Origin of the sequence: Halorubrum sp. SS7 (assembly GCF_005435055.1) — an archaeon.
Lineage (GTDB): Archaea > Halobacteriota > Halobacteria > Halobacteriales > Haloferacaceae > Halorubrum > Halorubrum salinarum.
The window spans coordinates 1-55,660 of record NZ_SGXV01000016.1; the positions used below are offsets into that span (position 1 = coordinate 1).

Here is a 55,660-nt window from a genome sequence, read left to right on the forward strand (position 1 = left end):
CGCGAGCGGCGAAGCCGCGAAGCGTGAGCCGCGAGGCTGGGGAGGCGTGAGGTGCCGTGCTGGGTGGGGCTCGAAGGGGCAGTCGCGAGGCCCGCGCAGGTGACGTAAGCACCGCAGGAGCGAGCGAAGCGAGTGACGAGGAGCGCAGCGAGCGTGCGCGGGCCTCGCGACTGGGGCTTCGGAGGTGTCGATCCTCGCCGTTTTCGGGAGTACACTTTGATAAACAAACAGGCTCCGTTGACCCGCTCGAAACGAGCACTCCGAACGACACCACCCCGGTCAACGACCCGCCCGTATCGCCGCGCCGAGGGCGAACGACGCGGCGACGACCAGCGGCGACGCGTCGGACCACCCGAACCAGATCCCGAGGTACGTGCCCCCACCAGCGGCCACGCGAGCACCGCGGCCGCCGGGATCACGACGACGGCGAGCGACGACACGTCGGCGAGGGCGACGACGAGGCCGACGGCGGTGGCCCCGGCGAGCGCGGCGGTCGTGGCGGCCCGCGACCGCGACGGCGTCGGGACGCGGTCGGGTGCGAGCGCGCCGACGGCCGCGGCGGCGACGTACGCGAGCGCCGGCAGCGCGGCGACGAACAGCGCCTTGACGACCAATGGCCACGGGTCGAGCGCGAGGAGTCCGGCGACGCCGAGGACGTAGCCGGCCGCGAGGAGCGGGAGGAGGTGCTGGCGCCGGGGGCGGAGCGCGTCGCGGACGGCCGCGCGGAACCCGGCTATGCCGATATCCCGGGTGTGGCGCGTGGTAGGCCTTCGGGGGGCGCGGCGCCCGTTCCGGCAGTCCCAGGCCGGTTGTCACAGTTTTAAGCCCGCCGACCGCAACGACGAACCATGGGATTCGACGAGATGGACGTCGACACGATCTGGAAGAACGGGGAGTTCCTCGACTGGGAGGACGCGACGACCCACGTTCTGACGCACGCGCTCCACTACGGGAGCGGCGTGTTCGAGGGTGTCCGCTGTTACGACACCGAGCGGGGGCCGGCCATCTTCCGGTGGGACGAACACCTCGACCGGCTGTTCGACTCCGCGAAGATGTACGACATGGACATCGAGCACTCCCGCGAGGAGATAACCGAGGCGACCCTCGAACTGCTCGACCGGCAGGACCTGGAGTCCTGTTACATCCGGCCGATCGCCTACTACGGCTACGACTCGCTCGGCGTCTCGCCGAAGGACTGCCCGACCGACCTCGTCCTCGCGGCGTGGCCGTGGGGCGCCTACCTCGGCGAGGAGGCGCTCGAGGACGGCGTCGACGTGATGGTCTCCTCGTGGCGGAAGCACGCGTCCTCGCAGGTGCCGACGAACGTGAAGACGACCGGCCTCTACGTCAACTCCATGCTGGCGGGCGAGGAGGCGCGCCGGAACGGCTACGTCGAGGCCATCGTCCTCAACAAGGAGGGCAACGTCGCGGAGGGGCCCGGCGAGAACGTCTTCATGGTGAACGACGGCGAGATATACACCACCGGGCCCGCCCAGTCCATCCTCGAAGGGATCACCCGCGACACCGTGATCACCCTCGCCGAGGAGCGGGGCTACGAGGTCCACGACGAGGCCGTCATCTCGCGGGGGCAGCTGTACACCGCCGACGAGCTGTTCTTCACGGGATCCGCCGCGGAGGTCACCCCGATCCGCTCGGTCGACGACACGGAGATCGGCGCGGGCACCCGCGGGCCGGTGACCGAGGAGCTCCAGAGCGCCTTCTTCGACCTGGTCGAGCGCCGGACGGACGACCACGACGAGTGGTTCACGTACCTATAATCCGCGCGACCCAGTTTCAATAGAGCGTTCACTCGCCGGAACGTGGACCGTCTACTCGCCGGAACTACCGCCGTCGGCCGCCGACCCCTCCCCGTCGCTCGGGGTGCCGTCGGTCCGGACGTGACCGTAGCCGCCGGGAGTACCCGCCCCGTCCCCCTCTTCGGGGGCCTCCTCGTGGACGGGGACTTGGTGGGCCGACTCCGCGAACCCGGCCGAGAGGACGCGCGTCATCCCCTCCTCGACCGTCTCGCCCGTCTCCTCGATCCGCTCCGGCTCGACCTCGATGACGAAGCCGGTGGTGATGTTCGGCGCGGTCGGCATGAACAAGACGATCTTGCCGTCGCGGGTCTTCTTGCCGGTCCGGAAGGCCGTCATCCGTATTCCCGGCCACGTCTCGATGTACACCGGGCTCTGGAGCTCGTCCGTGCCGGAGATCGCCGTCTCGATCGCGAGCTTCGAGGCGTTGTACACCACCCGGAGCGCCGGGATCCGGTTTATCGCGTCGTCCACGGCCGACTCCGCCAGGCGCCCGAGCGTGGTCCGCATGAAGTAGCCGACCGCGAGGACGACGGTCGCGAACACCGCGAACGCGATGACGACGCGCGAGACGGGCTCTAGGGGCGTGGGAATGATCTCGGGCTGGAGCCCCTCGATCAGCGGGATCGACGCGATGTACTGGTAGATCCAGCGGAGGACCAAGAGGAGGACGAGGAGCGGCGCCAGCACGATGAGCCCGCTGGCGAAGTCGCGTTTCCACGTGGACATCTATCGGATCGGTATGTGTCGGCAATCCTTAAGAGGGCTTCCACGCGGCGGCGGCCCGAGGCCGGTCGGCGGTCGCCTCGCCTACCCTCCCAACACCGCCCGCACCGCGAACGTCAGGTTCTCCTTGCGCTCGCGGACGCGGCGGTAGAAGTACGAGAGCCACTTGCCACCGTACGGGGCGTACTGGTACACGTCGACCCCCTGCGCGGCGAGGTCGCGCTGGGCGTCCTCGCGGACCCCCATCAGCATCTGGACCTCGTAGTCGGCGCCGCCCTCGCGCGCGAGCCGGTCGGCGAGCGAGATCATCTCGGGGTCGTGGCTCCCGACCGCGATCCCGCGGTCGCGGCGCTCGAAGAGGAACCGGAGGTCGTCGCGGTACGCCTCGTCGACGCGCGCCTTGTCGGTGTACGCGATCGACGACGGCTCGTCGTAGGCGCCCTTCACGAGCCGGATCTTGCCGGGGACGTCGACGAGCCGGTCGAGGTCGTCCGGGGTCCGCTTGAGGTTCGACTGGATACACTGGCCGACGCTCCACGGGTAGTCGGCCGCGATGGACTCGAAGGCGTCGAGGGTGGCGTCGGTGGTGTCGGCGTCCTCCATGTCGCACCAGACGAACGCGCCGAGCTCGTCGGCGCGGGCGACGATCTCGCGGTAGTGCTCCTCGAACAGGTCCGCCGACACGTCCATGCCGATCTGGGAGGGCTTCACCGAGACGCAGGCGTCGAGGCCGCTGTCGGCGATGTCGTCGAGGAGCTGGAGGTAGGCGTCGGCGTCCGCGCGGGCGTCCGCGGGGTCGTCGTAGTGCTCGCCGAGCAGGTTCAGGATGACCGCGACGCCGTCCTCGTTCGCCGCCCGAGCGTGGTCGAGGGCGGACGGGACGCTCTCGCCGGCGACGAACCGACTGGCGATGGGGGGAATCATACGAACAGTTCCGGTCGGGGCGAACTTTACCTTTGTCGACCCGGCGGCGACGACCGCAAGCCCGATCCGGGGTTTATAAAACGCCGCGCGCCGGCGGTGAGGACATGATCGGTACGCTCGTTGCGACCGCGTTCTGGGCGATGCTCCCGGCGTACGTCCCCAACAACGCCGCGGTGCTGGCCGGCGGGGGCCGCCCCATCGACGGCGGCCGCGAGTGGCGCGGCGCGCGGCTGCTCGGCGACGGGAAGACGTGGCGCGGGACCGCGGTGGGGACACTCGTCGGCGTGCTGCTCGCGCTCGCGCTCAACCGCCTCGCCGACCCGGCGAGCGCCGCGCTCGGCGCCGATCTGCCGACGTTCGCGCTCCCGGCGGCGTTCGCGCTCGCGTTCGGCGCGATGTGCGGCGACATCGGCGCCTCCTTCCTCAAGCGCCGGTCCGGACGCGAGCGCGGCGCCGCGTTCCCCGGGCTCGACCAGTTGGACTTCGTCGGCGGCGCGCTGGTCCTCGCCTTCGTCGTCGACACCGACTGGGCGCTCGCGGTGTTCACGCCGCGCGTCCTCGCGGTCGTCCTCGTGATGACGCCCGTCCTCCACGTCGTCACGAACGTCGGCGCCTATCTCCTCGGCGTCAAGAACGAGCCGTGGTGAACGCGACGGGAATCTCCTTCCGTGTCGGTCGTCGCACATCGAAGTTTCGTAGTTGCGCTTCTGTTCAGAAAAACTGATCGAACGGTCGCGTAATTCGCAGCGACGAGAACGGCAGAAAGATATATATGCTGGTGTGGCATACCATGGCACGCATGTCCAGTAGTGCACCCAGCTCGGACGACGACGTGTTCGACGAGTTCCTGTCCGATCACGGCCACGAGACAGAGATCGTAGGCTGGGAGCGGTCCTATAACAAGCTCCAGTGTCCCGAGTGCGGTGCGCTCCACGAGGAAGGAACGGCGCGGTGTTCCGTCTGCGACTGGCGGCCGAACTGACCCCCGCGGCGACGCCGCGGTGTAGGGATTTTCTTTCCGTCGTACTCCCCGGTAGTATTATGAGGAATTACCCGATAGTGACTACCATGCCGACCTGTCAGAACTGCGGTTCGTTCGTCACGACAGATTACGTTCGGGTGTTCACCCCGAACGAGGTCGATCGGCCCCGCGTCTGTCCGGCCTGCGAGGACCTGGTCCGCGACGGCGCCGACGTCCGCGAGGCCCGCGCCACGCGGAGCAGCTGACGGCCGAGCGGGCGGCGAGGCGCCCGTCCGTCGCGGCCGGACCGGAACGCGGGGTGACGGCCGTCGAGCCACGGCGTTTAAGGAGAGTCGGAATCTGGGGGTAATAATGACTGATACCACGGTGACGCGGCTGTTCGGGGGTCCCGGGAGCGGGAAGACGACCGCGCTCCTGGACCGCGTCGAAGGGATTCTCGACGAGGAGGGGGCCGACGTTCGCGACGTGCTCGTCGTCTCGTACACGCGCGCGGCGGCAGCGGAGATCCGCGAGCGGCTCGCCGAGCGGTTGGACGTCTCCCCGCGCAGCCTCCAGGGGAACGTCAGCACGATGCACGCGAAGGCGTACGAGCTGCTGGACCTCTCGCGCGGCGACGTGGTCGGCGAGGACGACAAGGAGGCGTTCTGCGAGGAGTACGGCATCGAGTTCGAGGACCAGCACGGCGGCGCCGGCCGCCGCACCGCGCGGTCGACGACAATCGGCAACAAGATCATCGCCACCTCGCAGTGGCTCCAGCGCACCGAGCGCGACGTGGCCGACTGGTACGACGTGCCCTTCCAGTGGAACGTCGAGGAGGTCCGGCTCCCGCCCGAGGAGGACCCGAACGCCCAGCAGGGGAACAAGTACACGCCGACGTGGCCGTCCGACGACGACCGGATCGACATCCCCGAGACGATCCGGGCGTGGCGCGCGTACAAGGGCGACAACGACCTCGTCGGCTTCGCCGACATGCTCGAACGGGTCGCGCAGCGCTCGCTCGTCCCCAGCGTCGACTACCTGATCATCGACGAGTTCCAGGACATCACGACGCTCCAGTACAACGTCTTCGAGGAGTGGCGCCCGCACATGGAGAAAGTGCTCATCGCCGGCGACGACGACCAGGTCGTCTACGCGTGGCAGGGCGCCGACCCCGACCTCCTCCTCGACACCGAGGTCGACGAGGACGTGGTCCTGCCGAACTCCTACCGGCTCCCCTCGGAGATCCTCAACGTCGTCAACGCCGAGATCCGCCACATCGACAAGCGGCAGGAGAAGGACCTCCACCCGCGCAAGGAGGGCGGCACCGTGGAGGCGATCGAGTCGCCCTCGATGATCGAGCTCGTCCGGAACGTCCGGTACACCGTCGAGGACGACGAGGGCGACATCATGTGCCTGTTCCGGGCGCGCTACCAGATGTTCGACTTCATCGACGAGTTCATCGACCACGGCATCCCGTTCACGATGCTCACCGACGGGCGCATGTGGACCGACCGGGTCCAAGACTACGTCAGCGCCATCGAGAAGGCCGAGGCGGACGAGCCCGTCACCGGCCTCGAGGCGCGGCGGCTCGCGGATATGCTCCAGGACTCCGCGTTCGGCACCCACGACCGCGAGGAGTTCTACGACTTCCTCGACGACCGCGAGGAGGCGGCCGACGCCGACGACGTGGCCGAGATCGAGGTCGCCGCCGACACGCTGAACGAGTACATCCCCTTCATGCCGGACACCGCGAGCGCGGACGACATGGTCCGGAAGGTGACGAGCTTCCAGCGCAAGTCGATGGGCGCGTACTTCGACGGCGACTACCGGGGCACCGACCCGACCCGCGTCCGCGTCGGCACCATCCACTCGGCGAAGGGTCGCGAGGCCGACCACGTGTTCGTCGCCACCGACCTCACGGAGAAGGTGGTCGAGCAGATGGCGGCCTCCATCGACGACCCGACCGACGTCGACGGCGTCGAGGAGTTCACGAAGTCGACGAGCCCCGTGCCGGTCCTCACCGACAACGAGCGCCGCGTCTTCTACGTCGGGATGTCCCGCGCCCGCGAGCGGCTCGTGATCATGGAGAGCCTCATCAGCGGCGCGCCGACGCTCCCGATCAGCGTCCTCCTGTTCAACGAGCTCCGCGACGAGCCGGCCCAAGAGCTCGTCGACGAGGTCCAGGCGGAGCTGGCGGTCCCCGAACCCGAGCCGTGAGCGGGGGCGACGCGACGCCGGGAGACGGCGAGGGAGGACCCCGCCCGCTCCGGACCGACCTCCGGCCCGTCGTCGAGGCGGTCCGCGAGGCGGACGCGGCCGCGTTCGTCGCCGTCGGCGACCGCGACGACGACGACCTCCGCTACCTGACGCGGTTCTCGGGGCCGGACCGCCCGTACGCGCTGGTCGTCGCGCCGAGCGGCGGGGACGGGGAGACGCCGGCCGACGCGCCGGCCGGTCGAGCCGTCCTCTGCGCGCCCGCGCTGTTCCGCGAGCAGGCGGAGCGGGAGTTCGTCTCGGCCGCGCGCGGGCCCGCCGGCGCGACCGACGCCGACGGACCGGACGACGCCGAGACGACGTTCCACGACGGGGTCGCTCGCGAGGTCCGGACCGAGGGCGTCGGCGACCACGCCGGCGAGCGCGCGGCCGCGGTCGTGAACGAACTCGTCGACGACCCGAACTCGGCGACCGAGGGCGCCGACCCGACCGTCCTCGCGCCCGCCTCGATCCCGCACGACGCCGCGGTGTACCTCGAACGCGCGGGGGTCGAGTTGGCCTCGACCGATGCGGTCGCCGACGCCCGGGCGCGCAAGACGCCCGCCGAAGTCGACCGGCACCGCCGCGTCCAGCGCGCGGCGGTCGCCGGGATGGCCCGCGCCGAGGCGATCCTCGCCGAGAGCGAGGTCGACGAGAGCGGGGGTGACGACGACGGGGGCGACGGCGGCGAGGAGGCGGAGACGGACCGCCGCCCGCCGCTCCGCTGGAAGGACGAGCCCCTCACGACGGAGCGGCTCCGGCGCGAGGTGAACGCGGTCCTCGCCGCGCGCGGCGTCCGCGACGCCGGCAACACGGTGATCGGCGCCGGCCCCTCCGCGGCCGATCTCCACTACGTCGGCGACGACCCGATCCGGCCCGGCGAGACGGTGCTGCTCGACGTTTCTCCGCGCGGCCCGGACGGGTACTACGGCGACGTGACTCGGACGTTCGTCGTCGACGGCGACGGCGGCTGGGAGCGCCGCGCGTACGTCGCGGTCGAGGCCGCCCGCGAGGCGGCGCTCGACGAGGTCGAGCCCGGAGTTCCGGCGAAGACCGTCCACGGCGAGGCGACCGCGGAGCTGGCCGCGTACGGCTTCGACCCGAACGCGGGCGAGGGCGAGGCCGGCTTCACCCACGGCACCGGCCACGGCGTCGGCGTGAGCCTCCACGAGGGGCCGTCGCTGTCCGGCGCGGGCGAGCTCCGGCCGGGGCACGTGGTGACCGTCGAACCGGGCGTCTACGACCCCGAGGTCGGCGGGGTCAGGCTGGAGGACCTGATCGTCGTCACCGACGAGGGGTACGAGATACTGGCCGAGTACCCGTTCGGAATCGTGCCGGAGAAGCGGTCGGACGCGGACGCCGTCTGAAGGCCAGCGAGCTACCGCCCCGTCGCGTCGTCGCCGTCGACCGCGGCGGCGTCCGTCGACCCGGACTCGTCGTCGCCCGCTCGACCCGAAGCCGTCCCGTCGGGGTCGCCGCGCAGTTGGCGCGGCAGCAGCCCGGACAAGAGCTTGCGGGCGATCCGCGCGGGGTCGAGGAAGTACTGCGGGAGGACGACCATCGCGGCGGCGACGACGAGCAGCCCGGCACCGAGCGCGGTCTCGCCGGCGGCCAGCCGGATGACGGCGTAGTTGGCGAGCGGCAGCGCGAAGACGAGCGAGGCCGCCAGCCCGATCATGTCCAGCAGTCCGAGTCGCATCGACCCTCAGTTGATCCCCGGGGGAGAAAAGGGGCCCGGCGCAGCGCCGCCGCGTGACGGGGGCGGCCCCCGGACCGCGCTGACCCAGAACCGATAACCGTCGCCCGCCCCCAGTTCCGGTATGTTCACCGGCATCGTCGAGGGCACCGGCGCGGTCCGCGAGCGGACCGAGACCGACGACGGACTCCGCCTGCGGATCGGCGTCGACGGGTTCGACGACCTCCATCACGGGCAGTCGATAAGCGTGAGCGGCGTCTGTCTGACCGTCGAGGAGTACGGGACCGGCGGCGCGGTCGAGGCGAGCGACGGCGGCGAGGCGGGCGACGAGCCCGACTGGTTCGAGGTGTTCCTCGCGAGCGAGACGGTCGCGAAGACGTACCTCGGCGACGTGCGCGAGGGCGACGCGGTCAACGTCGAGCGGGCGATGCCCGCGGACGGGCGGTTCGACGGCCACGTCGTTCAGGGCCACGTCGACACGGTCGCCGAGGTCCGGGGGATCGAGCGCGTCGGCGAGGACTGGCGGTTCACCTTCGCGATCCCCGAGGGGCACGGCGACTACCTCGTCGACAAGGGCTCCGTGACGCTCGACGGCATCTCGCTGACGGTCGCCGAGAAGCGCGGCGACGAGTTCGACGTCGCGATCATCCCGACCACCTACGACCTCACCACGCTCTCCGAGAAGTCGGTCGGCGACCCGGTCCACCTGGAGGTGGACGTGATCGCGAAGTACGTCGAGAACATGCTGGACGGGTACGCGGGAGCGGACTGAGCGGGAGCTGACTGCGCTGTCGACGGTCTCAGGCGTCCTTCGCGCCCTTCACCGTCTCGCGGACGGCGTCGACGCCCTCGTCGTGGAGCAGGTCGCCGACGACGATCACGTCGCTGTGGGCGGCCATCTCGTTGGCCGACTCGTAGTCGTGGATGCCGCCGCCGTAGAAGAGGGTGGCGTCGTCCAAGGCGTCGTGGGCGGCCGCGACCTTCTCCGTGTCGCCGAAGGTGCCCGAGTACTCGACGTAGACGATCTCCTGGCCGAACATGCGCTCGGCGACCTTCGCGTACGCCCCCACGTCGTCGGCGCTGAGGTCGCAGTCGGCCTCCGTCAGCTGGGCGACCGAGGCCTCGGGGTTCATGACGATGTACGCCTCAGTGTGGGTCCGGCTCCAGTCGAGGTCGTCGATGCGCACCCACTCCTTGTGGGCGCCCGTGATCCAGAAGGGACCGCCCGCGTTGAACACGGTGGGGATCAGGTAGCCGTCGAGCGACGGGGAGTCGATCACGACGCCCGGGTTCGACGGCTCCTGGTACAGCGGCACGTCGTACTCGGCGGCGGCGTCGACGACGCGCGTCATCTTCTCCGCGGTGACGTCGAGGGTCCCGCCGATCTCGATCGCGTCCGTCCCGGTCCGGCACACGTCCTCGAAGGTCTCGCCCGGGCGGAGGTCCTTGTCGGGGTCGACCTTCAGCACGTGGTCCCAGTCGTCCCACGGGTTAGTCATCGGGCGAAACTCCACCGGGCGTGACCAAAAAGGTGCGGAACCTGTCTCGCGGGCGGGCGAGGAGAGCGCCGAGCCTACAGCAGATCGTCGATCTCGTCGTTCTCGAACGCGGCCGCCGGGTCGGGCTTCTCCTCGCGCTCGTCGCGGACCGCCTGCCGCGCGCGCTCTAAGAACGCCTCGACGCGCTGGGAGCGCTCGACGCCCGCGAGGAGGACCAAGGCGGCGATCCGCTCGGAGTCAAGCGGGAAGTCGCCGCCGCGGACCTGCATCGACCCCGTCTCCTCTTGAAGCCACTTCCGGGCCTTCTCCGCGCCCTTCCGCGAGATCCGGTCCGGGTCGCCCGCGACCGCGACGAGGGCGGCGTCGGCGTCGGTCGCGTTCGGCAGCGAGAGCCCCGTCATCACGGCGCTCCGGACCGCGCTGGTCACCGTGGTGACGTTCTCCTGCGGGTCCTCGGCCGCCGGCGCCGACGCGAAGCCGACCGCGGCCATCCCGCCCGAGCGAAGCGTGTTGATCACCTCGCTCGTGTCGACGACCGACTCGCCGACGCCCTCGACCGCCTCGCCGGCGGCGAGGATGAGGCCGATCCGCTTCGCCATCGAGGCGTTGATCGCCTCGTAGCCGCCCTCGACGGACTCTCCCGCGGAGCGCCACGCGTCGTTGTCCAACAGGATCGTCGCGTCCGCCTCGCGGACCAGCGTCTTCAGCGACCGGCCGGCGTTCACCTGGTACATCGTCCCCTCGTCGCGGCCGGGGAGGACGCCGATGGCGTAGACGGGCACGTCGTACACGCGGTTCAGTTCGCGGACGAGGACCGGCGCGCCGCCGGAGCCGGTCCCGCCGCCGAGGCCGGCGACGACGAACACCGCCTCGGCCTCCGCGGTGACCTTCGGGGCGAGCGCGTCGAGCACCTCGACGGCGTCTTCATCCATCACTTCGGCGCCCAGTTCGTTGTCGCCGCCGACGCCGTGGCCGTTGACTCGGGACTGCCCGACGAGGACCGTTTCAAGCGGGAGGGGGTCGAGGTCGGCCGCGGCGGTGTTGACGGCGAGCGCGTCGAGGACCGCGCCGTAGCCGGCGTCGGCGTCGAACTCGGTGATGGCGGTCGCCAGCTTCCCGCCGGCCTGTCCGACGCCGAGGAGGACTGCCTTCATGCGGGGACGTACCACCCCCCGCGACAATACCCTTTCCCCGAGGTTTAAGAAGGGAACCGCGGGCAACGGGCCGCATGACCGATCACGCACGCGGGACCGAGCCGTCGAGAGCGGAGACGGAGTCGGAGGCCGCGACGCCGACGGACGCGAACGGCCCGAACGACCGGATCGAGTCCCGGCTCCGCGCCGTCGAGCGCGCGGTGACCGGAGGCGACGCGCGCCCGGCGGACGCCGCCGGGGAGGCGCGGGCGACGGCCGAGCGCGAGCGGCTCGAATCGCGGCTCGACGACGTGGAGGAACGCGTCGCGGAGTTGGAGGCCGCGACGCAGGCCATCCGCGGCTACGCGGGAGCGGTCAGGGCGGTCAACGACGAGGTCGAGCGGCGGGCCGACCTGGCGCTGGCGCGGGCGACCGAAGCGAGTCGAGGGGCGGACCGCGACGCCGACCGTGACGACGAACTCGACCAAGATGCGACCGACGCCGGCCCCGCCGACGGCGCGGTCCCGTCGGAGAGCGCCCTCGACGCCGCCCTGCCGGACGACGGGCCGGGTTCCGCCCCCCGCACCGGCGGTGAGGGGAGCATCGAGGGCGGCGGTGGCGCGAGCGACGACGGCGGCGCGTGGGCGACGGACGCGCTGGACCGGCTCCGGGAGTCGCTGTGAGCGCGCCGTGATCCGCGTGGTCCTCACGGTCCTCGTGGCGGTCGCGCTGCTGGCGGCGTCGATGCCCGCGGTCGAGACGGCCCGGACCGCGACGACGGCGGAGCGGCTCGGCGTCGAGACGGACCGACTGGAGCGGGCGATCGGCGGCGTCGTCAGCGGGTCGACCCCCGTGAGCGACCCGGCGATGGCGGCGGGGACGACGGTCCTCCTGCGCGTCCCGACCGGGTTCGCCGCGGCCGAGACGGACCGCGTCGCGCTCGTCGAGTCGGCGGAGGGACCGGGCGGCGTCGCGCTCGCGTACCGGATCGACGGCGGACCGAAGCGCACGCTCCGCGTCGGAACGGGACCCGCGGAGACGGCCGTCGACATCGTCGGCGGCCCGATCGAACTCCGACCGGGACCCAACCGGATCCGGATCCGGTACGTCGACGACGGGGGACCGACGGTCCGGATCGGTCGCATCGGCTGAAGCTGGTCGGTGGCGGAGAACGGGGGCGAGTGAGCGGGCGATCGTTTATGTACCGAACCGCGGCCACGGCCGGCATGAACCTCGACCTCACCGAACGACTCGCCGACGGCGACGGCGGGACGCCGCTCGGACGGCTCCCGTGGGTCGACGACGGTGCCGGCGCGTGTCGGTGCGAGCCGACGTTCCGCGAGCCCGTGGGGACGGGCGTCGAGGACCGGGTCGTGCTCGACGTCGACGCCGACGGCTGCCCCGGGCGCGGCGACCTCGCCGCGAGCCCGGACTGCCTCGCGACCGTCGTCTCGGCGCTCGCCGACCGCGACGCCGACGTGATCAGGACGCGGCACCGCGGCCGAGAGCGCTCCTACGCCGACCGGGCGGCCGAGCTCCTGATCGCCGCGGGACGGTTCCGCGAGCGGATCGGGTTCCACGAGGAACGGCTCGCCGACCGTGTCGTCCGCGACCCGCTCGGCGCGGCGGCGGAGGCGGCCGGCCGCGCGGGCCCCGCGAAGCGCGTCGCGACCGAGACGGGGCTGCTGTCGGCCGCCGAAGAGCTCGCCGGAGGCGCGGACGGCGTCGATGGCGACCGCGACCTCGGCGACCTCGGCGAGATCCTCCGCGCGCACGTCGGCCCGACGGCCGCGACAGCGCGCGTCGCGGCCGCGCCGCCGCCGGGCGCGACGCTGGTCGACCGCTGGACGGTCGCGACCGGGGCGACCGTCCGGCTCTACGAGGGCGACGACTCCCTCAGGACGTACCACCTCACGCCGCCGAGCGCCGACTTGGACGCCGACGCCGTCGCGACGCTAGCCGACGCGCGGGACCGGCTGCTCGGCGATCCCCGCGGGGGCGACAGAGCGCCCGGACGAGCGGTTCGATCGGCCGCGGACGACGGCGACCCGGTCGCGGACCTGACCGAGGTGCTGCGGCGGCACACGCACGGCTACGGCGCGTTCGAGCACGTCTTCGCCGACGAGCGCGTGAGCGACGCGACGGTGACGGCGCCGGTGGCGGAGAACCCGCTCCGCGTGGTCCTCGACGGCGAGCGGTGCCGGACGAACGTCCGGCTCCCGCCGGAGGGGGCGGCCACGCTGGCGTCCAGGCTCCGGCGGGAGAGCGGGCGGGCGTTCTCGCGTGCGACCCCGACGCTCGACGCGACGATCGAGTCCGAGACCGGGCGCGTCAGGGTCGCCGCGGCCACGGCGCCGGCGAGCGACGGCCTCTCGTTCACCTTCCGCCGCGGCGACCCGGAGGCGTGGACGCTCGCTCGGCTGGCGTCCGTCGACACGCTCACGCCCGCGGCCGCCGGGCTGTTGTCGGTCGCCGTCGAGCGCGGCGTGGCCGGGCTGATCGCCGGGGGACGGGCCGCGGGGAAGACGACCGCGCTCGGAGCGCTGCTGTGGGAACTGCCCGCCGAAACGCGGACGGTCGTCGTCGAAGACACGCCGGAACTGCCAGTCGACGCGCTCGCGGACGCCGGCCGGGACGCCCAGCGGCTCCGCGTCGGGGACGGCGCCGAGCTCGCGCCGGCGGACGCCGTGCGGACCGCGCTCCGCATGGGCGGCGGCGCGCTGAGCGTGGGCGAGGTGCGCGGCGAGGAGGCGCGGGCGCTGTACGAGGCGATGCGCGTCGGCGCCGCCGGCGAGACGGTCCTCGGGACGATCCACGGCGAGGACCCGGCGGCCGTCGAGGAGCGCGTCGTCACCGACCTCGGCGTCCCCCGCTCGTCGTTCGCCGCGACCGACCTGATCGCGGTGCTCGACTCCCACCGCGTCGAATCGATCGTCGAGGTCGCCGACCGCGGCGAGGGGGTGAGCTTCGAGCCGCTCTTCGAGCGCACCCGGGACGGACTCGTCGCGACGGGGCGGATCGACCGCGGCGAGAGCCGACTGATCGAGGGCCTCGCGGGCAGGGACGAGTCGTACGCGGCGGTACGAGCGGCCGTCGATCGGCGGGCCGACGGGATCCGGGAAGCGGTTCGGACCGGGCGGACCGCCCCGGCCAGGTACGTGGGGGGCGACCGATGACGGGAACCCAGTCGCCCCGATCCGACAGATCGGTCAGATCGAGCGACGAAGGGGAGGGGGCCTCGGAGGAGCTACGGCGGGCGGTCGCGTTCCTCGGGTGGGACCGCTCCCCCGAACGGATCGTCAGCCTCGGGTACCGGATCGGAGTCGTCGCGGGCGGGGTCGTCACCGCCGTCGCGGCGCTCGTCGCCGGCGCGGTCGCCGCCGCACCCGCGGGGCTGGCCGCCTTCGTCGGCGGGGTCCACGCGGTCCATCGGGCGCCGGTCTGGCTCGCCTCGCTCAGGCGGACGCGGGCGCTCGGCGCGGCGCCGGGGCTCGTCGGTCGACTCGTGTTGCGGATGCGCCTCGACCCCTCGACAGAGCGCGCGGTGCGGTTCGCCGGGCGGACCGGGGACGGGCCGCTGGCCGCGGCGCTCGCCCGCCACGAGCGGGGGAGCGCGGACGGGCCGACGAGCGGCCTTCAGGCGTTCGCACGCGAGTGGCGCCCGTGGTTCCCGGCGATCGACCGCGCCGCGGCGCTGGTCCGGACGGCTGCGACGGCGCCGCCCGAGCGCCGCGGACGGTGCCTCGACCGCGCGCTCGACGCGACGCTCTCCGGGACGACCGACCGGCTCGCGTCGTTCGTCGGCGCGGTTCGGGGCCCGGTCTCCGCGCTGTACGCGTTCGGCGTGTTGCTCCCGCTGGCGCTCATCGCATTGCTTCCCGCGGGCGCCGCCGCCGGCGTCGCGATCGGCCCCGGGCTCGTCGCCGGCCTGTACCTCGTCGCGCTCCCGAGCGGGCTGGTGGCCGCCTCGGCGTGGCTGCTCTTCCGTCGCCCGGTCGCGTTCCCGCCGCCGCGGATCGACGGCGATCACCCCGACGTGCCGGACCGGGGCGGGTCGGCGCTCCTCGCCGGCCTCGCGCTCGGCGCGGCGGCAGCCGTCGTCGCCGCGCGGCTCGTGGCGCCGTGGGCGTGGCCGGTCGCGGGCGTCGGCGTCGGCGTCGGGAGCGCGCTGTTCGTTCTCGCGCGGCCCCGTCGGGCGGTGCTGTCGGACGTGCGCGACGTGGAGCGGGGACTCCCCGACGCGATGACCGTGATCGGCGGCGACGTGGCCGAGGGGATCGCGGTCGAGACCGCCGTCGCGAACGCCGGCGAGCGGCTGGACGGCGCGACAGGCGAGGTGTTCGAGCGCGCCGGGCGGCGCAGCGACACGCTGCGGGTCGGCGTCCGCGAGGCGTTCCTCGGGCGGGGCGGCCCGGCGGCCGCCGTCCCGTCGCCCAGGCTCCGCGGCGCAATCGCGCTGCTCGCCGTCGCCGCGCGGGAGGGAAGGCCCGCCGGCGACGTGCTGCTGGAGCTCGCGGACCAGCTGGAGTCCCTGCGCGACCTCGAACGCGACGCGCGCCGCCAGCTGGCGACCGTCACGGGGACCCTCTCGAACACCGCCGCCGTGTTCGCGCCGCTCGTCGGCGGGGCGACCGTCGCGCTCGCGACCGGGATCGACGCGGTCGACGTCGGTGGGCTCGGTGTCGGGGCGGCGGCGGGCGCCGACGCGCTCGGCGGCGGGCTGAGCGCCGGCGGCGGCGCGGGCGTCGAAGCGGGGGGCGCCGCAGGCGGGAGCGGTCCGGCTGGGGCGAGCGGCGGCGCGGGGACACTGTCGGTGCCGGTGCTCGGCCGGATCGTGGGGACGTACGTGCTGCTGCTCGCCGCGCTCCTCACCGGGCTGGCGACGGGGCTGGAACGCGGGTTCGACCGGACGCTGGTGGCGTATCGGATCGGGATCGCGCTGCCGACGGCCACCGCGACGTTCCTCGTCGCGTTCGCCGGCGCCGGCCTGCTGTTCTGATACTTGGCGGGGGAGGACGCGACGGCGGTCGACGCCGGCCAGCGCCACCGGCCCGCGACCCCGATCCTTTATATACCAAACCGCGGCCAGCCGCGCCATGTTCGAGACCCACCTCGACGCCACGTACGCGTGGCTCGGCCTGGCCGTCGTGAGCGTCGCGGCCGTCGGCGTGGCGGCCGCGTTTCCAGCCTCGCCGCCGCCGGACGCCGACGGCGTCGCGCGCACGGTCGACTCGGTCGCGGACGGGGAGTATCCGGCGACCGCCGAGCACGGAATCGCGGCGGACCGGATCCGGATCTCGGCGGGCGCCGTCTCGCTCGGCGACGATCGGGGAACGGCGCGGGCGGCACTCGACGCGCCGCGGATCACGCCGGTGGTCCGGCCGACGGCGGGCGTGGCGCCGGCCGCGGTGACGGACGCCCGGCTCCGGCGCGTACTCGACGGCGCGCCGCCGGACGCGGCGTTCGACGACCCGTCGGCGTTCGCGGCTGCGGCCGAGCGGGCGCGGGCGGCGGACGCGACCTGGACGCCGGCGCCGGAGCGGATCACGGTCCGACGGGTACACTACGGCGACGTCCGCGTCACGCTCGTGGGGTGATCGCGCGTGTTACCGGACTCCGCGAGGCCGGGCGATTCGACGGCGCCGGGGGCGACGACGGACCCGGCTCCTCCGTTCCCGGCCGCCAATCGCGCCGCCGTCGAGCCGGTTGCCGCGCTCGTCGCGGTGATCGTCGTCGGACTCGCGCTGGGACTGTACGCCGGCGCGTTCGCGGACGCGGCGCCCGACGAGGACCGAGCGAGCGCGACGGCGGCGCTCGACCGCGTCGAGGACGCGGTCACCGTCGGGGGCGTGGTCGACCCGAAGCGGCTGCGGCGGGCGGAGGCGCCGGGGACGGCGACGGCGATCGAACTGGAGGCGGGCGGCGAGCGGTGGTCGGCCGCGTCCGGTCCGGAGGCGCCGGGACCGCCGGGGGCCCGGTCGCCGGAGGCGGTCGCGGTCGCCGAGCGGCGGGTGACGGTGCGCGTGGCGCCGGGACGGAACGTCCGGGGGACGCTCCGGGCGGTGGTGTGGCGGTGACCAGCACCGTCCTCGACGTGACGGTGCTGCTGCTGTGCGTCTCCGCCAGCGTCGTCGCGCTCGGCGCGACCGACGCCGGCGGTCCCGGCGGCCCGACCCCGACCGACGCCGCCGACCGACTCGTCACAGAGACCGCGACCGTGGCGTACCCGGACGGGGACGCGCCGAACGGCACGCGGCGCGTCACCGCGACGCGGGCGGAGCTGCTCGCGCTGCTCGCCGTCCGCGACGCCGAAGGGGCGTTCGACCGCGAGGCCGTCGCGTCCGTTCGCGCGGGAATCGGGCCGCGGACGCGCGTCGACGCGACGGTCCGGCGCGACGACGCAGCGAGCCGGAGCGGCGCCGCCGGGGGCATACCGGGCAGCGACGCGCGGCGGCGCTCCGGGGCCCCACCGGCGCGAGGCGAGGCCGCCTCGTCACCGCATTCGATCGTCGGTGCGGCGGTTCCGACGCGGGGAGTCAGCGGGCGGGGCCGAGCGCACGGCGTGGACGACGCGGGAGGGTCGGTCGCCGTCGGCCCCGAGCCGCCGCGAACCGCCGACGTCGCCGTCGCCGTGGTCCGACAGCCGGTCCCGGACGGGTTCAGCGATGCGAGCGGCGAACGCCGCCCGTCGAAGGGCGTCGTTCGGATCGTCGTCAGGAGGTGGTGAGCGTGGGGAATCGAGGGCGCGGTCGGTCCCCGAACGCCGGTCGCGCGCGGACGTTCGCCGTCGACGAGCGGGCGCGGGTCCCGTTCGCGCTCGTCGGCGTGCTGCTGCTCGTGACGAGTTCGGCGTACGCCGCGGGCCTCGCCGAGCAGGGGCTGGTCGGGGAGGACCGCCGCGTCGAGCGCGCCGTGGAGCGCGTCGACGCCGACGCCACCGCCGCGCTCAGGAGCGCCGCCCGCGAGGCTGCCCACGACGCGGCGGCGGCCCCGGTGACGCGCGCGCCGGAGGGGACCGGGCCCGGGGCCGAAGCGGTCCGCGAGGGGTCCGCGTTCGAGGACGCGTTCCGGATTCGACTCGCCATCGCCGGCGCCGAGGCGCTGCGCGCGGTCGAGAGCGATCACGGCGCCGTGACGGCGAGCGTCTCGCTCCCGCCCGTCGACTCGGCGGACGACCTCGTCGCCGCGCGCGACCGGGTCCGCGTCGAACCGGCCGCCAACGGTACCGCGACCCGGGTCACCTTCGAGGGCGTCGCGACGACCGCGACCCGGGACGGTCGGACGGTCGTCAACCGAACGCGACCGCGGACGGTCACGGTCGCCGTCCCGACGCTGGCCGCTCACGAGCGGACCGAGCGGTTCGAGCGCCGGCTCAACCGCGGGCCTGTGGAGGGACCCGGACTCGGGCGACAGGTCACCGCCAGCCTCTACGCGATGGCGTGGGCCCGCGGGTACGGCCAGTACGCCGGCGCCCCCGTCGAGAACGTCGTCGCGAACCGGCACGTCGAGCTGTCGACGAACGCCGGCATCGTCCGCGTCCAGCGGGACGTGTTCGGGACCAGCGACCCCGACGCGCGCGGCGGCGTCGCCCGGGCGACCGCTCGCACCGGCGTGACCGACCTGCTGTCGCCGACCGGCGTCCGCGAGGCCGCCTGGACCGACGCCGTCCTCGGCGCGCCGACGCCGACCGGGGACGTGGAGGGAGAGTCCGCGGCTTCGACCGGCGACGCGACGGCGAGCGAGGACGCCGCCTTCGACCCGGGCGGGGAGGCGACGGGCGAGACCGCCACGGTCGAGGTCGGTCACGCGGCCGACCGCGCCGCGACCCGCGTCCACGACGACCTCGAATCGATCCTGCGGGCGAGCCACCGCGTCGAGGCGACGGCGGAGGCGGAGGCGACGCGGGTCGTCGACGGCGGCCCCGTGTCGCCGGACCGACCGCGCTCTCGGCTCGACAAACCGTGGCGCCGCGTCGACACGTCGCGGACGGAACGCGTCCGCGTGACCGACGGGAGCGAGCTCCGGACGGGGACCGACGGCGCGACCGTGTCTGCGGGCGAGTCGGTGTCGTTCGGCCGCGCGACCCGGACGGTCGTCGTCGAGCGCACCGCGACCGCGACGTGGGAGCGCCGGGTCGTCGAGCGCGGGCCGAACGGGACGGTCGCGAACGTGAGCGTCGACCGCGCCGTGACGCGGGATGAGGCGACGGACCGCTACCGCGTCCGCGTGTCGGTGGCCGGAACGTACGCGCCGCGCGTCGACGCGCCCGACCGGCCGACGGCGACGTTCGGGGCCGCCGAGGGCCGCGGCGTCGCCGGTCCGGACCTCGCGAACACCCCGGCGGCCGCGCGGGCGGAACTCGGCGTCGAGACCGATCGCGACGTCGACCGACTGGCGCGCGAGGCCGTCGAGTTCGGCGACGAGACGCGGTCGGCGGTCGTGTACGGCGACCGCTCCGACGCGGACGTGGACCGGATCGCGAGGGACGTCTCGGAGCTGTCCGAGCGCGTCCGCGGGGTGGAGACCGAGGCGTCGATGACCGACGCGGCGGTCGGCGAGTCGACGCCGTACCGGGACCTCGCCGCGGCCGTGCGCGACCGCCGGGAGCGCCTCCGGGACGCCCCGGCGAGGTACGACGGCGCCGTCGACCGGGCGCGCGTCGCCGCCCGCGTCGCGTACCTCGACGCCGTGGTCGCGGAGTTGGAGTCGGCGGCCGAGGACCGGGAGGCGGCGACCGACGGCGTCCTCGACCGCGTGAACGACGCGTTCGGGGGCCCGCCGGTGGGCGAGGTGATCGCCAGCCGCGAGGCCGCCCGCGACCCGGGGACCTACGCCGTCGGCGGCGGTGGGCCGGGCGGCGCCGTCACGTTCGCGCCGGAGGGGTCGCCGGGGTACCTCCCGCGGACGGCGGTCGACGGCGAGCGCGTCGCGGGCGTGGACGGCACGACGACGCGACCGCTCGCGACACGGAACGTGAACTACGTCACGCTCCCGTACGGGGACGTCTCCGGGGGGATCGCGGACCGGATCCTGGGCACCGACGACACGGTCCGGATCGGCGTCGCCGGGCAGGCGCTCCTCGCGGCCGACGAGGCGCTCGCGGCGGCCGACGGCGACGACCTGCGCGCCGACCGCCGCGCACTCGCCGGGCGGGTCGACGCCTCGCTGCGACGGGTCGACGAGGCGCTGGCGGCGCGGCTCGCGGAGCGGACGGACCTCTCGCGCGGACGGCGGAAGGCGGTCTTGGACGCCGTCGCGGCCGAGTACGACTCGCTCGGCGAGCGGGCCGTCGCGGTCGGCGACGGCGAGTACCCGAACCGCGTCGCGGCGGAGGCGGCCCGGGTCGGGTCCCTGTCGTCGGCCGAGCGGCTCGGGCTCGCGGCGCACCTCCGCGTCGAGGCGCGTGCGGAGGCGGGGCGAGACGCGGTCCGCGTGCCGGCCCGGTTCGTCGACGAGGCGACCGCCGCGTCCCGCGCGATTCGCCGGAAGCGGGTCGAGTCGGCGATCGAGGGGCGCGCGAGGAAGGCGGTCGCGTCGGTCCCGGACGAGCGGGTCCCGGAGCCCGTTCGGACCGTCGGCGCGGGGCTGCCGGTCGCGCCCGTGCCAGGGTACTGGGTGGCGACGGTCAACGCGTGGCACGTCGAGGTGCGCGGGGAGTACCCGCGGTTCGCCCTCCGCGCGAACGTCGGAACGCCCGGGCGCCCGTTCGAGTACGTCCGAGAGCCCGGCGCGGTCAGCGTCGAGGTGGACGGCGAGTCGGTCGCGCTCGGCGCCACGGAGCCGGTCGCGTTCGAGACGCGGACGGTCATTGTCGTCGCCGTCCCCGCCGGACCGCCCGGCGTCGGCGACGTCGGCGGGACGCGCGAGGAGACGTCCGCCGGCTGGCCGTGTCCGGGGCCGCTGACAGCGTCGCCGGGTGACGGAGACGAGTGTACGGCGGGGTGAACGGCGGCGGGAACCGAGCGGCACGCGCCCGACCGCAGGCGTTTTGAGACGGCGCGACCGAGTGAGGGTATGTTCCACGAGGTCGTCGACGGTCGCGGCGCCGGACCCGACGTCGACGCCGACGAGCCGGCGGCGGAGGAGTTGCTCGCCGCCTTCGAGGCGATGGTGACGGAGGCGGCCGCGGCGGTCGACCCCGACCGGCTGGTCGGGGAGGTCGGACTGACCGAGGCGGACGCGGACGCCCTCCGCGACGGGGAGGTCGCGGCGCTCTCGCTCGACGACGCGACCGCCGTCCTCGCGGCGGCGAACCCGGACCGAGACGCCGACGCGATGGTGGCCGAGGTGCGCGACCACCTGCTGATGGGGATGGCGACCGCCGTCCTCGACGTCGACGCGATCGCCGCGAAGATCGACGCCGACCTCACCGGCCAGGAGGTCCAGCAGGCGTTGGAGGGGCGGACGAGGATGACCCTCGGGCAGCTCGCCGAGATCCTCGCGGTCATCGAGCGACGCAAGCCATGAGGGTCGTCGTCGTCGGATGCGGCTACATCGGGCTGGCGCTGGCGGACCAGCTCGACGCCCGCGGTCACGCGGTGACCGGCGTCCGGCGGTCGGACGCGGGGCTCGACGCGGTCGACGCCGTCGGCCCCGATGTCGAGGCCGTCCGCGCGGACGCGACCGATCCGGCGTCGCTCTCGGCGCTCCCGGACGCGGACGCGGTCGTCTTCGCGGCCAGTTCCGGCGGGCGCGGCGCCGACGCGGCGCGGGCGGTGTACGTCGACGGCCTGGCGAACGTCGTCGACGAGTACGGCTCGCGGGCGTCGCCGCCGGACCGACTGGTGTACACCTCCTCGACGGGCGTGTACGGCGACCACGACGGCGGGTGGGTCGACGAGGAGACGCCGGTCGAGCCGACCACCGAGAAGACCCGCGTCCTCGCCGAGGCGGAGCGGATCGCGACCGAGCGGACGGCGGACGCCGGGATCGACGGGACGGTCGTCCGGTTCGCGGGGCTGTACGGCCCCGAGCGGTACCGGCTGGAGCGGTACGTGGAGGGGCCGGTGACGGCCGGCTACCTGAACATGGTCCACCGCGACGACGCCGCGGGGTCGGTCCGGCACCTGCTGGAGACAGATCAGGCGCGCGACCGCGCCGTCCTCGTCGTCGACGACGAGCCGGTCGACAAGCACGCGTTCGCCGACTGGCTCGCGGACGCCTGCGGCGTCCCGCGCCCGGAGAAGCTGTCGAAGGACGAGCGGATCGCGGCCGGCGACCTCTCCGCGGCAGCGGAGCGCCGGATCCGGACGAGCAAGCGGTGCTCGAACGCGCTGCTCCGCGAGCTCGGCTACGAGTTCGCCCACCCCACGTTCCGGTCGGGGTACCGCGACGCCGTGCGCGCGTTCCGGGCGCGGCGCGAGTAGAGCGCCCCCGTCGAACCGCGACCGCGCCGCCGCAGGGCCGCGGGATCGCGGGGCGTTCCGTCGGTTCCGGTCGGTCGGAACGGTAACGAACCTTCATGTGTCGGGAGCGACTCGCCACAACGCATGCGAGCGATGAGCGCGGTCGGCGACCGGTTTTCGCAGGCGGCGACCATGGCCCGGGAGAACCCCGAGCTCGCCGTCGCCGCGGCGCTCGTCGTCCTGATCGCCGTCGGCGTCGGCCTGGTCGTCCTCCGGTCCCGGCGGACGGCCGGGGTGAAGTTCCGCCGACTGCTGGCCGCCGAAGACGAGATCACGGTGTTGATGCACCCCAACCCGGACCCCGACGCGATGTCGGCCGCGGTCGGGGTCGCCTCGCTCGCCGACCAGGTGGACGTCGACGCCACCGTCCAGTACCCCGGTCAGATCCGCCATCAAGAGAACCGAGCGTTCCGGACGGTCCTCGATCTCGAACTGGAGCCGATCGAGCACGTGAGCGACCTCGCGGCGGAGTCGGTCGTCCTGGTCGACCACAACGAGCCGCGGGGGTTCGCCGGCGCCGACGGCGTGTTGCCGATGGCGGTCGTCGACCACCATCCCGGGGACGGCGCCGGCGAGCTGTTCACCGACGTGCGGACGGACTACGGCGCGACCGCGTCGGTCGTCGCCGAGTACTTCCGGGACAACGACGCGGTCCCCGTCCCGCCGGACAAGCACGCGAGCGAGACGGCGAGCGACCTCACGCTGTCGACGGACACGGCGACGGGCCTGCTGTACGGAATCTTGGCGGACACGAAACACCTCACCGTCGGCGCCAGCGAGCCCGACTTCGCGGCGGCCGCCTACCTCTACCCCGGCGTCGACCAGGACCGGCTCGACCGCATCGCGAACCCCGCGGTCGACGCGGAGGTGCTGGAGGTGAAGGCCCGGGCGATCGCGGGGCGTCGGATCGAGGGGTCGTTCGCGGTCGCCGACGTCGGCGGCGTGAACAACGTCGACGCGATCCCGCAGGCCGCGGACGAGTTGATCCAGCTGGAGGGAGTCAGCGCCGTCGTGGTGATCGGCGAGCGCGACGAGACCGTCCACCTCTCGGGACGGTCGCGCGACGACCGGGTCCACATGGGCAACGCGATAGCGGCGGTGTTAGACGACGTGGACAACGGGAACGGCGGCGGGCACTCCCGGATGGGCGGCGGGACGATCGAACCGGAGGTCGACCCCACCGGAGAGGGGGAACCGGAGACCGTCGACCGCGACGCGCTCGCCGACGGGCTGTTCCGCGCGATGGCGGGCGACGTGTGACCGGGTCGGCGAGCCGACGGTCGCCGCGACGCCCCCGGCGGCGCGACGCGCGGATTTAAGTCTCGGGCCGCGGTGCGTCCGACATGGACATCGATGCGTCGGTCGACGACGGCTGGCTCGCGCTCGCCGGCGTCGGCGCCGGCTACGGGATCGCGGTCGGACTGGTGTTCCTGCTGGTCTTCGTCGCGCCGTACCTCGTCGTGGCGGCGCTGTAACGAGCGCTTCGACGGGAGAGGACGGTCGAGAAAGGGCTGAGCGGCCGCGACGCGATCAGGCGAACGCCAGCGAGTCGTCGGCGTTCGTCTCCTCGTCCTGACGGAGCTTCTCGTGGGCCTCGAGGAAGTCGTCGAGTGTGACCTCCGTGCGGTCGTCGCGGATGGCGAACATCCCGGCCTCCGTACAGATCGCCTTGATGTCGGCGCCGGACGCGTCGGGGGTCAGCTCGGCGAGCTCGGCGAAGTCGACGCCGTCGGCGAGGTTCATGTTGCGGGTGTGGATCTGGAAGATGATCTCGCGGCCCTCGGTCTCCGGCTTGGGCACCTCGATGAGGCGGTCGAAGCGGCCGGGACGGAGGATCGCGGGGTCGAGCATGTCGAAGCGGTTGGTCGCGGCGATGATCCGGACCTCGCCGCGCTCGTCGAAGCCGTCCATCTCGGAGAGCAGCTGCATCATCGTGCGCTGGACCTCGGCGTCGCCCGAGGTCTTCGAGTCCGTCCGCTTCGAGGCGATGGCGTCGATCTCGTCGATGAACAGGACGGCGGGCTGGTTCTCGCGGGCGACCTCGAACAGGTCTCGGACCAGCTTTGCGCCCTCGCCGATGAACTTGTGGACCAGCTCGGAGCCGGCCATCTTGATGAACGTCGCGTCCGTCTCGTTGGCGACGGCCTTCGCGAGCATCGTCTTGCCCGTTCCGGGCGGCCCGTACAGCAGGACGCCGCTCGGGGGCGTGATGCCCACGTCCTCGAACATGTCGGGGTGTTCGAGCGGCATCTCGACGGTCTCGCGGACCTCCTGCATCTGGTCTTCGAGCCCGCCGATGTCGGCGTAGGTGACGTCCGGCGAGTGCTCGACCTGCATGACGCGGGCGCGGACGTCGGTCTCCTTCTCCAGCTTCTTGACCACCGACAGCGAGTTGTTGACCGCGACGCGGTCGTCGGGGTCGAGCTTCTCGCGCATCTCGTCGGTGATCTCGGTGAGCGCCTCCTGGTTGTTGCCGTGCTGTTTGATCACGGCGCCGTCGGGCGTGATCTCCTGGACCGTCGCCACGAACAGCGGGGACTGCTTCAGCTTCTTGTTCTCGTGGGTGAGCCGTTCGAGCTTCTGCTGGTACTTGTTGTTCTCCGCGTTGGCGTCGAGGAGCTTGTCGCGCATCTCCTCGTTCTGGGACTCTAAGACGTCGAGCCGCTCCTGTAAGGAGTCGATCTTCTCCTGTTTCGACGCCGCTCCCTCGTCGTAGGGCATATCGACGTCGTCGACGGTGTCGCTCATTGTGTTTATTAAAGCGTCTCGCGGATAAGAGGCTTCGGGTGGGGGCACGATGCCGCCAGTATCGTCGGCGAGACGGCGGCGCGCGGCGAGGCTCGGCCGGCCCGACTGATTGGTCCGGGACGAGTAGATGCTCTGTAGTAATAAAACAGGATAGAAAATATTATCATCCGGCATGCGATCGATCGAGGTACGCATGAGCACGACCGATGCCGTCACCGCCGAGGACGGGACCGCGGACCGCTGGGCGGCCGTACGCGACCTGCCGCCGAGCGCGAAGCTCGTCGCGAAGGTGTTAGACTACAACGACACGCTGACCCAGAGCGAGCTGGCCGAGGAGACGCTGCTTCCGCCCCGGACCGTCCGCTACGCGCTGTCGCGGCTCGAAGAGGAGGGCGTCGTCGACTCCCGGTTCTCCTTCACCGACGCGCGCAAGCGGCTGTACTCGCTGGGGATCTGAGGCGGGGTTCGGACCGCGCCGCGATCCGCAGGGTCGAGGAGGCGTCCGCGACGGTTTATCCCCGATGCCGCGCCAGTCGGCCCGTGGTCTCGACTACCGCCGTCAAGCGCGCCCTGGCCGCGCTCGCGACGCGCACCGACACCGCGAGGCGCCCGTACGTCGCCGTGATCGACGAGGCGGACGCCGCCCGCGCCGACCTCCGGCGGGCGGCCGGCTTCGTCGACGCCGTCGGCCTCGACCGGCTGGCGGAGGCGGTCGACGCCGCGGAGCGCAGGGGCGACGAGGCCGCCGCCGAGCGCGGGCGCGAGGCGCTAGCCGCGTACCGGGCGTTCCGACGCGCGGCGGACGGTTCCGGCGGGGACGGCGACGGGGGGCCCGAGCGGCGCGGCGACGGGCGCGACCACTTCCGCTCCGGCCCCGGAATCCCTAAGCCGGACACCGGCCAAGACGCGGACAGATGACACGGGTGATCCACACCGGCGACACCCACGTCGGGTACTCGCAGTACCACTCGCCGGTCCGACGCCAGGACTTCCTCGACGCGTTCGAGGCCGTGGTCGACGACGCGGTCGACGACGGCGTCGACGCCGTCGTCCACGCGGGCGACCTCTTCCACGACCGCCGGCCCGAGCTCGGCGACCTGATGGGGACCATCTCCGTCCTCCGCCGGCTCGACGACGCCGGGATCCCGTTCCTCGCGGTGGTCGGCAACCACGAGTCGACGCGAGGCGGCCAGTGGCTCGACCTCTTCGAGCGCCTCGGCCTCGCGACCCGGCTCGGCGACGAGCCGGTCGTCGTGGGCGACACCGCCTTCTACGGCCTCGACCACGTCCCCGTCTCGCGGCGCGACGACCTCGACTACGCGTTCGCCGGCCACGACGCCGAGTACGCCGCCCTGGTCGCGCACGGCCTCTTCGAGCCGTTCGGCTACGCCGACTGGGACACGGAGACCGTGCTGACCGAGAGCGACGTCGACTTCGACGCGATGCTCCTCGGCGACAACCACACCCCGGACACCGCGCGGGTCGCCGACACGTGGGTGACGTACCCGGGCTCGACCGAGCGCGCGAGCGCCAGCGAGCGCGAGGGGCGCGGCTACAACGTCGTCGTCTTCGACGCCGACGCGGCCGGCGGCGACGACCGGGTCGAGATCCGGCGCCGCGCGCTCGACACCCGCCCGTTCGTCTTCGTCTCCGTCGAACTGCGCGAGGGCGAGGGCGAGTCGCGGGTCCGCGAGCGCGTGCGGGAGCACGACCTCGCCGAGGCGGTCGTCCACGTCGAGGTCACCGGGGAGGGCGACCCGGTGACGCCCGCGGCCGTCGAGGAGTTCGCGACCGACGAGGGCGCGCTCATCGCCCGCGTCACGGACCGCCGCGAGGTCGACGCCGACGGCGAGGTGGACGTGAGCTTCGCCGACCCGGAGGACGCCGTCCGCGACCGCCTCGACGAGATGTCGCTGTCGACCGCCGCGCGCGACGTGGAAAGCGCGGTCCGCGAGGACACCGTCCCGGACGCGAACGTCCGCGAGACGGTGAAGCGGCGGGTCGAGGAGCGGCTCGACGGCGACGAGGACCTCGGTGCGTTCGAGGCCGTAGAGCCCGACGCCGAGACCGGCGATGACGACGGCGGCGAATCGGCTACCGAATCGGACGACGCCGGGGACGAGGAATTGGACGACGACGCACCGGACGGTGACGAACCGGACGGCGACGCACCGGACGGTGACGAATCGAACGGGGAGGAACCGGACGACGACGAACCCGAGCCGGACGAATCCGACGCCGACCCCGCCGAGGCGACGGATGCCGACGCGGCGTCGCCCGACGGCCAGGTCTCCATGGAGGACTACCTGTGAAGTTCGACCGCGTCCGCCTCGCGAACTTCAAGCCCTACGGCGACGCCGACCTGCGGCTGACCGAGGGGGTCACCGTCATCCACGGGCTCAACGGCAGCGGGAAGTCGTCGCTCCTGGAGGCCTGCTTCTTCGCGCTGTACGGCTCCAAGGCGCTCGACGGCACCCTCGACGACGTGATCACGAACGGCGAGGAGGAGACGGAGATCGAGCTGTGGTTCACCCACGACGGCGTCTCCTACCGGGTCGAGCGGCGGCTCAAGTCCTACGACGGTCGGATCGACCACCAGTGTACGCTCGAGTCGACCGACGGGAGCGACGTGACCCGCGACGGCGCCCGCGCGGTCCGCGAGTTCGTCACGGAGCTGCTGCGGATGGACGCCGAGGCCTTCGTCAACTGCGCGTACGTCCGGCAGGGCGAGGTGAACAAGCTGATCAACGCCACCCCGCGGGAGCGGCAGGACACGATCGACGACCTGCTCCAGCTCGGGAAGTTAGAGGAGTACCGCGAGCGCGCCGGCGACGCCAGGCTCGGCGTCGAGGACGTGCTGGAGAACCGGCGCGGGCGGCTCGACCAGCTCGACGAGCAGATCGCCGCGAAGGAGGACCGCGACCTCCACGCGCGGCTCAACGAGCTGGAGGGCGAACTGGGCGAGGTCACCGACGACATTAACCGGTACGAGACGCAGCGGGAGCAGGCGAAGGAGACGCGCGACGCGGCCGCCGAGACGCTGTCGACGCACGCGGAGAAGCGGGAGAAGCTGGAGGCGCTCGAGTCGGAGATCGACGAGATCGAGGCCGCGGTCCGCGAGGCCGAGCGCGAGCGCGACGACCACCGCGACGCGATCCGCGAGACGCGCGAGCGGATCGACGAGATCGAGTCGGAGATCGACGGGCGGCTCGACGACGCCGGCCTCGACGCGGCGACCGAGGAGGCGATCGCCGACCGCCGCGCGGCGCTCGACGAGCGGGAGGCGACGGTCCGCGAGGACCTCGACGGCGAGCGGGTGAACGCCGAGGGGCTCCGCAATCAGGCGACGAACCTCGCCGGCAAGGCCGACGACCGAACTGAGCGCGCCGCGGAGATCGAGGCCGAGGCCGACGACCTCGCCGACGAGGCCGAGGCGACGGCGGCGGAGGCCGACGAGGCCGAGTCGTCGGCCGCGGACCTCCGCGAGGAAGCCGAGGAGCTGCGCGAGCGGTTCGCGGCCGCGGACGCCGACGTCGACCGTGACGGCGTCGCCGAGGAGCGGGACGCGCTGCGCGACGAGCGCGGCGAGGTCCGCGAGCGGATCGCCGAGCTGTCGGCGGAGCTGAAGAACGCCCGCGAGCGCGTCGCGGAGGCCGAGGAGCTGCTCGCGGCCGGGAAGTGCCCCGAGTGCGGCCAGCCGGTCGAGGACTCGCCGCACGCCAGCGGGATCGACGAGGACCGGGAGCGCGTCGCGGAGCTGGAGACCGAGCTCGCGGACGCCCGCGACCGCGAGGCCGACCTCGACGACCGGATCGCGGAGCTCGACGGGCTCGCGAGCGCGGCCGATCGGCTCGACGAGATCGACGAGCGGGTCGAGACGCTCGAAGGGCGCGTCGAGGAGAAGCGCGAGGCGGCGGACCGGAAGCGGGAGACGGCCGAGGAGAAGCGCGAGCGCGCCGCCGAGCTCAGGGACGCGGCCGAGGAGACGCGCGAGGTCGCGGCCCAGAAGCGCGAGGAGGCGGAGGCGGCCGCGGCGCGCGTCGAGGAGCTCGAGTCCGAGCTCGCGGAGATCGACGACGCCCGCGAGGTGGTGACGGCGGTCGAGGAGCGCCTGTCCGCCGTCGCGGACGCGGAGGACGAGATCGAGCGCCGCCGCGAGAAGCGGGAGAACCTCGAAGAGGTGAACGACGAGCGGCGCGACCGGCTCGCCGACAAGCGCGAGCGGCGCGACGAGCTCGCGGACGCCGTCGACGAGGCCGCGGTCGAGACGGCGAGGGAACGGAAACAGGAGGCCGAGCGGTACCTCGAACGGGTCGGCGAGGAGCTCGACCGCCTCGGCGAGCGCCGCGAGGAGCTCCAGAACGCGATCGGCGGGGTGAAAGGCGAGCTCCGCGAGCTGGAGGAGCTCCGTGAGGAGCGCGAGGCGCTTGGCGATCGGGTGGCCGCGCTGGAGAGTCTCCACGAGGAGACGAGCGAGCTGGAGTCGATGTACGGCGACCTGCGCGCGGAGCTCCGCCAGCGCAACGTGGCCGAGCTGGAGCGCACCCTCAACGAGACGTTCGAGCTCGTCTACGGCAACGACGCCTACTCGCACATCGAGCTCGACGGCGAGTACGTCCTCACCGTCTACCAGAAGGACGGCGAGCCGCTCGACCCCGAGCAGCTCTCCGGCGGCGAGCGCGCCCTGTTCAACCTCTCGCTGCGCTGCGCCATCTACCGGCTGCTCTCGGAGGGGATCGAGGGGGCGGCGCCGACCCCGCCGCTCATCCTCGACGAGCCGACCGTCTTCCTCGACTCCGGCCACGTCTCCCGGCTCGTCCGACTCGTCGAGGAGATGCGCGGCTTCGGCGTGCGCCAGATCGTCATCGTGAGCCACGACGACGAGCTGGTGGGCGCGGCCGACGAGCTGGTCACCGTCGAGAAGGACCCGCGCTCGAACCGCTCGACCGTCCGGCGGGAGGACGCGGCGGACATCGAGGCGGCGTCGCTCGCCGACGACTGAGCCGAGGCCCGCGGTCCGGGCGGGTCGGCGCGCGGGTCACTCGTCGTCCGCCGACTCGCCGCGCAGCAGCGCCAGCGCCTCGACCGCGACCGAGGTCGCCTCGTAGCCGCGGCGGCCGGCGACCTCGGCCTCGTCGACCAGGCCGGCCGCGCGGAACTCGGAGAGCGCGCCGTGGAGGTCGGACTCGCACATGTCGGCCGCGTCGAGGAGGTCGATGGCGGCGATCGGCCCCTCGTCGACGACCACCGCGAGCAGGCCGAGCGACCGGTCGTCGCGGACCGCGCCGAGCGTCCGACGGACCGGTTCGGGCACGCCGGAGGCGGCGGTCGCGAGCGGCGACTCGCCGTCGACGACGCTGAGTTCCTCGTTGTCGACGTACCGCTCCGCGCCGGTCGCCGGGTCCCGCACGCGGCTCGACTCGGCGGAGCGCTTCACGAGGAGGTACGTCTCGCCGTCGCCGTCGCGGACCGTCTGCATGGTCGAAGGAGGGCGCTCGCCGGGTATTACGCTTCCGGGGGCGCCGCGTCGGGGTCGGGGTCACGGCCGTCCGCCCCGGACTCCGGATCGCCGTCGCCCTCCCCGTCGGCCTCGTCCCGCGACCGCTTCCACGACCGGTACGTCTGATAGGTGCGGACGCCGGCCAGGAGCCCGGCGACGAACAGGGCCGGACCGACCCGCGACCACCCCTCGAAGAACCACACCATCGGGCCGAGCGCGACGAGGAGGACGGCGGCGTTGGCGTAGATGACGGCGACGACGAACGCGCGGAGGGTGCCCTGGTCCACGTCGCTCGCGCCCTCGAAGTCGCCGCCGTCGTCGAACGACTTCACCGAGGGCGCCTGGGGGATGTCGGGCGTCATCTCCCGTTCGGCGTCGGAGCTCTCGCCGACGGAGATCTCGCCCTCGTCGTCCTCGTCGAGGCTGAACACGCCCGGCCGTACGCCGCGCCGGGGCAAAGGGGTTCCGTCCGGACGCGGCGCCGCGGCTACGGGGGACGAGATCAGCCCGGCGGCACCGAGGGCCGAACCCTCTCAGACCGCGTCGGCGAGCCGAACCGTTCGGCTCGCTTCGACCCACGCGAGGGGGTTCGTGGCGTCGAAAAGCACCACGTTCCCGTCGTCTTCGTACGCCTCCACCTCGGCGTCGACCGCGTCGGAGTCGTCCGGGCGAGCCACCTCGGATTCGGAGCGTGGGTCCGAAGACATGGACCGTGGTAAGTCATCACACATTATATGCCTTTCCGTGGCGGGATAGCTCGCCGCACCCGAAAGCCGAGTTTTTTAGCCGGGTGCCGCCGAAGGGCGGATATGACTCAGTCGGGGCTGTCGGACTTCTCGTCGACCGGGGACGCGGGCGACGGGACCGACGGCGACACGGACACGGAACGGGAGGAGCTGGCCGCCCAGGAGGCGGCCGTCGTCGCCGGCGGCGGCCGCGGGCACGTCAGCGACGTGGTCGACGTCGACGAGGCGAAGTTCCCGGAGTCGACCGGGACCGTCGAGCTGATGATCACCCAGATCGACTACGCCGTCGAGGGGTACGGGAGCGACGAGTACCCGGTCGTCCACGTGTTCGGTCGGCGGCCGGCCGAGAACGTCGACGGGGAGGCCGAAGGCGTCGACGGCGACCCGGACCACGACGTCGTCGAACACCTCCGCGTGCTGGGCGTCGAGCCGTACTTCTACGTGCCCACCGCCGACCTCGACCGCGACCCCGTCGAGGAGTACGACGTGGTGATCGGGACCCGCGAGGAGAGCCCGGACGGCGAGCCCTTCGAGAGCATCCGCGGCGAGCCGCTCACCCGGATCGTCACCCGGACGCCCCGCGACGTGGGGAACATCCGGGACGACTTCGAGACGAGCTTCGAGGCCGACATCCTGTTCCCGAACCGCTTCCTGATCGACAACGGGATCAACGGCGGGATCCGCGTCGAGGAGCGGCGCCTCGACGACGGGGAGGGGACGATACAGGTCCACGAGGGCCACCTCGAACCCGCCGAGGTCGACGCCGACCTCCGCGTGAACACCTTCGACATCGAAGTCGACGACCGGCGCGGCTTCCCCGAGGACGGCGAGGAGCCGATCATCTGTCTCACCAGCCACGACTCCTACGACGACGAGTACGTCGTCTGGCTGTACGACGCGCCCGAGGCCGACATCCCGCCGCCAGAGGACCTCCCCGACTACGAGGGGATCGTCGGCGGCGACGGGGAGCTCGACTTCCGGGTCCGCACCTTCGAGGAGGAGGCCGCGATGCTCGACGCGTTCGTCGAGTACATCGACGAGACGGACCCGGACCTCCTGACCGGCTGGAACTTCGAGGACTTCGACGCGCCGTACGTCCTCGACCGGCTGGAGGTGCTCGACGAGGGGAGCCAGTACGACCTCGACGTCGACCGGCTCTCCCGGATCGGCGAGGTGTGGCGCTCCGGGTGGGGCGGTCCGGACGTGAAGGGGCGGGTCGTCTTCGACCTGCTGTACGCCTACAAGCGCACGATGTTCACCGAGCTGGAGTCGTACCGGCTCGACGCGGTCGGCGAGCGCGAGCTCGGCGTCGGGAAGGAGCGCTACACGGGCGACATCGGCGACCTCTGGGAGCAGGACCCGGAGCGCTTACTGGAGTACAGCATCCGCGACGTGGAGCTGTGCGTCGAGATCGACCGGAAGCAGGACGTGATCGCCTTCTGGGACGAGGTGCGGACCTTCGTCGGCTGTAAGATCGAGGACGCGCCGACGCCCGGCGACACCGTCGACATGTACGTCCTCCACAAGGCGTTCGGGAAGTTCGCGCTCCCGACGAAGGGCCAACAGGAGTCGGAGGAGTTCGAGGGCGGCGCCGTCTTCGATCCGATCACCGGCGTCAAGGAGATGGTGACGGTCCAGGACCTGAAGAGCCTCTACCCGATGTGCATGGTGACGATCAACGCCGGCCCGGAGACGAAGGTGGACCCCGACGAGTACGACGGCGAGACGTACGTCGCGCCCAACGGGACCCACTTCCGGAAGGAGCCGGACGGCATCATGCGCGAGATGGTCGACGAGCTGCTCTCCGAGCGCGAGGAGAAGAAGGCGCTCCGGAACGACCACGACCCCGGCACCGAGCCGTACGAGCAGTACGACCGGCAGCAGGGCGCCGTCAAGGTCATCATGAACTCACTCTACGGCGTGACGGGCTGGGACCGGTTCCGCCTCTACGACAAGGAGGGCGCGGCGGCGGTCACGGCGACCGGCCGCGAGGTCATCGACTTCACGGAGGAGGCGGCGGAGGAGCTCGGTCACGATGTGGCGTACGGGGACAGTGTCACGGGCGACAGACCCGTAGTCGTGCGCGATCCCGAGGGGATTGTCCGAATCCTGCCGATCGCTGATCTCTTCGAGCGCTCGGATGCGACTGCGAGCGAGGATCTGATTATTGCCGCCGACGGAGGGCCTGTCGCTTCGGTGTCGGTCGAGAAGGAACGGGGTCGCGTGAACGGGTGGGAGGCGCTTTCGGTGACCGGAGACAGGGACCCAGAGTGGCAGCCGATCGAGCAGGTGATCCGACACGAGACCGACAAACCGGTCGTCAACCTCCAGCATAAGTTCGGTGAGTCCACGACGACCAGAGATCATTCGTACGTCGTCGAAGAGGACGGCGACCTCGTCGAAACGAAGCCAGAAGACGTCGAAGAACCGCTTCGGGTTCCCGGTCTTCCTGAGGTCGAAACAGTTGAGAAGATCGATGTTTACGACGTGTTAGAGGGGTACACGCGCGAGTACGGGGACGGTCGAAGCGTCGGCAGCGAGAACGCGGAGACGAAGGTCAAACGAGTCCACGCGAACGACGACTGGGTCTGGTTCGGTCACGAACACCACGACTCGATAGAGCGGAGCATCAAGGTACAGCGGCACATCGACTTAGATTCCGAAGACGGACGGGCGCTCGTGCGGTTGCTCGCCGCGTACGTCACCGAAGGGAGCTCCTCGACGATCGAAACGACCGACACCAGGTTCGGCGCGAGCATCGCTGAATCCAGAACAGGTTGGCTCGAAGGGCTTCAAGAGGATTACCAGCGTCTGTTCGACGGGGCGACAGCTAGTGTCATTGCGTCAGACACGTCCGGCGAACGGACCGTCAAGTACGGAACCGACAGCGGGGATCAGTCGGTAACGTACGACGACGGTACCCACAAGCTCCAGATGATGAACGAACTCTCGGCGGTGTTCTTCCGTGAGTTCGCCGGGCAAACGTCACGCGGGAAGCGTGTTCCTGGGTTCGTGTTCAGTCTCCCCGAGGATCTCCAACAGCTCTTCGTCGACGTACTCGTAGAGGGCGACGGCTCACGCGAATTCCCACGATACTCGCCCGAGTACTGCGAGCGAAACTTCGACTTCGAGACGACGAGCCGAGAACTCGCGGCGGGGCTCTCTACGCTTCTCACGCAACGCGGGGAGAAGCACTCGCTGAAGTACAGGGAGAGTAAGGGGAGCTACACGATTCGAACGTGTGATTACTACCGCAGCGGACAAGACCCGGTCGTTGAGGAAGTGGATCACGACGGGTACGTGTACGATCTCAGCGTCGCCGAGAACGAGAACTTCGTCGACGGCGTCGGCGGTGTCGTCCTCCATAACACTGATTCGGTTATGTTGTCCCTCGGCCACGAGGTGGACAAAGAGGAGGCGATAGAGACCTCCTTCGAGATAGAGGACCACATCAACGAGCGCTACGACGACTTCGCGCGCGAGGAGCTCAACGCCGACGAGCACCGCTTCCAGATCGAGTTCGAGAAGCTCTACCGGCGCTTCTTCCAGGCGGGCAAGAAGAAGCGGTACGCGGGCCACATCGTCTGGAAGGAGGGGAAAGACGTCGACGACATCGACATCACCGGCTTCGAGTACAAGCGCTCGGACATCGCCGGGATCACGAAGGAGGTCCAGCAGAACGTCATCGAGACCATCGTCACGGGCGACGACATCGACGACGACATGGAGGAGGTCAAGGAGTACCTCGTCGATGTCATCGCGCGGGTGCTCGACGGCGACGTGGACCTCGACGAGGTCGGGATCCCCGGCGGCATCGGCAAGAAGCTCGACGCCTACGACACGCCGACCGCGCAGGTCCGCGGCGCGAAGTACGCCAACCTCATGCTCGGGACGAACTTCGGCAGCGGGTCGAAGCCGAAGCGGCTCTACATCGAGAAGGTCCACCCGGACTTCTGGGCGCGGATGGAAGACGAGGAGGGGCTCGACCCCCAGCGGGACCACCTCTACGGGGAGTTCAAGCGCGACCCGGACGTGATCTGCTTCGAGTACGCCGACCAGGTCCCCGACGAGTTCGAGGTCGACTGGGAGAAGATGCTCGACAAGACCCTCAAGGGACCGATAGAGCGCGTGATAGAGGCGCTCGGCATGTCGTGGGAGGAGGTCAAGACGGGCCAAGAGCAGACGGGGCTCGGCTCGTTCATGTGACCGACGGCGAGGCGAAACGCCGGTCGTCGAAAGCACTTTTCGATCGGAAGAAAATTTCTTGGTGGATCTGCGATTTTTGAGGCGGAGATGCGTAACCGTTAACCCCCGCAACACCCACTGTTCGCACACGAGGCACGAGAACACAATGGCAACTCTCGAAATCAACGACCTTCGGGCACGAGTGGCCGAAGAGGGCGGTGAACGGATCCTTCGCGGCGTCGACCTGACCGTCGAGTCCGGGGACATCCACGCGCTGATGGGTCCCAACGGCTCGGGCAAGTCGACGCTGGCGAAGGTGATCGCCGGCCACCCGGCCTACGAGGTGACCGACGGGTCGATCTCCCTCCACCTCGACGAGGACGACGTCGCCGACGTCGACGCCGACCTCGACGACGAGGATTACCACTGGGAGCTCCTGGAGCTGGAGCCGAACGAGCGCGCCGCGCTCGGTATCTTCCTCGGCTTCCAGTACCCCGCTGAGATCGAGGGCGTCACCATGACGAACTTCCTCCGCCAGGCCCTCAACGCGAAGGCCGACGAGCGCGAGGAGCTGTTCGAGGACGAGGAGGAGTCGGCCGAGGCCGACGAGGACGACGACGAGGGGTACGAGACCTCCCCGATGGAGGGGCCCGCGGACGACGGCGAGATCGGCGTCGCCGAGTTCCAGGAGATCCTCTCCGAGAAGATGGAGCTGCTCGACATGGACGAGAAGTTCATGCAGCGGTACCTCAACGCCGGCTTCTCCGGCGGCGAGAAGAAGCAGAACGAAGTCCTCCAGGCCGCGATGCTGGAGCCGAGCGTCGCCGTGCTCGACGAGATCGACTCCGGGCTCGACATCGACCGCCTGAAGGACGTCTCGAAGGGGATCAACGCGCTCCGCGACGAGCAGGGCACGGGCATCCTCCAGATCACCCACTACCAGCGCATCCTCGACTACGTCGAGCCCGACCACGTCCACGTCATGCTCGACGGCGAAGTCGTCAAGAGCGGCGGCGCGGAGCTCGCCGAGAAGCTGGAGGACGAGGGGTACGACTGGGTCCGCGAGGACGCCTTCGAGGCGGCGTAACCGAATGCGGGCACGCGACACACGTAAACACGGGAATCCGTAACAATACACTATGAGTTCACAACAGGACGACCTCAAGGAGACAGACACCGAGGCCCGCTTCGAGTTCAAGAAGGAGGAGAAGTCCGCCTTCAAAAGCGAGAAGGGCCTCACCGAGGAGACGGTCCGCGTCATCTCGGAGGACAAGGACGAACCGGAGTGGATGTTGGAGCGCCGCCTGCGCGCGCTCGAGCAGTTCCAGGAGATGCCGATGCCGACCGACTGGCCCGGCCAGCCCGATCTCTCTGAGGTCGACGTCGAGGAGATCGTGCCGTACATCCGCCCGGACATCGACAAGCGCGGCGGCGCGGACAGCTGGGAGGACCTCCCCGAGGAGATCCAGGACACCTTCGACAAGCTGGGCATCCCGGAGGCCGAGAAGAACGCGCTCTCGGGCGTCGGCGCGCAGTACGAGTCCGAGATCGTCTACCAGAACATGCAGGAGCGGTGGGAGGAGAAGGGCGTCATCTTCTGTGACATGGACAAGGCCGTCCAGGAGCACGAGGAGATCGTCCGCGAGCACTTCATGACGAAGTGCGTCCCCCCGAGCGACAACAAGTTCGCCGCGCTTCACGGCGCCATCTGGTCCGGCGGCTCGTTCGTCTACGTCCCGGAGAACACCACCGTGGAGATGCCGGTCCAGGCGTACTTCCGGATGAACTCCGAGGGGATGGGCCAGTTCGAGCACACGCTCATCATCGCGGAGGAGGGCTCCGAGGTCCACTACATCGAGGGCTGTTCCGCCCCGAAGTACTCGGCGTTCAACCTCCACTCGGGCGGCGTGGAAGTGTTCGTCGGCGAGGACGCCCACGTCCAGTACTCGACCGTCCAGAACTGGTCGAAGAACACGTACAACCTGAACACGAAGCGCGCCATCGCCGAGAAGGGCGGGCGCATGGAGTGGATCTCCGGCTCGATGGGGTCGAAGGCGACGATGCTGTACCCGTCGACGATCCTGAAGGGCCGCGGCGCCTCCGACAACCACATCACCATCGCCTTCGCGGGCGAGGGGCAGGACATCGACACCGGCGCGAAGGTGTACCACAACGCGCCGAACACGAAGTCCACCGTCGAGTCCAAGTCGATCGCGAAGGACGGCGGCCGCACCAACTACCGCGGCCTCGTCCACATCGCGGACGGCGCGGAGAACTCCTCGACGGCCGTGGAGTGCGACGCGCTGATGTTCGACAACGAGTCGACCTCCGACACGATGCCGTACATGGAGATCAACGAGTCGAAGGTCGACGTCGCCCACGAGGCGACCGTCGGCAAGATCGGCGACGAGGACATCTTCTACCTCCAGTCGCGCGGTCTCGATGACGACGACGCCAAGCAGATGATCGTCTCGGGCTTCATCGAGCCGATCACGGAGGAGCTGCCGATCGAGTACGCCGTCGAGCTGAACCGGCTCGTCGAGCTGGAGATGGAGGGTTCGCTCGGATAACATGAGCACGCAAGCAATCGAGAGCCTCTCGGAGGAGACGGTACGACGCATCGCCGACGAACGCGACGAGCCCGAGTGGCTCCTGGAGACCCGGCTGAACGCGCTGGCCGCGCTGGAGACCGCGGAGCTGCCCGACGTCATCCAGACGCCGGGGCGCCGCTGGACCGACCTGGAGGCGCTGGACTTCGAGGCGCTCGTCGACCCGCTGAATCAGGCCGACGAGACCGAGCGGACCGCGGGCGACGACGAGGTCGTCGTCCTGCCGTTCACCGAGGCCCTCGCCGAGTACGGCGACGTGATCGAGGCGAACTTCGGCTCCGTCCTCGACCCCGAACACAACTACCTCACCGCGCTTTCGGTCGCGCTCTTCACCACCGGGACGTTCGTCTACGTCCCCGAGGGCGTCGACGTCGAGGACGTGACGGTGCGCGCGGAGATGAACTCCCGCTCGCTGTTCAGCCAGACGCTCGTCGTCGCCGAGGAGTCGTCGTCGGTGACGATCCTCGAGTCGATCGAGACCGGTGACGCCGAGGTCGACGACGACCGGTACTTCTCGAACCTCGTCGAGGTCGTCGCGGGCGAGAACGCGAACGTCCAGTTCGGCTCGCTCCAGAACCTCGACGCGGACGCGTACACCTACTCGCTGAAGCGCGGCGTGACGGACACCTACGCGACGATCGACTGGATCGAGAGCAACTTCGGCTCGAAGCTCACCCGGTCCGACATCGAGACCGACCTGAACGGCGACGGCTCCGAGAGCCAGATCGTCGGGACGTTCTTCGGCACGGACGACCAGCACTTCGACATCAACGCCCGCGTGTGGCACCAGGCCGAGCAGACGACCGCCGACCTGGTCACCCGCGGCGTGCTCGACGACGTCGCCCGCTCCGTCTACGAGGGCGTCCAGGACGTCGGCGAGGACGCGTGGAACACCTCCAGCTACCAGCGCGAGAACACGCTGATGCTGTCGGACGACGCCGAGGCGGACGCGTCGCCGAAGCTGATCATCCACAACCACGACACCGAGGCCTCCCACTCCGCGACGGTCGGGCAGGTCGACGCCGAGGACCTGTTCTACCTCGAGAGCCGCTCGATCGACTCGCGGACGGCCCGGAACATGCTCGTCGAGGGCTTCTTCGTGCCCGTCCTCGAGGAGATCGCGGTCGACGAGTTCCGCGACGACGTCGAGGAGCTCGTCTTCGAGCGCCTCCAGTAACGATCGGCGCTCGCGGCCCGCCCGCCGAACGGATTTTTTCGACGCCCCACGCCGACTGAGCGACCGGCGCGCGAGGGGAACCGCTTAAGACCGACGACGCCCGAGTCGGTGGTATGCGAACCCGCGTATCGCGCCGTCTCGGGTGGTCGCGGTGAGCGTGAGCCAGCGGGTCGCCTCCGACGACCAGCTCGCGCGACTGCTCCAGATCGGCATCGTGCTCGAGGAGGTCGTCGAAGCGCGAACGCACCGCCACTACCAGCAGCTGGACGCCGAGCTCGACGAGGAGGTGGAGACGCTGCTCGCGGACGCCGCCGAGGAGTCGGCCGACCACCGCGAGCGCTTGGAGGCGCTCATCGAGGGGCTCGGCGTCGACAGCGTCCCGTTCGGCGAGATCGAGTCGCTGGTCGACGCCCGCTACGGGCGGACGCGACCAGAGGACTTCGACGACGTGCTGTACGACCAGCTGTGTAACGAGGAGACGGCGTACAAGTTCTACGACGACCTCATCGAGGCGATCGAGGACTCCGACGCGGCGTTCTCGATCGACCGCGATGAGCTGATCGCGACCCTGACGGCGATCCGCGACGAGGAGGCCGAGGGAGTGCGCGAGGTCACGGAGGTCATGGAGCGCCGATGAACCGGGCAGACGAGTCGCCGACGAGCGCCGACGGAGGACAGCCGTGAACACCGCAGATCAGTACCTCAAGACGATATACGTCGTACAGGACGAAGAGGACGGGCCCGCCTCGACCGGGTCGATCGCCGACGCGCTCGGCGTCAGCCCGGCCAGCGCCAACGAGATGATCGGTAAGCTCGAAGAGCGGGGGCTCGCCGAACACGAGAAGTACAAGGGCGTGCGCCTCACCGACGACGGCATCGTCCGGGCGCGGGACGCCCTCCAGACGTACTGTATCATCGAGCGGTTCCTCGCCAACGTCCTCGCGGTCGAGGACTTCCAGGCGGAGGCCCGCGAGCTTGAGGCGGTCATCGACGACACGGTGGCCGAGCGGCTCGACACGATCATCGACCGCCAGCCGGAGTGTCCGGACTGTTTCGACCCCGAGACCGACGCCTGCGCGTGCTTAGAGGTCGCGGCGGCGCCGGTCGAGCCGGAACAGCAGTAAGGACGCCGCAGAGGTCCGTTTTAGACGCCGGTTGAGTAGCGCAGGATGCCCGCGATGCCGCCGAACGCGTCGAGCAGCTGCTCGCCCTTCTCGAAGTCCGTCGAGATGAACCGCGTCTCGGTGCCGCGCTGCTCCGCGATGGCCATCAGGTGTTCGATGACGTCCTCGCGCTCCTCGACGGCCGCCTCGTCGCCGCACTCGCTACACTCGTGGTCGGGCGTCGAGTGGCGGGCGTCGACGATCTCGTACTCCTCGTGGCCGTTCGGACACTCGTAGACGACGACGTCCGAGCGGAGGTCCTCGGAGATGAGCAGGCGGTCGACCGACCCCATTATCAGGTTCCGGCGGGTCTGTTCGAACCCGTAGGTGGCCTCCTGCCCGGTGTTGAGCTTCTCGAAGAACTCTTCCATGTCGTTTTTGTCCTGGACGATCTCCTGGTCCGCGAGCGCCTCCTGCCCGGCGTCGACGAGGTCCTTCAGCCCGGACTCGTCGGTGTAGGCCACGTCGAACTTGCCGAGGACCTTGTCCTGGAGCTCGTGGTGGAGGTAGTCGCCGTCGAGGAACTCGTCTTTCGTCGGCGAGGGACCGCCGACGAGGATGCCGTCGAGCTCGTGGCGCCTGTCGACGAACAGGTCGTTGGCCATCCCCGCGACCTCCTGGTAGAAGTTGTCGATGGCCTCCAAGCGCAGGCGGGCGAACCGCTGTGCGGACTGACCCCCCTTCCGCTGTTTGCCGGGGACGAGCGAGGAGGCGGACTTGACGGGCTCGACGCGTTTCCCCTTCAGCCAGCCGACGTTCGCCTCGCGGCGGTCCAAGACGATGAGACCGAACAGCCCGGAGTCTTCGAGCATGTGCTCGAGCGGCTCGGTGAGGAACTCCGAGTCGCAGTGGTACCGGAACGACTCGACGGGCTGGGGCGGCGACTCCAGCGTCCGGGTGACCATGTCGGTCTGGCCGCCGCCCGCGTCGATGGCGCCGGAGAAGATCACTAGCCCGTTCTCGGGCGGGAAGGTGTCGTAGTAGCGCAGTCGGTCCTTGATCGAGGTGAGCGCGTCCTGAACGGCGGTCCGGGTCTGCTTGGACTTGATGTTCGACGCCTCGCTGTGCTCCTGGGTAACGTGGGCCACCACGTCGGAGATCTGCCTGTCTTCGGGGATGTAGATGGTGACGAGCTGGGTGCCGGAGCCCTCGTAGTCTTTGAGTTCCTCGATGACCTTGCGGAACTCGTACTTCCGGCGGTCCTCGTTCGCCTCCTGTGCGTCGCTACTCATTGTCCGAAATACGGTCGCGTGCGTGTAAGTAAGCTTTGACCTCCCGGCCGGCGCGTCGAGACCGGGTCGCACGGGTCGCTAAGCGGCCGTTTACTTATAAATGGACTGCGGTGGCGCGTGCCTGCGAGCGGCCGGAGGCCGCGAGACAGCACGCGCGAGGGAGTCGGTCGCCCGAGCGGAGCGACGGGCGGCCGACGAGGCTGGGGAGGTGTGAGGCGCAGGGCGGTGTTGTGTGGGGCGGGACTCAAAGGGGCAGCCGTGAGGACAGCGCAGGCGACGCAAGGACTACAGGGAGCGAGCAGCGCGAGCGACCGAAGACCGCAGCGAGCCTGCGCTGTCCTCACGGCTGGGGCTTTGGACGTGTTTGCCGTCGATCTTCGGTCAGCACCCGAAGAAGGCCGAACTCGATAACACCGATCCTACATCGACTCCGGCGCCTCGACGCCCAGCACGTCGAGCGCGTTCGCCATCGTGTGCTTCGCGGCCGCGACGACGGCGACGCGGGCGTCGCGGAGCTCGTCGGTCTCGGCGGTCACGACGGGGCACTCGCGGTAGAAGGCGTTGTAGGCGTCGGCGAACTCGCGGGTGAACGTCGCGATCGTGTGCGGCTCCAGGTCGTCGGCCGCCGCCTCGATGGCGGCGGGGAAGCGGGCGACCTCACGGAGGAGGTCGCGGGCCGCCTCGGTCTCTAAGGCGCCCGCGTCCACGTCGAGCGCGTCGGGGTCGACCGCGCCGTCGGCGTCCGCGGTCACGCCCGGCACGTCGACGCCCTCGGCCGCGGCCTCGTCGAGGATGCCGGCGCAGCGCGCGTGGACGTACTGGACGAACGGGGCCGACTGCGCCTCGAAGTCGAGCGCGTCCTCCCACTCGAAGGTGATCGCCTTGGCGGGCTGCTTCGAGACGATGTCGTACCGCACGGCGCCGATCCCGACCTGGTGGGCGATGCGCTCGACGTCCTCGTCGGTGAGGTCGTCGCCGCGGATGCGGTCGTCCATCCGGGACTCGACGGCGTCGCGGGCGCGGTCGATGGCCTCGTCGAGGAGGTCGTCGAGCATCACGCCCGTCCCCTTCCGCGTCGACATCTTCCCGTCGGGGAGGTTGACGTACGAGTAGATGACGTGGGCGAGCCGGTCGGTGTCGTTGCCGAGGAGTTCGAGGGTCGCGTCGAGCTGGTCGGCCTGGAGCTTGTGGTCCTCGCCGAGGACGGTGACGGCGCGGTCGTAGTTGTCGAACTTCCACTCGTGGTGGGCCAGGTCGCGGGTCGTGTAGAGGCTCGTGTCGTCGGAGCGCAGGAACACGAGGTTCTTGTCGATCCCCCACTCGTCGAGCTCGAGCTGCCAGGCGTCCTCCTCGTAGACGGCGTGGTCGGTCTCCTTGAGCCGCGCGGCGATGTCGTCCGTCGAGCCGTCGCGCATGAACCGCGTCTCCTTGACGAACTCGTCGAACTCGGCCGGCAGGCGGGCGAGACACTCCTTCATGCCGCCCAGCACCGCGTCGACGACCTCGCCGACGCGCTCGTAGGTCGCCTCGTCGCCGGCCTCGAGCCCCTGGAGGATCTGCTGAATCTCCTCCTCCGCGGCCTCGACCGCGTCCGGGTCGGCCTCCTCGAGGAAGGCGTTCCCCTTCCGGTAGTAGCGCACGAGGTCGTACTCCGCGCGGTCGCGGGCGGGCTCGGCGTCGAGGTCGGCCTCGTCGAATCGCTCGTACGCCCACGTGAACACCGCCATCTGTCGGCCGGCGTCGTTGACGTAGTAGTGGCGGTCGACGTCGTAGCCCGCGTACTCCATGAGGTTCGCCACGGCGTCGCCGACGATGGGGTTGCGCGCGCGACCGACGTGGACGGGGCCGGTCGGGTTCGCGCTGGTGTGCTCGACGACGACCGAGGCGTCGCGGTCGGGGAGCGCGCCGTACGCCGGATCGACGGCCGCCGCGTCGAGGGTGTCGGCGAGGTAGCGCTCGTTCGCGTGGAAGTTGACGTACGGCCCCGCGGTGTCGACGCGCCCGACGTAGTCCGCGTCCGCGACCGACACCGCCTCGGCGACGGTCGCCGCGACGTTCGGCGGCGCGTCGCCGACCTCGCCCGCGAGCCGGAACGCGACGCTGGAGGCGAGCGTCGCGTCCATGTCGTCCGGCGGGCGTTCGATGCCGAGGTCGTCGGTCGGGAGGTCGAGCTCGGCGAGCGCGTCCGCGAGCGCCGCCTCGACCTCCGACCGGAGCTGCCTGAACATACCGTCCGTTCGACGGGCGGGTTAAAAGGCCCTTCCGAACCGTGCCGCGGACTCGAACGGGCGGAGGGCCCCTCGGGTCCGCCGCGGCGCGCGCCGCCGACCCGTTTTCGAATCGATAATTTCCGCTCCGGCTGGACGGCTCATGGGCAAATCGTACCGGGAGATATTTTGTCTCCGGGGTTCAGACCAGGAGGTAACCATGTTCTACGGGATAGCGGCGAGACCACGACTCGACGCGATCGGTCGACGCGGACAACTGTTACGCGGGACGCTCCTTCGCACCGATGGTTGAGCACACCCGGACGCTGGACTTCAAGATCGCGTTCGCCATCGGCCTGGGGACGATGATCGCCGCCGGCATCTTCTCGCTCTCCGGCACCGCCGTCGCGGCGATCGGCTCCAGCGCCGTCATCGCGTTCGTCATCGCCGCCGTCATCGCCGGGATCACCGCCGCCGGGTACTCGGAGTTCGCCTCGATCTACTCCGAGAACGGCGGGGGGTACCTGTTCTCCTCGCGGACCTTCGAGAACGACGCGCTCGTCTACGCCATCGGCGCGATGCTCTTCCTCGGCTACACCGGGACGACGGCGTTCTACCTCGCGACGATGGACGAGTGGTTCTTCAGGTTCGTGCTCCCGGAGGCGTTCCACGTCCTCCCGCACGGGACGACGGGAGTGCTCGCCGCGTTGCTCCTCGGGACGCTGAACGCCCGGGGGACCGAGGAGAGCGGGATGTTCCAGCTGTTCGTGACGGGGGCGAAGGTGGCCGTCCTGCTGGCGTTCATCGGCGGCGCCTTCTCGTTCCGCGGCCCGTCGACGGCGGTCGGCACCTTCGCGACGAACTTCTCGGCGGACGTGGTGGGGATCGTGTCGATCGCCGCGCTGGCGTTCATCACGTTCTTCGGCTTCTCCGCCATCGCCGCCAGCGCCGGCGAGATCATCGAGCCGAAGCGGACCGTCCCGCGGGCCATCGCCGCGTCGATCATCACCGTCACCGTCCTGTACGCGCTGGTGATCGTCGCGATGGTCAACTCGCCGGTCCCCGCGGAGGTCATCGCCCGCGAGGGCGAGACCGCGATGGGCGAGGTCGCCGCGGGCTTCCTCGGCCCCATCGGGCGGTCGCTCATCGTCGCCGGCGCCATCTTCAGCATGGTCAGCGCGTCGAACGCCTCGATACTCGCCGCCAGCGGGATCGGCTCGCTGATGGGCCGCCAGGGGCAGGCCCCCCGACCCTTCTCGCGGATTCACCCGGAGTACAACACCCCGTTCTGGAGCATCGCCACCGCGACCGGAACCATCGTCTTCCTGATCGTCACGTTCATCATGCTGTTCCCGGCGGAGGGCGGCGTCCTCCCGTTCCAGATCAGCGTCCCCCTGCCCGTGGTCGGCTCCCTCGCGATCACGGAGCTGGGGCTGACGACGCTGACCGGGTTCGCGACGCTGAACCTCCTGTTGCCGCTCTCGATCGTCAACCTCGCGCTCATCTACTCGCGGCGGCGCTACCCGGACATCGAGCGCGGGTTCCGGGTGCCCGGAGTCCCCCTCGTCCCGATCGTCGGCGTCCTCGCGAACCTCGGGCTGATCTACAACCTCCCGCTGAAGGGCGTCCTCGTCGGCGTCGTCCTCGTCGGGGCGCTGCTGGTCGCGTACCTGTCGTGGGGCGGGGCGCCGGCCGTCGACGAGCTGTTCGAGAAGGTGGTCGAGCCGGAGCCGGCCGCCGCCGAGGAGACGGGCGGCGGCGCGGACGCCGAGGCGAGCGACGAGGACCGGTACCGGGTGCTCGTCGCGGTCGCCCGCCCGGACAGGGCCGCACGATACATCAGGCTCGCCGACACCCTGGGGAAGCTCCAGCACGACACGCCCCACATCCACGTGCTGAACGTCACGCAGATCCCGGAGCAGACGCCGTCGGAGGTCGTTCGAGAGACCGCCGAGAGCCGCGTGACCCGGATCCAGGAGCTGCTCGCGGGAGAGGACCTCGACGCGGACTACACGGTCGAGGGCCACATCTGTCAGGACGTGGCGTTCGACATCCTCCAGACCGCCCGCGAGGGCAACGTCGACCAGATCCTCATGGGGTATCCCGAGGAGCACACCGACGTGGCCGAGACGATCGAGTACAAGGCGCCCTGCGGCGTGATGTTCGTGCGCGGGTTCACCGACGAGACGGACACCTCGGTCGTCAACGTCGGCGCGGGCGGCGGCCCGCACCACAAGGCGCTGCTGCCGATGGTCGAGCAGCTCGGGCGCGACGGCGCGGAGCTCCACGTGGTCAGCGTCAATCCCAACGGCGGCGGCGGCCGCGCGGAGTCGGCGGACGCGACCGTCGACGGCCTCTCCGACGCCCCGGAGGTACAGATCCACAACGTCCAGGCGGCGACCGTCGCGGAGGGGTTAGTCGAGACGGCCGCCGCGAACGGCGGGATCCTCGTGATCGGCGCGACCCGGACCCGTAGGCTCAGGCGCTGGGTGTTCGGGAGCACGCCCGACCGCGTGATCGACCTCGCGGACGGGGCGGGCGTCCCGGTCATCGTCTACGCCGGCGACCGCGGCGTCCAGGGGCCGATCGAGGACTACCTCTACCCCGTCTACCGCTCGCTGACCGGTCGGCAGCGGAGCGAGGCGCCCGCCGACGGGACGTCGACCGAGGGCAACTGACCGCGTCGGCGCGGACCCTCCGGGGACGGTCGCGGGCTCACTGCCGCTTTTCGACGTGTTCCAGGGCGGTCTCGCGGTCCGAAAGCTCCAGCGTGTGTTCCCGTTCCGCGCCGCACCGGGGGCAGACGTGCGTGTACACGATGTCCGCCCCGTCGGCCTCGGCGTCCCACGCGCCGTCTTCGTCCTCGAACCCGCACGCCGGGCAGACGAGTTCCTCGTGGTCGTAGTGCTCCTTGAGCCGTTCGAACGGGGAGCGGCTGCGATCCGACGCCATACGCGACGCTCTGTTTTCGAACAACAAAAAATTACCCCGTATAAGTGCGGTATACGTATTTGAGTCGTTTCGAATCCGCGTTTCTCGAAACGATCCTCGGGCACGGGGCGTCGTCGTGTGAGGGGCAAAACGTCTTTGGCCGGATAGCCAGTAGCTGGGGCCATGACGTACCGCCCCGACGAGATCGACCGTCGGATCCTCTACTACCTGGGGATGAACGCGAGGGACACGTCCGCGCCGATGATCGCCGAGGAGGTGGACGTCACCCCCGCGACGGTCCGCAACCGCATCAACCGACTGGAGGAGCAGGGAGTCATCCGGGGGTACCACGCCGACATCGACTACGAGAACTCGAACGGGAAGGTGACGACGCAGTTCACCTGTACGGCCCCCGTGAGCAAGCGGTCGGCGCTCGCCAACGAGGCGCTGTCGACCCCGGGGGTGATCCAGGTCCGAGAGCTCCTCGCCGGGCAGGAGAACCTCGTGGTCACCGCCGTCGGCGAGGACACGACGGACATCAACCGCATCGCGCAGCAGCTCTCCTCGGCCGGGGTGACCATCGAGCGCGAGGACATCGTCCTCGACGAGACGTTCCAGCCGTACCACGAGTTCGCCCCGGAGGAGGACCGGGCCCCGTCGGCGGTGACCGACTTCCAGACCGTCGTCGGCGGCGGGGAGGTCGTGGAGTTCACCGTCTCGGAGAGCGCCGACGTGGCCGGGCTCTCGCTGGAGACCGCCAACCAGCGGGGGCTGTTGTCCGACGAGGTGCTGGTCGTGGGGATCGAGCGCGACGGCGACCACATCGCGCCGAACGGCGACACGCGGATCAAGCCGGGCGACCTCGTCTCGGTGTTCTCGCCGGAGGCGCTCCCGGAGCGGCTCGTCGACGCCTTCGACGGCGACCCCCGGCCCGCGAACGAACAGGTGTGACCGGGCGGGGCCGGGTCGGCGCCCCGGGCGGCGGGCGAAGCCGCGACCGGCTCCGCAGCGGCCGACCGCTCCCTACTCGACTATCTCGTCGATGAGTTCCCGCGCGCTCCGCCGGACCGCCTCGTCGCTCTCGATCGACGGCTCCCACCCCAGGGCGGACAGCTTCTCGATCGACAGCCGCATCTTCGGCACGTCCCCGGTCCAGCCGCGGTCGCCGCCCGTGTAGCTGTACGCGGGGTCGACGCCCAGCTCCTCGCTGACGACGTCGGCGATCCGGGTCACCGAGGTGGTCGTCCGCGTCCCGAGGTTGTAGACGTTCAGGTCGTCGTCCGCGTGTTCGACGACGTGCTGGATCGCGTCGACGCACTCGGTGACGTGCATGTACGACTTCTCCTGGCGGCCGTCGCCGAGGATCTCCAGTTCCGTCGGGTCGTCGTCGAGCTTCTGGATGAAGTCGGGGATCACGTTGCCGCGCTGGCGCGGGCCGACGATGTTCGCGAAGCGGAACACCCACGACTGGATCCCGTAGGAGTGCGCGAACGTCGAGATCAGCGCCTCGTCCGCGAGCTTCGCGGAGCCGTACATCGAGATCGGTTCGAGCGGGGCGTAGTCCTCGGGCGTCGGCCGCGGCGCCTCGCCGTACACGGTCGATGAGGAGGTGAACGCGAACCGGTCGACGCCGACCTCGCGCATCCGTTCCAAGACGTTGTACGTCATCGCGGTGTTCTCCTCGAACAGCGCGCGGTCGTCGTCGTAGTTCGTGTCGGTGTACGCCGCGAAGTGGAAGACCGCGTCGAGGTCGGCGGTGACCGCGCGGGCGACGGCGTCGGGGTCGGTCACGTCCGCCTCGACGAACTCGGCGCCGTCGGGGACGCGGTCGCGGGTCCCCTTCGAGAGGTCGTCGGCGACGCGGACGGTCGCGCCGCGGTCGAGCAGGGCGGCCGCGAGGTGGCTCCCGACGAGCCCGGCGCCCCCGGTGACGAGGACGCGCGAATCGGCGAGGTTCATACGGGGTCGTCGGCGGTCGCGAATAAGTAGGTGTGGAATCGGAACGGAGGACGGGCAGGGCGGAGCGGGCGCGCCGCGACGTTACAGGTTCTCGAACGCCTCGTCGACGAGCTCGCCCGTGGTGGCGACGATGTCCGCCATCTCGTCGTCGTCCGGCGCCATGCCCACGAGCCGAGCGATGCGCATGATGGAGACGTGGTAGACGCGCTGCGTGCCGGGCTCCTCCTCCCAGACGACGACGTTACAGGCCATCAGCGCGCCGAGCTTGTTGTCCGTCGCGTCGAGGGCGCGGTCGGCGACCTCGGGGTTACACGCGCCCAGCACGTAGTAGGGGTCGCGACCCGCGTCGACCTTCTCGTTGAGCATCTCGGACGGCGAGAACTCGACGGGGACGCCGAAGCCGGCGTCGGTGAAAACGTCGCGGACGTGTTCGATCGCCTCCTCGTGGTCCATTTCGAGGGTCGTCTGCTGCTCGCCGATGTCGTCCGGGTCGATCTGGGTCGGGTCGATCGGAAGCGTCATTCGTGTATCGTCTTGGGCCTACGTAACAAATACCCTTTGGATAGCAACCCGAAAATTCGAGCGACACGCCGACCGAACCGCTTCTGCGTCACCCTGGCCGATATAGTCTTGTGCTGTTCGGGAACATCTTTAACCACCTCCGCCGCCCTACCGCCCGGTACGATGACCGCGTCAGTGCGCGAGGACCTCGAGCGCGACATGGAGTGGCCGGACGCCCTGGAGTGCATCCACGGGCTCAACGACCGAGACCAGACGGTCTTCCGGGCGCTCCAACAGGCGGACGAGTGGCTCACCGTCGACGACGTGGCGGACCGGCTCGGCTGCGAGCGGTCGACGGCGCACCGGTCGATATCGCGACTGGTCGAGTTCGACCTCGTCGTCCGGCGACAGGTGAACTACGACCACGGCGGCTACTACTACGTGTACCGCCCGCAGGCGCCGGAGGCGATCGCCCGCGAGATGCGGCGGCTCCTCAACAGCTGGTACGCGACCGTCGGCCGGCTAGTTCAGGAGTTCGAGGACCGGCACGGTCGAGAGCCGGACGGGAGCGGGGACCGGTCGACGCCGCCCGACCCCTGAGGCGTGAGCTGACGAACCCCCGCCCGCCGCATTATATTGTGCGATACATACAAAACAGCTAAACCGCCGGGGACCGAACGGGACGGTATGGCCGAAGACACGGGTGCGTCGCGGCCGACGCCCGCCGGCGACGCTCCCGCCGAGTACGTGCGAGACAACCGGGAGGCGCTGGTCTCGCTGGCCCTCGACCTGCTCGCCGTCGACACGTCGAACCCGCCCGGCGACACGCGGGAAATCGTCGCCGCCGTCGAGCGGTTCCTCGACCCGCTCCCGGTCGAGGTCGAGCGGGTCGCCGTCGACCCGGCGAAGCCGAACCTGCTCGTGCGGGTCCCCGGCGACGCCGACCGCACGCTGCTGTTCAACGGGCACCTCGACACGGTCCCGTTCGACGCCGACGCGTGGACGCGCGACCCGCTCGGCGAGCGCGCCGACGGCCGGGTCTACGGCCGGGGCGCGACCGACATGAAGGGCGCCGTGGCGTCGCTGCTGTTCGCGCTCCGGGCCTTCGCCGCGACCGACACGGAGCCGCCCGTCGACCTCCTGTTCGCCCTCGTGAGCGACGAGGAGGTGGGCGGCGACGCCGGGCTGCCGGCGCTGCTCGACGCGGGAGCGCTCGACGCGGACGCGTGCGTGATCGGCGAGCCGACCTGCGAGGCGGGCCGTCACTCCGTCACGGTCGCCGACCGGGGCAGCATCTGGCTGACGCTCGAAGCGGCGGGCGAGGCGGCGCACGGCTCCCGCCCGGCCCTCGGCGTCAACGCCGTCGACCGGCTCTACGCCGCCGTGGAGCGGATCCGCGAGCGGTTCGGCGGCGAGCGGCTGGCGATCGACGCCGAGGTGGAGCCGATCGTCGAGGAGTCGGTCGCGTACTACGCCCCGTCGATGGGCGAGGCGGCCGCACGGGAGCTGTTCCGGTACCCGTCGATCAACCTCGGCGTCTTCGAGGGCGGCGACGCGGTGAACGCCGTCCCGGGCTCCGCGCGCGCCGAGGTCGACGTGCGGCTCACCGCGGGCGTCCACACGCCCGACGTGCTCGCCGGGATCCGGGAGTGCGTCGCCGACTGTGAGGGGATCATGATCGCCGACGTCTCCTGGAGCGTCGGCACCGCCGAAGACCCCGAGGGCCCGCTCGTCGAGGCCGTCGCGTCGACGGCCGCGGGCGTCACCGGGGACCGCGTCTTCAGGCGGAGCGCGACGGGCGGCGGCGACGCCAAGAAGCTCCGGAACGCCGGGATATCGACCGTCGAGTTCGCGCTCGGGACCGACACCGCGCACGCGCCCGACGAGCACGTCCCGGTCGACGCGCTCGTCGACAACGCGGTCGTCTACGCCCGGCTCCCGGCGGCGTGGCGGGCCCGGATCGACGGGTAGCCGCCGGCGGGCGAGCGGGGCGACCGCTGCCCTGTCGGTCCCGGACCGCGTGAGAAAGACATAGATACGAGAATAGTGTACTCGTGGATATGAAGGACAACACTATGCCGGCGAGGGGGCGGCTCCGCGGGGGCAGGGCGCTCGACGCGCCGGCCGCCGGGGCCGACCGACCGCGACGCCCGCACCGCTCACCGGACGCCGACGCGGCGACCGCCCGCTGACGATGGACCGGTTTCGGAACACCGGCCAGCCCGACTGGGACTGGTGGGGGAAGCTCTGGCCGACGCCGGGCGCCACGCTCCGGGAACTCGGGCTCGCGGCCGGGCGGTCCGTCGCCGAGGTCGGCTGCGGGAGCGGCTACTTCGCGCTCCCGGCCGCCCGGATCGCCGATCCGGCGCCCGTGTACGCGGTCGACGTGGACGAGGCGCTGCTGGCCGAGCTGACCTCGCTCGCCGAGCGGCAGGCGGTCGGGAACGTCGTCCCGGTCCGCGGCGACGCCCGGAACCTGACCGAGATCCTCCCGAAGCCGGTCGACGCGCTCGTCGTGGCGAACACCCTCCACGGCGTCGACGACCGGACCGGGTTCCTCGGGGAGGCGTTCGACGCGGTCGAGCCCGGCGGGAGCCTGATCGTCGTCAACTGGCGCGACCGGCCGCGCGAGTCGACGACCGTCGGGGGCGAGCCCCGCGGCCCGCCAACGGCGCTGCGGATGTCCCCCGAAGAGACCGAGGAGGCCGTCCGGCGAGCCGCGGCGTTCGAACTCGACCGGCGGGTCGACCTGCCGCCGTACCACTACGCGCTGGTGTTCGATCGGTAGCCGGACGGCCGCAGTCGCCGTCGGTCCGTGCCGAACAGCGTATTTTAGAATAATGGAATTCACGCACAAGTCTAATAGGCTGCCGCCGCAACCGTCGCGTGTGAGACAGCCATGACCGACATCGAACCCGACGACACCGTCGACGCCAGAGGCGCAGCCTGCCCCGGTCCCCTGATGGACCTCATCGGCGCGATGCGGGGCGCCGAGCCCGGGGCCGTCGTCCGGCTCCTGAGCGACAACGAGCAGTCGCGCACCGACGTCCCCGAGTGGGCCGAGGAGGCCGGCAACGAGCTGCTCGCCGTCGAGGAGCTCGACGACCACGCCGCGTTCTACGTGGAGAAGGCATGACCGAACGCATCGTCATCCTCGGCGGCGGGACCGGCGGCTCCGTGCTCGCCAACGACCTCGCCGACCGGCTCGGCCCGGAGCTCGACGCCGGCGACGTCGAGGTCACCCTGATCAACGACGGTCCCGACCACGTGTACAAGCCCGTCTGGCTGTACGTCCCGTTCGGCGAGCGCGAACCGGCGGACGGTCGCCGCGCGCTCGACGACCTGATCGACGACGCGGTCGACCTCCGGATCGGTCGCGTGTCCGAGATCGACACGGACGCGCAGGAGCTCCGGTTCGACGGGACCGCGCCCGCGGCGGAGTACGACCACCTCGTGCTGGCGACGGGGTCGACGCTGAGACCCGAGCGGATCCCCGGGCTCGCCGAGGGCGGGCACAATTACTACAGCGAGTCGGGCGCGACCGCCCTGCGCGACGAGCTGCTGGAGTTCACCGAGGGCGAGATCGTGTTGAGCGTCGTCGGGACGCCCCACATGTGTCCCGCGGCGCCGCTGGAGTTCGTCTTCATGGTCGACGACTGGTTCCGCGAGCGCGGCCTGCGCGAGGACGTCGGGATCACCTACACGTACCCGATCCAGCGCGTCCACGGGAACCCCCACATCGCCGAGTGGGCCCGTCCCATCATGGAGGAGCGGGACATCGCCGTGGAGACGTTCTTCAACGCGGAGTCGGTCGACCCCGAGGCGGAGACGATCACGTCGATGGAGGGGACCGAGCTCGGCTACGACCTCCTCGTGTCGATCCCGCCCCACGGCGGCGTCGACCTGATCGAGGCGGCCGGGCTCGGCGACGACGGCTGGGTCGACGTCGACAAGCACACCCTGGAGGCCGAGGCCGCGGAGAACGTGTACGCGCTCGGCGACACCGCGGACACCGGCGTCCCGAACGCGGGCAGCGTGGCCCACTACCAGGCCGGCGTCGTCGGGCGGCGCCTCGCCAGCGAGGTCCGCGGACGCCCGCCCACGGCGACGTACGACGGGAAGACCCTGTGCTTCATCGAGACGGGGATGGACGCCGCCTCGTTCGTGGAGTTCGACTACGAGCGCCCGCCGTCGCCCGCGCCGCCGTCGGAGAAGCTCCACTGGTCGAAGCTGGCGTACAACGAGTCCTACTGGCTCACCGCGCGGGGGCTGCTCTGACCATGTCCGAGACGGAAGCGCCCGAGTCGACCGACCTCGAGGCGGCGATCGCGGAGAACCCGGAGGCGGTCGCCGCGTTCGTGGAGCGGCTCGACGCCGTCAACGAGCTGCTGGACGTGCTCGCGCTGGGCGAGGGCGCCCTCTCTGACGAGATGGTCCGCGAGCTCTCGGCCACGGGGGCGACGCTCGCGGAGTCCGCCGACGGCCTGGCGACCGACGAGACCGCGGCGCTGGCCGAGGCGGTCGGCGAGAACGGCGACGACCTGCGGGCGGCGCTCGACACGCTGCTCGAGCTCCAGCGAAGTGGGACCCTCGACGAGCTGGCGGAAGTCGCCGAGGTCGGGTCGCTGGCGACCGCGGCCCTCGACGACGAGATGGTCGCGTCGCTGGCCGGCACCGGCGCCGCGCTCGGCGAGGTGGCGCAGACGGCGGCCGACGACGACACCCGCGACGGCGTCGAGACGCTGCTGAAGGGCGTCGGCGAGGCGGAGCGCGAGCCGCCGGAGCGGGTCGGCGCCGTCGGCCTGCTCCGCGGCGTGCGCGACCCGGAGGTCCAGTACGGGCTCGGCTACCTGCTCGCGGTGGCGAGCGCGATCGGTCGCGAGCGCGCCGGCCGCGGGGAGAGCGAGTGATCCCGCGGGCGAGGAGAGGCGCCGGTCCGGGACGCGACCGGGCGCGGTCGGTCGCGGTCGCTGACGGTTCGCGGCCGGATCGGCGGTACCGGAGCGGTCGCCTCCGGTGACAGGACGGCTAAAACAGAACCGGACGATCGCTTCGCGACGGTCAGACGAGCAGCTGGATGTCCGCCTCGGCCATGTCTTGGAGCGCGGTGGCGGCGCCGACGCCCGTGGTGACGCCGTCGTAGAAGTCGTCCTCGTCGTAGTCCATCAGGTCGATGGTCATCTGACAGGCCTGGAACTCCACGCCCATGTCGAGGCTCGTCTCGAGGAGCTCCTCGATCGTGGCGGTGTCGTTGTCCGCGATCCGGCGCTCCATCATCTTCGTCGTGACGCGGTCCATCCCGGGCAGCGCGGCGACCGCGTTGGGAACGGGCATGTTCGGGTTGCCGACGGAGCTGAGCTTGAGGCGCTTCGACCGCTCCTCGTGGAGGATGTCGAGCCCCCAGAACGTGTGGAAGACGGTCACCTCGTAGCCGAACGCGGCCGCGGTGCTGGCGAGGATGAGCGGCGGGTACGCCATGTCGAGCGTCCCCTTGGTGGCGATGATGCTCATCTTCTTGCCGCCGTCGTCGGTGGCCTCGGCGAGCGCGTCCTCGAGCTCGTCGACGCGCGCGGCCAGCTCCGCGCGGGAGGGCGCGTCGTCGGTCGACGCGTCCTCGGCCGACGGGTCGTCGCCCGGGGCGTCGGATGTGTCCGTGCTCATCGTTACGCCGTCTTGCGGACGTAGTGTTTGTATACGTCGTCGCCCTCCGTCTGATCGAGGAGCTCGACCCCCGCGGTGCCGTCGGCCCACCCGTCGATGTCGCTCATGCTGCCGGGGTCGGTCGCGAGCACTTCGAGGACCTCGCCCTCCGCGAGGCCGTCGATGGCGGACTTGGTCTTCACCACTGGCATGGGGCACGATGCACCTTTCACGTCGAGCGTCTCCGCGATGTCGAATTCGGCACTCATTGTGTATCTGCTCCGGAGTCTGTATTGGAGCTATCGCACAATACCCCCCGGTGAAGTAAAACTGTGTCGGTTCTTGGGAATTCTACTAACTACTGTATAACGCCGAACCGGTTAAGACGGTTCACAAGAGCGGTAACGGCGGATCCACCCGCGCATATCCGAATCTGCGGGCGAGTAGTATTGCTTAGAAAAGGAAATACTATGAAAATGCTTTTGTGCGTCGGTCCGGTAGGAGCGACTGCGAAACATGAACGCCGACGACTTTCCGACTCCGGACGTCGACGTCGACTCCGTCGACCCGGACTCGCTCAAAGGCCGAATCGACGCCGGCGAGGACGTCACGATCCTCGACGCGCGCATGCGGTCCGACTACGAGGAGTGG

The 55,660-nt window shown here is 71.1% G+C and carries 56 protein-coding genes (1 of these 56 cut by a window edge); 39 read left to right on the forward strand and 17 right to left on the reverse strand.

Features of this window, described 5'->3' with window-relative positions; genetic code table 11:
- On the reverse strand, positions 1-614 hold a 614-nt coding region (locus tag EXE44_RS21100; protein WP_206750387.1), incomplete at its 3' end, for a hypothetical protein.
- Positions 615-848: 234 nt separating this feature from the next.
- On the opposite strand from EXE44_RS21100, the gene EXE44_RS13255 reads away from it, so the two are divergent.
- Entirely contained in the window at positions 849-1,778 is a 930-nt protein-coding gene (locus EXE44_RS13255) for a branched-chain amino acid transaminase (protein WP_121563582.1), read from the forward strand.
- A gap of 51 nt (positions 1,779-1,829) precedes the next feature.
- On the opposite strand, the gene EXE44_RS13260 is transcribed toward EXE44_RS13255, so the two are convergent.
- Positions 1,830-2,543, reverse strand: a complete 714-nt coding sequence (locus EXE44_RS13260; protein ID WP_137717544.1) for a DUF502 domain-containing protein — start codon at positions 2,541-2,543, stop codon at positions 1,830-1,832.
- 81 nt (positions 2,544-2,624) lie between these two features.
- Complete coding sequence (locus EXE44_RS13265; protein WP_137717545.1) at positions 2,625-3,464, reverse strand: proline dehydrogenase family protein; 840 nt, start codon at positions 3,462-3,464, stop codon at positions 2,625-2,627.
- Between the two features lie 104 nt (positions 3,465-3,568).
- On the opposite strand from EXE44_RS13265, the gene EXE44_RS13270 reads away from it, so the two are divergent.
- The 5 genes from EXE44_RS13270 (at position 3,569) to EXE44_RS13285 (ending at position 8,045) form a co-directional block, all read left to right on the forward strand.
- Positions 3,569-4,111 carry a CDP-2,3-bis-(O-geranylgeranyl)-sn-glycerol synthase gene (locus tag EXE44_RS13270; RefSeq protein WP_137717546.1) on the forward strand — a complete coding sequence of 181 codons (543 nt, stop codon included), beginning with the start codon at positions 3,569-3,571 and terminating at the stop codon, positions 4,109-4,111.
- 152 nt (positions 4,112-4,263) lie between these two features.
- Entirely contained in the window at positions 4,264-4,446 is a 183-nt protein-coding gene (locus tag EXE44_RS13275; protein ID WP_137717547.1) for an HVO_0416 family zinc finger protein, read from the forward strand.
- Between the two features lie 86 nt (positions 4,447-4,532).
- Positions 4,533-4,691: a hypothetical protein gene (locus EXE44_RS20800; protein WP_167551915.1), complete on the forward strand. Its 159-nt coding sequence runs from the start codon at positions 4,533-4,535 to the stop codon at positions 4,689-4,691.
- A gap of 106 nt (positions 4,692-4,797) precedes the next feature.
- Positions 4,798-6,642, forward strand: a complete 1,845-nt coding sequence (locus EXE44_RS13280; RefSeq protein WP_137717548.1) for a UvrD-helicase domain-containing protein — start codon at positions 4,798-4,800, stop codon at positions 6,640-6,642.
- Positions 6,639-8,045, forward strand: coding sequence for a Xaa-Pro peptidase family protein (locus tag EXE44_RS13285; RefSeq protein ID WP_137717549.1), 1,407 nt, complete (start codon positions 6,639-6,641; stop codon positions 8,043-8,045). The genes EXE44_RS13280 and EXE44_RS13285 overlap by 4 nt, the downstream gene beginning before the upstream one ends.
- A gap of 11 nt (positions 8,046-8,056) precedes the next feature.
- Here EXE44_RS13285 and EXE44_RS13290 read toward each other — a convergent pair whose 3' ends face one another.
- Positions 8,057-8,377 (reverse strand): hypothetical protein, encoded by a 321-nt coding sequence (locus EXE44_RS13290; RefSeq protein ID WP_137717550.1) that lies wholly within the window; start codon positions 8,375-8,377, stop codon positions 8,057-8,059.
- Positions 8,378-8,498: 121 nt separating this feature from the next.
- Here EXE44_RS13290 and EXE44_RS13295 point away from each other — a divergent pair, with 121 nt between their 5' ends.
- Positions 8,499-9,146: a riboflavin synthase gene (locus EXE44_RS13295; protein WP_137717551.1), complete on the forward strand. Its 648-nt coding sequence runs from the start codon at positions 8,499-8,501 to the stop codon at positions 9,144-9,146.
- 28 nt (positions 9,147-9,174) lie between these two features.
- Here the strand turns inward: EXE44_RS13295 and EXE44_RS13300 are convergent, their stop codons facing one another.
- Together EXE44_RS13300 and EXE44_RS13305 are read right to left on the reverse strand one after the other, a co-directional pair.
- The gene (locus EXE44_RS13300) at positions 9,175-9,873 is read right to left on the reverse strand and encodes a phosphoglycerol geranylgeranyltransferase (RefSeq protein ID WP_121563568.1); all 699 of its coding nucleotides are present in this window, start codon (positions 9,871-9,873) and stop codon (positions 9,175-9,177) included.
- Positions 9,874-9,947: 74 nt separating this feature from the next.
- Positions 9,948-11,027 carry a tubulin/FtsZ family protein gene (locus tag EXE44_RS13305; RefSeq protein WP_137717552.1) on the reverse strand — a complete coding sequence of 360 codons (1,080 nt, stop codon included), beginning with the start codon at positions 11,025-11,027 and terminating at the stop codon, positions 9,948-9,950.
- Positions 11,028-11,101: 74 nt separating this feature from the next.
- Here EXE44_RS13305 and EXE44_RS13310 point away from each other — a divergent pair, with 74 nt between their 5' ends.
- The 12 genes from EXE44_RS13310 (at position 11,102) to EXE44_RS21920 (ending at position 23,886) form a co-directional block, all read left to right on the forward strand.
- The gene (locus tag EXE44_RS13310) at positions 11,102-11,689 is read left to right on the forward strand and encodes a DUF1515 domain-containing protein (RefSeq protein WP_137717553.1); all 588 of its coding nucleotides are present in this window, start codon (positions 11,102-11,104) and stop codon (positions 11,687-11,689) included.
- A 7-nt stretch (positions 11,690-11,696) separates the two neighbouring features.
- On the forward strand, positions 11,697-12,158 hold the full coding sequence (locus EXE44_RS13315) for a hypothetical protein (RefSeq protein ID WP_137717554.1): 462 nt from the start codon (positions 11,697-11,699) through the stop codon (positions 12,156-12,158).
- 74 nt (positions 12,159-12,232) lie between these two features.
- A complete protein-coding gene (locus tag EXE44_RS13320; RefSeq protein WP_137717555.1) occupies positions 12,233-14,182 on the forward strand; it encodes an ATPase, T2SS/T4P/T4SS family in 1,950 nt (649 codons plus the stop codon).
- Positions 14,179-16,005: a type II secretion system protein gene (locus EXE44_RS13325; protein WP_137717556.1), complete on the forward strand. Its 1,827-nt coding sequence runs from the start codon at positions 14,179-14,181 to the stop codon at positions 16,003-16,005. Before EXE44_RS13320 ends, EXE44_RS13325 begins: the two co-directional genes overlap by 4 nt.
- Before the next feature lie 97 nt (positions 16,006-16,102).
- Positions 16,103-16,603, forward strand: coding sequence for a hypothetical protein (locus tag EXE44_RS13330; RefSeq protein ID WP_137717557.1), 501 nt, complete (start codon positions 16,103-16,105; stop codon positions 16,601-16,603).
- Positions 16,604-16,609: 6 nt separating this feature from the next.
- The gene (locus EXE44_RS13335) at positions 16,610-17,083 is read left to right on the forward strand and encodes a hypothetical protein (RefSeq protein WP_137717558.1); all 474 of its coding nucleotides are present in this window, start codon (positions 16,610-16,612) and stop codon (positions 17,081-17,083) included.
- A complete protein-coding gene (locus tag EXE44_RS13340; protein WP_137717559.1) occupies positions 17,074-17,733 on the forward strand; it encodes a hypothetical protein in 660 nt (219 codons plus the stop codon). Before EXE44_RS13335 ends, EXE44_RS13340 begins: the two co-directional genes overlap by 10 nt.
- On the forward strand, positions 17,727-20,951 hold the full coding sequence (locus EXE44_RS13345; protein WP_137717560.1) for a hypothetical protein: 3,225 nt from the start codon (positions 17,727-17,729) through the stop codon (positions 20,949-20,951). Before EXE44_RS13340 ends, EXE44_RS13345 begins: the two co-directional genes overlap by 7 nt.
- A gap of 69 nt (positions 20,952-21,020) precedes the next feature.
- Positions 21,021-21,473 carry a DUF5791 family protein gene (locus tag EXE44_RS13350; protein ID WP_137717561.1) on the forward strand — a complete coding sequence of 151 codons (453 nt, stop codon included), beginning with the start codon at positions 21,021-21,023 and terminating at the stop codon, positions 21,471-21,473.
- Positions 21,470-22,372 carry an SDR family oxidoreductase gene (locus EXE44_RS13355; RefSeq protein WP_137717562.1) on the forward strand — a complete coding sequence of 301 codons (903 nt, stop codon included), beginning with the start codon at positions 21,470-21,472 and terminating at the stop codon, positions 22,370-22,372. Before EXE44_RS13350 ends, EXE44_RS13355 begins: the two co-directional genes overlap by 4 nt.
- Before the next feature lie 123 nt (positions 22,373-22,495).
- Positions 22,496-23,671 carry a bifunctional oligoribonuclease/PAP phosphatase NrnA gene (locus EXE44_RS13360; RefSeq protein ID WP_137717563.1) on the forward strand — a complete coding sequence of 392 codons (1,176 nt, stop codon included), beginning with the start codon at positions 22,496-22,498 and terminating at the stop codon, positions 23,669-23,671.
- A gap of 83 nt (positions 23,672-23,754) precedes the next feature.
- Positions 23,755-23,886, forward strand: a complete 132-nt coding sequence (locus tag EXE44_RS21920; protein ID WP_255409713.1) for a hypothetical protein — start codon at positions 23,755-23,757, stop codon at positions 23,884-23,886.
- Between the two features lie 55 nt (positions 23,887-23,941).
- Here EXE44_RS21920 and EXE44_RS13365 read toward each other — a convergent pair whose 3' ends face one another.
- Positions 23,942-25,159: a proteasome-activating nucleotidase gene (locus EXE44_RS13365; RefSeq protein WP_137717564.1), complete on the reverse strand. Its 1,218-nt coding sequence runs from the start codon at positions 25,157-25,159 to the stop codon at positions 23,942-23,944.
- Between the two features lie 193 nt (positions 25,160-25,352).
- On the opposite strand from EXE44_RS13365, the gene EXE44_RS13370 reads away from it, so the two are divergent.
- The 4 genes from EXE44_RS13370 (at position 25,353) to rad50 (ending at position 30,161) form a co-directional block, all read left to right on the forward strand.
- Positions 25,353-25,616, forward strand: a complete 264-nt coding sequence (locus tag EXE44_RS13370; protein WP_053772407.1) for a helix-turn-helix domain-containing protein — start codon at positions 25,353-25,355, stop codon at positions 25,614-25,616.
- An 83-nt stretch (positions 25,617-25,699) separates the two neighbouring features.
- Positions 25,700-26,077, forward strand: coding sequence for a hypothetical protein (locus EXE44_RS13375; RefSeq protein WP_137717565.1), 378 nt, complete (start codon positions 25,700-25,702; stop codon positions 26,075-26,077).
- Complete coding sequence (gene mre11 / locus EXE44_RS13380) at positions 26,074-27,471, forward strand: DNA double-strand break repair protein Mre11 (RefSeq protein ID WP_137717566.1); 1,398 nt, start codon at positions 26,074-26,076, stop codon at positions 27,469-27,471. Before EXE44_RS13375 ends, mre11 begins: the two co-directional genes overlap by 4 nt.
- On the forward strand, positions 27,468-30,161 hold the full coding sequence (rad50, locus tag EXE44_RS13385; protein ID WP_137717567.1) for a DNA double-strand break repair ATPase Rad50: 2,694 nt from the start codon (positions 27,468-27,470) through the stop codon (positions 30,159-30,161). Before mre11 ends, rad50 begins: the two co-directional genes overlap by 4 nt.
- Before the next feature lie 36 nt (positions 30,162-30,197).
- Here rad50 and EXE44_RS13390 read toward each other — a convergent pair whose 3' ends face one another.
- The 3 genes from EXE44_RS13390 to EXE44_RS20805 form a co-directional block, all read right to left on the reverse strand.
- A complete protein-coding gene (locus EXE44_RS13390; RefSeq protein ID WP_137717568.1) occupies positions 30,198-30,638 on the reverse strand; it encodes a hypothetical protein in 441 nt (146 codons plus the stop codon).
- 26 nt (positions 30,639-30,664) lie between these two features.
- Entirely contained in the window at positions 30,665-31,090 is a 426-nt protein-coding gene (locus EXE44_RS13395; protein WP_137717569.1) for a hypothetical protein, read from the reverse strand.
- Positions 31,091-31,192: 102 nt separating this feature from the next.
- A complete protein-coding gene (locus EXE44_RS20805; protein ID WP_199240815.1) occupies positions 31,193-31,366 on the reverse strand; it encodes a hypothetical protein in 174 nt (57 codons plus the stop codon).
- A gap of 102 nt (positions 31,367-31,468) precedes the next feature.
- On the opposite strand from EXE44_RS20805, the gene EXE44_RS13400 reads away from it, so the two are divergent.
- The 6 genes from EXE44_RS13400 to EXE44_RS13425 all read left to right on the forward strand — a co-directional run bounded on the left by EXE44_RS13400 (position 31,469) and on the right by EXE44_RS13425 (position 40,500).
- Complete coding sequence (locus EXE44_RS13400) at positions 31,469-35,611, forward strand: DNA polymerase domain-containing protein (protein WP_137717570.1); 4,143 nt, start codon at positions 31,469-31,471, stop codon at positions 35,609-35,611.
- Positions 35,612-35,756: 145 nt separating this feature from the next.
- Positions 35,757-36,677 carry an ABC transporter ATP-binding protein gene (locus EXE44_RS13405; RefSeq protein WP_137717571.1) on the forward strand — a complete coding sequence of 307 codons (921 nt, stop codon included), beginning with the start codon at positions 35,757-35,759 and terminating at the stop codon, positions 36,675-36,677.
- A 52-nt stretch (positions 36,678-36,729) separates the two neighbouring features.
- On the forward strand, positions 36,730-38,160 hold the full coding sequence (gene sufB, locus EXE44_RS13410) for a Fe-S cluster assembly protein SufB (RefSeq protein WP_121595284.1): 1,431 nt from the start codon (positions 36,730-36,732) through the stop codon (positions 38,158-38,160).
- 1 nt (position 38,161) lies between these two features.
- The gene (gene sufD / locus EXE44_RS13415; protein ID WP_137717572.1) at positions 38,162-39,376 is read left to right on the forward strand and encodes a Fe-S cluster assembly protein SufD; all 1,215 of its coding nucleotides are present in this window, start codon (positions 38,162-38,164) and stop codon (positions 39,374-39,376) included.
- A 151-nt stretch (positions 39,377-39,527) separates the two neighbouring features.
- Positions 39,528-40,013: a ferritin family protein gene (locus EXE44_RS13420; protein WP_137717573.1), complete on the forward strand. Its 486-nt coding sequence runs from the start codon at positions 39,528-39,530 to the stop codon at positions 40,011-40,013.
- A 43-nt stretch (positions 40,014-40,056) separates the two neighbouring features.
- Complete coding sequence (locus EXE44_RS13425) at positions 40,057-40,500, forward strand: metal-dependent transcriptional regulator (protein ID WP_137717574.1); 444 nt, start codon at positions 40,057-40,059, stop codon at positions 40,498-40,500.
- A 20-nt stretch (positions 40,501-40,520) separates the two neighbouring features.
- Here EXE44_RS13425 and prf1 read toward each other — a convergent pair whose 3' ends face one another.
- Positions 40,521-41,771, reverse strand: coding sequence for a peptide chain release factor aRF-1 (prf1, locus tag EXE44_RS13430; RefSeq protein WP_137717575.1), 1,251 nt, complete (start codon positions 41,769-41,771; stop codon positions 40,521-40,523).
- A 419-nt stretch (positions 41,772-42,190) separates the two neighbouring features.
- Complete coding sequence (gene argS, locus EXE44_RS13435; RefSeq protein ID WP_137717576.1) at positions 42,191-43,999, reverse strand: arginine--tRNA ligase; 1,809 nt, start codon at positions 43,997-43,999, stop codon at positions 42,191-42,193.
- A 284-nt stretch (positions 44,000-44,283) separates the two neighbouring features.
- Between argS and EXE44_RS13440 the strand changes: the two genes are divergently transcribed.
- Positions 44,284-46,656, forward strand: coding sequence for an amino acid permease (locus tag EXE44_RS13440; protein ID WP_137717577.1), 2,373 nt, complete (start codon positions 44,284-44,286; stop codon positions 46,654-46,656).
- Positions 46,657-46,693: 37 nt separating this feature from the next.
- Here the strand turns inward: EXE44_RS13440 and EXE44_RS13445 are convergent, their stop codons facing one another.
- On the reverse strand, positions 46,694-46,930 hold the full coding sequence (locus EXE44_RS13445) for an HVO_0649 family zinc finger protein (protein ID WP_137717578.1): 237 nt from the start codon (positions 46,928-46,930) through the stop codon (positions 46,694-46,696).
- 162 nt (positions 46,931-47,092) lie between these two features.
- On the opposite strand from EXE44_RS13445, the gene EXE44_RS13450 reads away from it, so the two are divergent.
- The gene (locus EXE44_RS13450; RefSeq protein WP_121563538.1) at positions 47,093-47,860 is read left to right on the forward strand and encodes an Lrp/AsnC family transcriptional regulator; all 768 of its coding nucleotides are present in this window, start codon (positions 47,093-47,095) and stop codon (positions 47,858-47,860) included.
- Between the two features lie 72 nt (positions 47,861-47,932).
- Here the strand turns inward: EXE44_RS13450 and EXE44_RS13455 are convergent, their stop codons facing one another.
- Together EXE44_RS13455 and EXE44_RS13460 are read right to left on the reverse strand one after the other, a co-directional pair.
- Complete coding sequence (locus EXE44_RS13455; protein ID WP_137717579.1) at positions 47,933-48,868, reverse strand: NAD-dependent epimerase/dehydratase family protein; 936 nt, start codon at positions 48,866-48,868, stop codon at positions 47,933-47,935.
- An 81-nt stretch (positions 48,869-48,949) separates the two neighbouring features.
- Positions 48,950-49,390, reverse strand: coding sequence for a DUF302 domain-containing protein (locus tag EXE44_RS13460; protein ID WP_137717580.1), 441 nt, complete (start codon positions 49,388-49,390; stop codon positions 48,950-48,952).
- 162 nt (positions 49,391-49,552) lie between these two features.
- Here EXE44_RS13460 and EXE44_RS13465 point away from each other — a divergent pair, with 162 nt between their 5' ends.
- The 7 genes from EXE44_RS13465 (at position 49,553) to EXE44_RS13490 (ending at position 54,279) form a co-directional block, all read left to right on the forward strand.
- Entirely contained in the window at positions 49,553-49,969 is a 417-nt protein-coding gene (locus EXE44_RS13465) for a helix-turn-helix domain-containing protein (protein WP_241991836.1), read from the forward strand.
- 87 nt (positions 49,970-50,056) lie between these two features.
- Entirely contained in the window at positions 50,057-51,340 is a 1,284-nt protein-coding gene (locus EXE44_RS13470) for a M20 family metallopeptidase (protein ID WP_137717581.1), read from the forward strand.
- An 89-nt stretch (positions 51,341-51,429) separates the two neighbouring features.
- On the forward strand, positions 51,430-51,561 hold the full coding sequence (locus EXE44_RS21925; RefSeq protein WP_255409712.1) for a hypothetical protein: 132 nt from the start codon (positions 51,430-51,432) through the stop codon (positions 51,559-51,561).
- A 2-nt stretch (positions 51,562-51,563) separates the two neighbouring features.
- Positions 51,564-52,157, forward strand: a complete 594-nt coding sequence (locus EXE44_RS13475) for a class I SAM-dependent methyltransferase (protein ID WP_137717582.1) — start codon at positions 51,564-51,566, stop codon at positions 52,155-52,157.
- 111 nt (positions 52,158-52,268) lie between these two features.
- Positions 52,269-52,505, forward strand: a complete 237-nt coding sequence (locus EXE44_RS13480; protein ID WP_137717583.1) for a sulfurtransferase TusA family protein — start codon at positions 52,269-52,271, stop codon at positions 52,503-52,505.
- Positions 52,502-53,647, forward strand: a complete 1,146-nt coding sequence (locus EXE44_RS13485) for an NAD(P)/FAD-dependent oxidoreductase (protein ID WP_137717584.1) — start codon at positions 52,502-52,504, stop codon at positions 53,645-53,647. The genes EXE44_RS13480 and EXE44_RS13485 overlap by 4 nt, the downstream gene beginning before the upstream one ends.
- Positions 53,648-53,649: 2 nt before the next feature.
- Positions 53,650-54,279, forward strand: coding sequence for a DUF1641 domain-containing protein (locus EXE44_RS13490; RefSeq protein WP_137717585.1), 630 nt, complete (start codon positions 53,650-53,652; stop codon positions 54,277-54,279).
- Positions 54,280-54,430: 151 nt separating this feature from the next.
- On the opposite strand, the gene EXE44_RS13495 is transcribed toward EXE44_RS13490, so the two are convergent.
- Positions 54,431-55,030 carry a DsrE/DsrF/DrsH-like family protein gene (locus EXE44_RS13495; protein WP_137717586.1) on the reverse strand — a complete coding sequence of 200 codons (600 nt, stop codon included), beginning with the start codon at positions 55,028-55,030 and terminating at the stop codon, positions 54,431-54,433.
- Between the two features lie 2 nt (positions 55,031-55,032).
- Positions 55,033-55,278 carry a sulfurtransferase TusA family protein gene (locus EXE44_RS13500; RefSeq protein WP_121563529.1) on the reverse strand — a complete coding sequence of 82 codons (246 nt, stop codon included), beginning with the start codon at positions 55,276-55,278 and terminating at the stop codon, positions 55,033-55,035.
- A 247-nt stretch (positions 55,279-55,525) separates the two neighbouring features.
- On the opposite strand from EXE44_RS13500, the gene EXE44_RS13505 reads away from it, so the two are divergent.
- Positions 55,526-55,660, forward strand: partial view of an MBL fold metallo-hydrolase gene (locus tag EXE44_RS13505; protein ID WP_137717587.1) — the 5' portion only. 1,059 nt of this gene lie beyond the right edge of the window; the window shows 135 of its 1,194 coding nt (coding positions 1-135); it begins with the start codon at positions 55,526-55,528; its stop codon lies off the right edge, out of view.

What these genes read in the sequence shown, in the direction of transcription:
- EXE44_RS13360 (WP_137717563.1), top strand. Translation starts at nt 22,496, where the DNA reads ATGCGAGCGATGAGCGCGGTCGGCGACCGGTTTTCGCAGGCGGCGACC.
- EXE44_RS13290 (WP_137717550.1), bottom strand. Translation starts at nt 8,377, where the DNA reads ATGCGACTCGGACTGCTGGACATGATCGGGCTGGCGGCCTCGCTCGTC.
- EXE44_RS13350 (WP_137717561.1), top strand. Translation starts at nt 21,021, where the DNA reads ATGTTCCACGAGGTCGTCGACGGTCGCGGCGCCGGACCCGACGTCGAC.
- EXE44_RS13405 (WP_137717571.1), top strand. Translation starts at nt 35,757, where the DNA reads ATGGCAACTCTCGAAATCAACGACCTTCGGGCACGAGTGGCCGAAGAG.
- EXE44_RS13450 (WP_121563538.1), top strand. Translation starts at nt 47,093, where the DNA reads ATGACGTACCGCCCCGACGAGATCGACCGTCGGATCCTCTACTACCTG.
- EXE44_RS20805 (WP_199240815.1), bottom strand. Translation starts at nt 31,366, where the DNA reads ATGTCTTCGGACCCACGCTCCGAATCCGAGGTGGCTCGCCCGGACGAC.
- EXE44_RS13270 (WP_137717546.1), top strand. Translation starts at nt 3,569, where the DNA reads ATGATCGGTACGCTCGTTGCGACCGCGTTCTGGGCGATGCTCCCGGCG.
- EXE44_RS13400 (WP_137717570.1), top strand. Translation starts at nt 31,469, where the DNA reads ATGACTCAGTCGGGGCTGTCGGACTTCTCGTCGACCGGGGACGCGGGC.
- EXE44_RS13475 (WP_137717582.1), top strand. Translation starts at nt 51,564, where the DNA reads ATGGACCGGTTTCGGAACACCGGCCAGCCCGACTGGGACTGGTGGGGG.
- EXE44_RS13460 (WP_137717580.1), bottom strand. Translation starts at nt 49,390, where the DNA reads ATGACGCTTCCGATCGACCCGACCCAGATCGACCCGGACGACATCGGC.
- EXE44_RS13365 (WP_137717564.1), bottom strand. Translation starts at nt 25,159, where the DNA reads ATGAGCGACACCGTCGACGACGTCGATATGCCCTACGACGAGGGAGCG.
- EXE44_RS13455 (WP_137717579.1), bottom strand. Translation starts at nt 48,868, where the DNA reads ATGAACCTCGCCGATTCGCGCGTCCTCGTCACCGGGGGCGCCGGGCTC.
- EXE44_RS13300 (WP_121563568.1), bottom strand. Translation starts at nt 9,873, where the DNA reads ATGACTAACCCGTGGGACGACTGGGACCACGTGCTGAAGGTCGACCCC.
- EXE44_RS13310 (WP_137717553.1), top strand. Translation starts at nt 11,102, where the DNA reads ATGACCGATCACGCACGCGGGACCGAGCCGTCGAGAGCGGAGACGGAG.
- EXE44_RS13370 (WP_053772407.1), top strand. Translation starts at nt 25,353, where the DNA reads ATGAGCACGACCGATGCCGTCACCGCCGAGGACGGGACCGCGGACCGC.
- EXE44_RS13495 (WP_137717586.1), bottom strand. Translation starts at nt 55,030, where the DNA reads ATGAGCACGGACACATCCGACGCCCCGGGCGACGACCCGTCGGCCGAG.
- argS (WP_137717576.1), bottom strand. Translation starts at nt 43,999, where the DNA reads ATGTTCAGGCAGCTCCGGTCGGAGGTCGAGGCGGCGCTCGCGGACGCG.
- EXE44_RS13265 (WP_137717545.1), bottom strand. Translation starts at nt 3,464, where the DNA reads ATGATTCCCCCCATCGCCAGTCGGTTCGTCGCCGGCGAGAGCGTCCCG.
- EXE44_RS20800 (WP_167551915.1), top strand. Translation starts at nt 4,533, where the DNA reads ATGCCGACCTGTCAGAACTGCGGTTCGTTCGTCACGACAGATTACGTT.
- EXE44_RS13355 (WP_137717562.1), top strand. Translation starts at nt 21,470, where the DNA reads ATGAGGGTCGTCGTCGTCGGATGCGGCTACATCGGGCTGGCGCTGGCG.
- mre11 (WP_137717566.1), top strand. Translation starts at nt 26,074, where the DNA reads ATGACACGGGTGATCCACACCGGCGACACCCACGTCGGGTACTCGCAG.
- EXE44_RS13500 (WP_121563529.1), bottom strand. Translation starts at nt 55,278, where the DNA reads ATGAGTGCCGAATTCGACATCGCGGAGACGCTCGACGTGAAAGGTGCA.
- EXE44_RS21920 (WP_255409713.1), top strand. Translation starts at nt 23,755, where the DNA reads ATGGACATCGATGCGTCGGTCGACGACGGCTGGCTCGCGCTCGCCGGC.
- EXE44_RS13325 (WP_137717556.1), top strand. Translation starts at nt 14,179, where the DNA reads ATGACGGGAACCCAGTCGCCCCGATCCGACAGATCGGTCAGATCGAGC.
- EXE44_RS13280 (WP_137717548.1), top strand. Translation starts at nt 4,798, where the DNA reads ATGACTGATACCACGGTGACGCGGCTGTTCGGGGGTCCCGGGAGCGGG.
- EXE44_RS13320 (WP_137717555.1), top strand. Translation starts at nt 12,233, where the DNA reads ATGAACCTCGACCTCACCGAACGACTCGCCGACGGCGACGGCGGGACG.
- sufB (WP_121595284.1), top strand. Translation starts at nt 36,730, where the DNA reads ATGAGTTCACAACAGGACGACCTCAAGGAGACAGACACCGAGGCCCGC.
- EXE44_RS13275 (WP_137717547.1), top strand. Translation starts at nt 4,264, where the DNA reads ATGTCCAGTAGTGCACCCAGCTCGGACGACGACGTGTTCGACGAGTTC.
- prf1 (WP_137717575.1), bottom strand. Translation starts at nt 41,771, where the DNA reads ATGAGTAGCGACGCACAGGAGGCGAACGAGGACCGCCGGAAGTACGAG.
- EXE44_RS13480 (WP_137717583.1), top strand. Translation starts at nt 52,269, where the DNA reads ATGACCGACATCGAACCCGACGACACCGTCGACGCCAGAGGCGCAGCC.
- EXE44_RS13440 (WP_137717577.1), top strand. Translation starts at nt 44,284, where the DNA reads ATGGTTGAGCACACCCGGACGCTGGACTTCAAGATCGCGTTCGCCATC.
- EXE44_RS13260 (WP_137717544.1), bottom strand. Translation starts at nt 2,543, where the DNA reads ATGTCCACGTGGAAACGCGACTTCGCCAGCGGGCTCATCGTGCTGGCG.
- EXE44_RS13305 (WP_137717552.1), bottom strand. Translation starts at nt 11,027, where the DNA reads ATGAAGGCAGTCCTCCTCGGCGTCGGACAGGCCGGCGGGAAGCTGGCG.
- sufD (WP_137717572.1), top strand. Translation starts at nt 38,162, where the DNA reads ATGAGCACGCAAGCAATCGAGAGCCTCTCGGAGGAGACGGTACGACGC.
- EXE44_RS13470 (WP_137717581.1), top strand. Translation starts at nt 50,057, where the DNA reads ATGGCCGAAGACACGGGTGCGTCGCGGCCGACGCCCGCCGGCGACGCT.
- EXE44_RS13485 (WP_137717584.1), top strand. Translation starts at nt 52,502, where the DNA reads ATGACCGAACGCATCGTCATCCTCGGCGGCGGGACCGGCGGCTCCGTG.
- EXE44_RS13445 (WP_137717578.1), bottom strand. Translation starts at nt 46,930, where the DNA reads ATGGCGTCGGATCGCAGCCGCTCCCCGTTCGAACGGCTCAAGGAGCAC.
- EXE44_RS13490 (WP_137717585.1), top strand. Translation starts at nt 53,650, where the DNA reads ATGTCCGAGACGGAAGCGCCCGAGTCGACCGACCTCGAGGCGGCGATC.
- EXE44_RS13390 (WP_137717568.1), bottom strand. Translation starts at nt 30,638, where the DNA reads ATGCAGACGGTCCGCGACGGCGACGGCGAGACGTACCTCCTCGTGAAG.
- EXE44_RS13330 (WP_137717557.1), top strand. Translation starts at nt 16,103, where the DNA reads ATGTTCGAGACCCACCTCGACGCCACGTACGCGTGGCTCGGCCTGGCC.
- EXE44_RS13295 (WP_137717551.1), top strand. Translation starts at nt 8,499, where the DNA reads ATGTTCACCGGCATCGTCGAGGGCACCGGCGCGGTCCGCGAGCGGACC.
- EXE44_RS13465 (WP_241991836.1), top strand. Translation starts at nt 49,553, where the DNA reads ATGACCGCGTCAGTGCGCGAGGACCTCGAGCGCGACATGGAGTGGCCG.
- EXE44_RS13255 (WP_121563582.1), top strand. Translation starts at nt 849, where the DNA reads ATGGGATTCGACGAGATGGACGTCGACACGATCTGGAAGAACGGGGAG.
- EXE44_RS21925 (WP_255409712.1), top strand. Translation starts at nt 51,430, where the DNA reads ATGAAGGACAACACTATGCCGGCGAGGGGGCGGCTCCGCGGGGGCAGG.